Raw genomic sequence first — 57,671 nt, 5'->3', positions numbered from 1 at the left:
CCACAGGCAGAGAGCCTCGGTTAAACGGAATAAATCCGCCCTCATAGCCTTCTACAAAATTTTTGACTGTCTCTTTCAGTTCTGCTCCGCTCATCTTGCTGCTGTAAGCCGAAAGACTATTTGGCATGATCATGTCTCCCGCCATTTTTTCTGTATAGCCGGCTTTCAGCACGTTTCCCGTAAAGCTGTTTCCGGTTGCAATCAGCACATCTGTTCCATAAATGCCACGCAGAGTGTTTGCCATAACAGAATATGCTTCATTACCTCCACTGCTGTGGAAACGACTGGAATAAGCCTTCTGTGAATCCAATACTATTTTCTCAGAAGTGGATTTCTCCTCAAGGAGCTGGGCATTAAATGACTGATAAGCCTGCCCTGCATCATATTCTCCTGAAATCATCTTAGACACCACATCCTTGGACACAGAGAAAAAGTCATTTGACGCAATACGGATATACATATGGTTTTCCTCTATCACAGGTTTCACATCTTTCATATATTGTGTAAGATGGAGTTCCACATCCTGACTGTAGCTTAACAGATCCTGTCCATCACTAATGATCCGGTTCTGCGCATCCTCCGAAAGCATTGTGTCCAACACCTTCATTGCTTTCTTTCGACGTGTCTCATCCTGTGTCAGATCTCGTTTTAAAGCCACCTGGAAATATGGCGTAGTCATAATCCACTTTTCACCGTTCTCCTGAAAGAATGGAAGAAACGTTGTGTTGATGCCCTGATCCTGAAACATTTTTACACCGGCAGAGCTGCCAAAGTACATGGCAAGCTTGCCACTTTGATACATTTCAACTATGTCATCATAATTCATATCCAGATCATCCTGACTCAGACCGGTATCCTGGATAAACTGTTCCATACGTTCAAAAGCCTGCGGCCAGACGGTACTATCCAGACCTTCTCGATTTGTATTATCCGGGTCACTGTAGGTGGTGCGCCACTTGCGTCCGTCTACAGAAGACAGCTCTGAAGCAGACAATCCCTGCAGTGTTTCCATACAGGTGTAATCATAATAATAGTCTGCAGTAAACCCACGGATTCCCACTTTGTCAAATGCCTGGCAGGCAGAGACAAAGCTTTCATAGTCTGTTGGCAACGGGATATCATATTTTTCAAAAAGATCCTTGTTCACTACAAAGCCATGGGCATCTGCACACACCGGAAGCCAGTTTACGCTTCCATCCTCGTTCATAAAATTGCTAAGGTATGTATCATAGACAGCGCCTGACGCATTGGTTGTGGAAAGATCCATCAGGCTGTCTTTCAAGGAACTTGCATCATGAAGTGAAAAGCGACAGCAGGTTATAATATCCGGCAATCCACCATTTTCATTCAGAAATCTGTAGAAATCAAGATCGTTGTTGCCTACAACAAATTCAACATTGATATCCGGGAGCTGTTTCTGGATGTATGGTGCATATTTTTCATACAGGCTTGTGCTCCATAAGTACACCGTGATTGTGTCTGCATCTTCTTTCTCTGCACTTTTACTGCCACATGCTGACAGTAGTGATACGGCTGTCACCATTGCCAAAAGTACAGCCAAAACTCTGTTCCATTTTATTTTTTTCATTACAAGTTCTCCTTCATTTGCCCTGTCAATATATCCAGCAATTCCTAATTTTTCATCACCCCACCAATTTATGAATTACTTTTATCAGTAATTCCACATCAACAGGCTTAGCAACATGTTCATCCATTCCTGCTTCTTTTGCTCTTATTCTGTCCTCCGTGAAGGCATTTGCTGTCATTGCAATGATCGGTACCTCCTTTGCTTCCTCTCTGTCCAGAGACCTGATCATCTTTGTGGCTTCATAACCATTCATTACCGGCATCATAATGTCCATAAGAATGACATCAAATTCACCGGGTTCACTTTTTCTGAACAGCTCAACCGCTTCCTGCCCATTCCATGCTTTGGTCACGTCCGCGCCCTCATTCTGAAGCATAAATTCAGCGATTTCCATATTCAGCTCATTATCTTCCGCCAGAAGAATATGCAATCCCTTTATAGATTTTTCGGATACATCCTTCTGTTCTTCACGTTTATCCGCATCCGGATCTATTTTAAATGGAACCCGGATCACAAATGTCGTCCCTACGCCTTTTTCACTTTCAAAAGTAATGGTTCCACCCATTTTCTCGACCAGCTTCCTTGCAATGGCCATTCCCAGTCCGGTTCCGACAAACTTTGTGCGGCTTCCCGTATATTCCTGTGCAAATGGTTCAAAAATATGTTTCTGGAACTCCTCAGTCATTCCGATTCCTGTATCCCGGCAGATAAATTCCATTGTCGTCATTCCTGGCTGTTCGGATGGGATTTCCATGCAGCTAAGATAAATATATCCATTTTCTCTGTTATATTTCACTGCATTGGACAGGATATTCATCATCACACGTTTTACATACCCCGGACTTCCAATAAGATCACGGTGTATGATTTCTTTTTTCTCCCATACAATCCGGATATTCTGTTCTGCAGCAATCTGTTCAATTACAACAAGCACTTCCTCAGAGATTTTGCTCAGATTAAATGGACTCTCTTCCAGAACAACTTCACCCGACTCCAGCTTACTCATGTCCAGAACATCATTTACCAGTTCCAGCAACAGATTGGATGCCGCTTTAACCTTTGTTCTGTATTCCTTCTGCTTCTCCATATCATCTGCATAATGGTCTGCCATATTGATCAAACCGTAGATTCCATTAATCGGAGTCCTGATATCGTGGCTCATACGATGAAGGAATTCTGTTTTTGCCTCATTGGCGGCTTCTGCCTTTTTTGCTGCTGTCAGAAGTTCTGCTTTATATTTTTCATCTTTTTCAAATTCTTGTTTCCGGTACGCCAGATTGGTTCTGTATGTCCAGAACCAGAATATGCCGGACATCAGAAAATAAAGAAAAATAACACCTATAACACTTAATGGAAGATTACAAAACACTTCCGTATCCGGAAGATATGCGTAGATATAATAATCACGCTGTTTCAGCATGATTCCATAACATCCAATTCCTTCCTTCCTAAAATGATAGATATGCTGACTGTCTGTATGCTTTTTCATTGCCTGAACAACTTCGTTGTCGGCTGTATTCTGTCCCAACAGGCTCTCATTATTGCTGGCAACAACGATTCCGTCGTCTGCAACGATAATCGTTCCATCTTTCTGGATACTATAACCATTTAAAAGCCCCTGTATCGTCAGCGTATAGTTTCTGGCAAATTCAGGAGATGTGTAATAATAGATTGCAACGATACCCGGTGCATCTTTTCTGGCGCAGGCTGCAATGTCAATAAAGGATCCATCTTCCCTGGTAAACCGTTCCGAATAGCTTCTTTCTTCATATCCGGCAAAATCCATGATAATTTCTTTTTGCAGATACTCCGTAATCTCATTAGCCAGAGACTCATCCATGCTGTATTCACAGTCCGTCTTTCCTTCTGCATCCAGTACAATGATACCATCCACCCATAGAGTCTGCAGGTTTTCCTTCAGGAAATCCCGGCTTAGCTGACCGCCGTTTTCTATTTCCATATCGATATTCGTACTCATCTGTCTGGCACTTTCAATGGCACGGAGAAGACTTTTGGATTCCGAAGATTCATTATAATGGGTGTAGGTGGAACACTGCACTTTGACATAATTTACAATCTCTACCATTCTTTTCTCTGCTTCCGCTTTCTCCGCATGAAAGAAATAAAACAGAGAGACTGCTGCCACACAGATTCCAATCAGACCACCGATCAGCTGGATTCGTTTTTCTCTTTTCATTCTCTTAATATCCAAGATCATCCACCTCCAGATACTTCTGGGGATCATCCAGATATTTTTCAATAATTTTCAGGGATGTGCCATCCTGCCGCATTTCTTCCAGAGTCTGGCTCATCTGCTCACAGATTCCTCTGTCATCATCTTTTGCAAAAGCAACACCTATCCCGGTGATCATCAAAGGTTCTTCCAGGATTCGAAAGCTTACGTCATAATCCTTCATATACTGGACAACAGATTCCTCATGCGCAGCGACTGCATCTACATATCCTTTCCCAAGAAATGTATAGATCAGCTCCCTGTGTCCCAGGCTGATCAGATTGCCCAGCTTTGGGATTCTCTCATCCGTCCGGTTCAGAAAGATACCTTCCGGTTTGGTCGTGGACTGAACAGCCAGGTTCTTTCCCTCCAGGTCACTCAGTTTATAGATATCACTATTCTCATTTACAGCGACCACCTGCCGGCTTGCTATATATGGTCCCGCCCAGCGGTAATCGTCAAGGCGTCCTTCCATGGAAAAGCAGCCCATGATACAGTCAATCTCTCCGCTCTCCACCAGTTCTTTTTTCTTCTCCCAGTTGATCTGGACAACCTCCACCTGATATCCCATTCTTTTGAAAGCTTCCGCAGCCAGTTCTACATCGATTCCCGTCGGTACACCATCCTCATTCAGATAATTGTATGGTGGATAGCTGTCGCTGCCGAGGGTAATAACAGGCTTTTCGGTTTTTTCTTTCGTGTTATCTGTGTTTTTACACCCCGCCAGGGTGACTGCTAAAATCCCTGCAAGCAGAATGCCTGCAATCACTCTTTTTCCTTTCATTTTCTATCTATCCCTAACTATCCTTTTCGATTCTTTTATGTCCGGTTACTTTCCATTTGTCACTGTTCCGTGACCTGCGGTTCGGTACCCCCCCCCGCCGGATTTTATGCTTCTAATCGTCTTTTCCAGTACCTTCATCTCAACCGGTTTTGAAACATGTGCATTCATACCGGCTGCCAGAGAATGCTGAATGTCCTCTGAGAATGCATTGGCAGTCATGGCAATGATCGGTATCGTCTTTGCCAGTTCATGGGAACTTCTGCGGATTGCCCTCGTCGCCTCATAGCCATTCATAACAGGCATCTGCACATCCATCAGGATCATGTCATAATCACCTGGAGCAGACTGCTCAAATGCCTTCAAAATCTCTTCACCATTTTCACAGATGGTACATTCCGCACCTGCTATCTTTAACAGTTCCGTCAGGATCTCTGCGTTCAACTCATTATCCTCTGCACACAGGAATTTCATTCCCTGCAGGATATTACCATCCTGCTCATCTGTTTCTTCTTGTGTCACCAGAGCAACTGTTCTATCCTCTGCAATTTTCAGATCCATGAGAACCTCAAAACAGCTTCCCTGTCCCAATTCACTCTCCACATCAATGGTACCTCCCATTGCCTCAACCAGATTCTTAGTAATCGCCATTCCAAGTCCGGTTCCCTGTATTTTATTTGTAAGGGAACTTTCCGCACGGGTAAACGCATCAAAAATTGTATCCTTGAAATCTGCCGACATTCCCATACCATTATCGCTAACTAAGAAACGGTACTTTGCATAGACAGATGACTTTGTCTCACATTCTTCTACAAAGAACTGAATTTCCCCACCTTCCTGGGTATACTTCACTGCATTGGAAAGCAGGTTGCTGAAAATCTGTATCAGGTGAACCTGATCCCCATTCACCCACTCATGTTGAATATTTTCTTTTATGATTGTAAGGGTCTGCTGCTTTTCATATATTTGAGTATGAAATATAGTGTCAAGTTCCTGTACAAGATCCAGAATAGAAAAGTCAGAATACTTGAATACTGTTTTTCCCGCCTCAATCTTGCTCATATCCAGAACGTCATTGATAATTCCCAACAGATGCTGCGATGAAATATCTATTTTATCTGCATACTCTATAACTTTTGCTTTATTACCTGCTTCATGTCTGATCAAAGATGTGATACCAATGATTGCATTCATAGGTGTGCGAATATCATGTGACATATTAGACAGGAAATCCGTTTTCGCCTTATTTGCATTTTCAGCTGTCTGTAAAGCCTCTGTTGCAACGTTCTTTGCCTTTTTCAGTTTTTGATTGACTACTTCCATTTCCTTCATTGTTTGTAAATGAAGTTCATTATTTCTTTTTTCATATTCTGCTTTTTGATCTGCAAGACTAAGTCTGGAAATACTGTAGAATAATCCGGCAAAAAGTAAAAGTATAAAACCTGCCATGAGTATTGTTGTAAACAACACCGTTTTCTGGTAATCCATCAGCACATTGTCCACAACTCCCTTGGCCACAATGCACACCAAAATGGTGTTGTTGCTTTCTATCGGGCAATACCCCAGATAATAGGGGTTCTGTTTTCCCAAAAGTGCAACTCCGGATTCTCTGTTATCAAACTTCTTTTTGAACAAATCAGCCTCTTCTTCTGTAATAGCCTGTTCCCCTTTTAAATGTTTTAACAAAGAATAATTACGCAGGTATTTATCTCCACTCTGGTTCGTATACGTAATATTTCCGTCATGATCCAGCATGAACAAATATGCTTTTCCATGATAACCTTTCAATTTTAACATGGAATCCAGTTTCGAATGATCATACACAGTTCCAATTGCCGTATAAGTTTCTCCATTGATCGTGTATTCCTGACATGGAATCGCAACCAGATAACCGTCTTTTTTCTTCTGATCATAATCAAGACGCACCAGTTTTCCAATATTGTATCCGTTCTTTAAGTCCAGCAGAAGTTTACTTGGCATATCAATCCGCATTTTTGTTCCACCTGCTGATATTGCCTGACCATTTTCCTGAAGGAATATAAGAGTACTTTCCGATTCTTTTTCCCATGCTTCAAAGAAATTTTTGTTCGTATCCGTTTCAAGAGACAGTTCCCTCTCATGAAGTAAGAATTCCTCAACCAACTGCAGCTGGCTGTAGTATCCACTCACCTGAAGATCATAGGTCTGCTGTATCTGTTCAACAACAGCTCCCATACTGCTTTTTCCATTTTCGCTGATATACTTATTAGACTTACTTATAAGATACTTGATACAAACTAAGCTTAAAAGAATCATAAGTAGTATAAGCAACAGCCTTGTTATTTTTTTTCTTTTGTTTACCTTTTGTTCTATCTCCACTTTTACTGTTCAACCTCTATATAGTCTTCCGGTGCTGACGGCTGCTGTCCATTTGACATTGCTTCGGTCCATGCACTTGATAATGTTGTATCTTTAAGCTGCTCAATCTCACATTTCAGATTTATTTTTTTCAAAACAGACATTGTGGTGTCTGTAAGAAGAATCGAGTATTCCTTTTCTTTGTCTATTTTCTTATCATTAACTGTTAAGTCCTTTAACGAAAATCCACTTTCCTCTTGATTGACGATCATTTTCATACCGGATGCAATTGGTAATTCGTATTTATTGGTTACGTAAAAATTCTCATCAGCATCAGCAAGATAATTTTCCACGAGTTCATAAACCTGTTTACCATTGATTTTTGCAACATATAATGGTGTATCTGAACTCTTCGCTGTCATCATGCCAACCCGGCTGCTGGTGCATTCTCCTTTGTACATAGAAGAAGTGAAATAATAATATGGTGCCAGAGCCAGCTGTGCATCATTTTCTTCTCTGATCGTAGTTAAAATGGAAGATGCTGCATCACGGCCATTTCTATCGTTCAGTGAAATGGAATATTCATTTTCAAAATTCACCGTTGCTTTTTCTTCTGGATCTTTACGATTCATTACACTGCGAAAAGTATCATAAGCCTGTATTTCATCCATTTCCCCTGACAGTAATCCGTGAACAGCCTCAAGACTTGCATCAAATGATTTTTGGGCGGAATATCGGATATAAACAGCATTATTATTAATTTCCTCTTCCAGTCCAGGCACATCCTGCATCATGGTTGGAACATCTGTATTCAATGAAATAACACCGCTTCCATCCGCAATCAGCTTTTGCCCCTCTTCTGAAATCATACAATCCAGCACATCCAGCGCAGTATCCAGTTTCTCCCGGTCTTTTTCCAGGTTTTTGTTAAATGCAATGTTTAAGGACGGAGTCATGTACACATAGGATTCATCCGATGTCTGTGAAAAGTAAGGAATACGGATCAGCTCCGCATCCATCTGTTTCTGCAGCTGCTGCATAACCGTCGGATGTCCATGAAACATTGCTGATTTTCCTTCGACAAACATCTGGGTTCCTGTATTGATATCAATATTGATATCTTCTTTACCAAAATGCGAGTCCTTAAGAAACTGACTGGTTTCTGAAAAAATACGTTTCCATAATACATCATCAAACTTTACTTCATCCGCTGCAGTCTCTGCACCGTTTCGCCATTCAATACCATCCAGGCTTGTAAACTCACCGATTGCTGCAGCCTGGATGATTTCATTATTAGACCAGTCTTCACCAAGATCCATGGAATACGGTTTTATGCCATTATCATAAAACTGCTGACATGCCTGTACATATTCCTCATAATTTTCTGGAATCTTTACGCCATACTGATCAAACAGTGTTTTGTTGGCAATGATCGTCTGCGGAATACCACAGATTGGCAGCCACTGGATTTCATCCTCCGCATTCTTATAATATTGCACCGCATAAGAATAATACTTGGAAACAACATCATAAGAAGCAAAATCCATAAGATAAGGCTGTAAGTCCTGTGCATCTGTTCCAGAAAATCGACGTACTGTTATAATATCCGGTAATTCATCATGTTCTTTAAAATAACTGTATAAATCGGTATCATTGTTACCTATAATAAATTCAATATCCTGATCTGGAAACTGTTCATGGATATAGGGTGCAATATTTTTCATCAAACGATTTTCCCACAGATAAACGGTAAGATGATCATCATTTATAGATACTTCTTTCTTTGACTGTCCACATCCAGACAAGACAGCAGATGCTACAAGTACACCTGACACCACTGCTATCAGACAACGTTTTGCCTTTTTCATACTTTTATTTTCCTCATTCTTTCCTGATAAAATCATTATTGTTACGTCTATGAAATAACACCGTAAAAAAGCACCGTCAGACAGACAGTGCACCTCATTTTATGCAACTGGCTGCCATTTTAAAGGCCCTGTAGCTTTGCGTCCCAGACTTTCATCTGGTTTGCCAATTTCCTTATTATAGCTTTAATCTTATGTAAAAAACTGATTTTATTATACTTTAGTGTTCTACTATACACAAGAAAAAAATTAACATTTTAACGTTCAAAAACAAAAAAAGAACAGCCGATACATATACTCGAACTGTTCTCTTACTTCCGAAGTCCACGCAGCATTGACATTACTGTTTCCTGCTCATTTGTACTCAGATCATTCCATATCCCTAGAACTTCTTTCTGTTTTTCTGTCAGATTCTCTGAATTATCTTCTCGAAAAAACTGCGATAATGTCACGCCCAAAGCTACACATATTTTTTCAAGTGTGATCAGCGACGGCAGGTTTTCCTGCTCTGGTTCATATGGTACTTACAATTCCACGTTGTATGTGATAAACTATTATTGTCCATTTAGACTACCTTTACAATCCTTTTTACAGCAAGTATACTTATTATATCGAAAAAATAATATGAAAATATCTGCAGAAATTATTAAGATATTGCCAAAACATAGAAAACAAATCACGGAGATAACAGAAACCACACTTCCCATCAGACAGATCGTCCTGCAGACCGGCTTCAGCCAGCAGTCCTATTTCGGAAAATGTTTCCGTGAAAAAATGAACTGCTCCCCACGGGAATACCGCAAGAACAGAACCGAATGCCGCTTTGTATAAAATGGCATCCGGTTCTGTTCTTTTTATTTCGCTGCGGCACTTGCCCAAAACGCTCTATTTCTTCCCGCAACCCATTTATTTTCTTTCACACAGTAGCTTCCTCTTAAACGAATATCTTCTGAAGAACTTCCGACCTCTACTGCATATCGTCCTTTTTCCACTTTCCAGTGCATATCAATGTCCAGAAAAGCCATTTGATCCGTTTTCACCTCAAAGCATACCGTTTTCTTTTCGCCCTTTCGCAGGTGAATGCGCTTAAAACCTGCCAGTTCTTTTACTGGTCTTGTCAGGCTGGCATATTCATCTCGTAAATAAAGCTGGACAACCTCATCTCCTTCACAGCTTCCCGTGTTCTCAACAGCGCAGGAGATCTGAACCGTATCTGCTGCCTTTTCATTTCCCATCGAGATATGTAAATCCGAATATGTAAATGTTGTATACGACAGTCCGTATCCAAAATAATATCTCGGTCTGTGCGGCATATTCACATAATTGGCAAAACCGATACTGCCGCTCTGATCCCAGGAGGAACCATATGGATGATTGTAATAAACCGGAAGCTGTCCCACTCCATAAGCAACGGTAACCGGAAGTTTTCCTCCCGGATTATATATTCCGGTTAAAATATCAACTACTGCTTCTGCTCCTGTTTCTGATGGACTCCATGCTTCCAGAATAGCATCTAAATATTCCTCTGCAGCATCACTGGAAATCGGTCTTCCATCAAAGTGAACGCCAACCAATGGTTTTCCAAGCTGCGCAGCCTTGCGAATAAATGCATCCTGACATTTTGGAAGGTTAATATCAGTACTGTCAATTCCTTCTCCCATTGATGCCATGGAACACGTTCCGTGCTTACCGCCAAGCGTCAGTATCACAATGTCTGCCTGCTTTGCTGCCTGCAGCGCTTCTTCAAAATGACTTTCGTCGTTTCCTGCAATCGGATAGCCATATGCATATAAAATCTCACTTTCCGGAAAGCGGATTTGGAATTCTTCATACAGATTTCTGCATTGCGGTTTCTGTCTTTTCAGGATCTGATCAAACTGCTCTGTCTCATCAGACTGAATATTGGTTCCCGGAACCGTAATAATCTCATCTGCATCTGCCTGTACAACTCCGCTTACACCTGCAATAGAATTGGCAATCGCATAGGTAGACTCCATCATACACATATGTGTGTATCCACCAAACATTTTTCTGGCATACCCGGCATGCGGTCCGATCACCGCGATTTTTTTCCCTTTTGCCGCAATCGGCAATACGCCGTCATTTTTCAGCAATACCATGGATTCTCTGGCCGACCGCAGGGAAGTGTTCCTGTCTGCTTCCTGCATTACAAGAGCATGAAGCTCTTTTCCTTCCAGCGCATAGGGATTTTCAAATAAGCCCATTCTGAATTTTCCCTCCAGAACCCGCAAAACCGCTGTATCCAAAATATGGATATCCAGTTTTCCACTTGAAAACATCTCTTTTAATTTCTCATTATAGCCAGTACAGGACGGCATCTCGATATCCATTCCCGCATGAAGACACATCGCACCGGCTTCTTCAAATGTTTCTCCAATATGATGTACACTATGCGCATTTCCCACTGCACCGTAATCGCTGATGCACATGCCGTCAAATCCCATTTTTTCCCGAAGCAGTTTCGTAAGCATGTTATGAGAAGCAGATACATCTTCTCCATTCACAGCGCAATAACAAGGCATAATACCTTTCAGATCTGACTCTGTGATTGCTGCCTGGAAAGGTTTTGCAAACACTTCTTCTAAAAGTCGCGTCGGCGTTTCGCTGTGTGTTCCATGAATTCCACCCTGCGAATTATGAAAAGCCACAAAATGTTTTGCCACACTTTCTGCTTTTCTTGAAGCAACTGTATTCTTTTGTATTCCTTTCGTATACGCTGCCCCCATCGCACTTACAAGGGAAGCATCTTCTCCATAACTTTCTCCAAAACGGCCCATACGCGGATCTCTTGCCACATCCAGAACCGGTGCCAGTATATGGGTAATACCACAGGCCGTTTCCTGTCTGCTCACAATTTCTGCAATCTGTTCTTCCAGCTTGGGATCAAAGCTTGCTCCCCTGCCAATCCCAGACGGAAAACTGGTGGAGTCCTGAATGAAGGCCCCGCACAATCCTTCCATATGAAAGATTGCCGGTATTCGATGGGCACTGTTTTCCATCACAATCTTCTGCACTTTTCTCTGCCATGCAGCCACTTCATCAAGTGTCTCCATCCTGCGCATTTCCAGCGTGCTTACTTCTCCCATTCCGTATTTTGTCTCCTGCTGAATTTTTTCAAAGTTATAGGCATCCTGATCAAAAGGAAAAACACAGTTAATCTGTGCCATCTTTTCATCAAGGCTCATTTCTTTGAGCAGAAGAGAGGCTCTTTCTTTGGCACCCAGTGTATGATCCCTATATGATTTCATTTAAATACGCTCCCCTTTCTCAAATAACTTCAGAACATGTAACAATCTTGCAACACTCCTTTCCAGATCTTTTCTGGTAATCCGTCTCTCCTGATAGGCCTGCAAAATCTGCCGGATCACCGGCGGGCCACCCGGCATCACAATATCATTTCCCGCTGCCACAGCATCGCCGCCATCTGCGACAATATCCATATCGCCCCAGTCAGTAACGACAACACCATCAAAGTTCCATTCTTCCCGTAAAATATGCGTACACAAATCTCGATTTCCAGCTGCAAGAACCCCATTAATTTTATTAAACGATGTCATAATAAAGGATACTCCGGCATCTCGAACCAACATTTCAAAAGGTTTCAGATAAAGTTCCCGCAATGCACGTTCCGTAAGGATGGAATCTACCGCATCGTACCGCTTCTTCGCACTTCCTCTTCGATACGTTTCCTGTTCATTCACGGCAAAATGTTTGGGGCAGACGCGGACAGGATGATTTTCCTGAACGCCCTTTGTAATCTGGACCGCACAGATTCCGGTCAGATAAGGATCCTCCGAAAAATATTCAAAATTTCGCCCGCAAAGCGGATTCCGGTGCAGATTGACTGCTGGTGCCAGCCATACGTCAACCGCTTTCTTTTCGCACTCTGCGCCAACCGCATTTCCAAACGCTTCCCACAGTTCTTTATTGAATGCGCAGGAAATCAGCATAGCCGTTGGCCAGGCCCCCGTTCCCACACCTGCCGGTCCATCTTTATAAAAAATGGAATGAATACCTTTTTCTGGCATAGCCGGGGAGACATATCCTTTTGCTCCGACTGGATGATCGTTTTTGGTCAGTGGATTTCCCTGACCATCCAATATAGTTTCCGGCTGTTCCTGTTTGCTGAACGCTGCAAATGGAATTCCAGGTCCATACCCCACACACAATGCAGCCAGCTGTTCGATACTGAAATTTTTTACTTGTTCCATTTCATCCCGTAAAAGATCATATCTTTCCTGCTCTTTTAAACCATCGGTCTCTTCTTTTTTCTTTTCATGCATTCGGACCTTTTTTCGTCCTTCTCTTGCAGATAGTACCTGCAAATGCTCTACATTGCAGTTTTGCACGCAAAGACGATTCACACATTTTTTAATTACGTAATCTTCTCTTATCTGGATTTCTCCTGCAAAAATTGTCTCACGGGATGAATTTCCGATAAAAAACTGATATTTTCCCTTTTCCAGGATATATGATGCAGATGTCTCAACATATCCTGCCAGATCCTGCATGGATATTCGGATCGAAATATTCTGTTTCTCCCCCGGAGCAAGAAGTCTCGTTTTTGCAAAGCCTTTTAATTCTTTTTCCGGTTTTTCCGACTCTGTACCAGAGCAGGACAAATAAAGCTGTATCGTTTCTTTTCCTGCATAATTTCCGGAATTTGTTACCTCCGTAATAAATTCCACCTCTTCTTTTTCCTGTTTCATCTCTTTCGGAAGAATCGTAAACGATGTGTAAGACATTCCATATCCAAAGGGGTACAATACCTGTTTCCGAAAAGTATCAAAATAGCGATACCCCAGATAAATGTCTTCCTGATACACCGTTACCGGGCTTTTCGTATATCCTGTACTTCCATTTGCCTTTGCATCCAGTCCATAATTTTCGTAAGTTAAAATTTCATCTTCCTGTTCTTTATTCCAGGTGAAATTTTCTGCTGTCGGGTAGTCTTTGAAAGACTCTGCCATGGAAAAACTTAATTTGCCAGATGGATTCACAGCCCCCGTCAGAATATCAGCTAATGCTCCGCAGCCTTCTTCGCCCGGAATTCCCAGAAACACCACGGCCTTAATTGCGGAATAGGCGTTCACCCACTGCATATCGATCATTCCATTAATATTCAGTACAACGATCACATGTGGAAAAACACAGCACACCTGTTCCAGCAGTTCTTTTTCGGATTCGGTAAGTTCATAATCACCTTTGATGTGCCTGTCACATTCTTCCCCACCGGAATTCCTTCCCAGCACAAAAACAGCGGTATCGGTAAACTCCCTGGCTTTCTGCATCAGCTGCTCCGGAATGTGATACTCTGTCCACATCGGCTGATATTTTCCAAAGATCTCATACATAAAACCACAGTTCATATTTTCTACATTTGTGATATCAATACCGTCAATCACAAACTTTTCCGATTCGTTTTTTTGATGGCTGGTGTAAAATTGTTTTAACCCTGCTTCTGCACAGATTCCTCTTTTTTCACATTCACATAAGAGATTCTTGTTTGCAAGGGATTTGGATGCTCCCGAACCGTTTCCCGAAAAAATGGTTTCTATCTGTGCCCGTCCCAAAAAAGCCACCTTTTTTTCTTTTAATGGCAAGATCTGCTCTTCATTTTTCAAAAGAACAATTGATTCTTCCACAAGTTCCTGAAAAATACTTTTTTTCATCTCTTTTCCTTTCTTTCTGCTGATGTCTTCCTAAACAAGCCTCTTTTGTCTATTTACGCAATATAACATGGACTTCATGCATTTTTCCATCCTTGAAATCAGGCAGCACAAACCCATCTGCTTTGTCGGACATATCGCAAACTGCTCCATCTGTCTTAATTTCAAGCACTCCTTTTTCCAGATGATCTGGATTTTCGATGATTACATGATAATCAGCACCTCGAAAATGTCTGGTCACTTCTGCCTTTTCCCATTCTTTCGGCAGACACGGATCGATCCGCAGTCCATCGTAATCCCGTTTGATTCCGAGGATTCCTTCGTACACCCCCATCATGCACCACGCAGAAGTTCCCGTTGTCCAGGACTGGTAGGATTTTCCATAATATCCGGGATTGGTAGAATAACAGTTTGTAAAAACATATGGTTCTGCTCCGGATTGCATGGATGGATTTTTATCACTGTCCGGCATAATTTTTTTCAGTGTTTCGAATGCTTTGCTTCCTCTCCCCACCTTGCAGTCCATCAGAATTTTAAACCCTGTAGCATGACAGTATACACCACCATTTTCAAACAATCCTGGCAGCATGCCGGACATTCTCCCTACATTTGGCGAATACTTCTGATACGGCGGAAGATTTAACGGAAATCCAAAATCATGCTCCATGGAATCCACTGCTTTTAATATCTTTGGTAATTTCTCTGCATCTGCAACATCTCCTAAAACAGCCCATGTCTGCGCGTTCAGATAAATTTTGCTTCCTTCGCTGTTTTTGGAACCAATATTCTCCACATCACTTAACGCCCGCATGTACCACGCTCCATCCCATGCATATGCATTAATGCTGTTTCGTAAGATACGATATTCCTCTGCTATTTTTCCGGCATATACCTGATCGCCTTTTTTCTTCAGTAATGCTTCTAATTCCTTCAGTGCCAGGCAGAACTGATGGGAAAGCATTACGGATTCCGCATATTCATCCGTTGTAACATTGAGTGCATCATTCCAGTCCGCAAAATAAATCCGTACCAGTCCATGCTTTCCTTTATCCTGCAGCAATCGATTCACAGCCGCTTTCACATGATCCAGAACAGCCGCCTTCCCTCCATCCTGCCATTCAATCTCCAGATCCAGGATAGAAAAGTCTCCCGTTTCTTTTATCAGCTGGCAGACAGCCCATATGATCCAGAACGGCTGATCGGAATACCGGGTATCATCATAAGGATACCACGTAAGAACTCCATGACCATCCCGAAACTGATGGCGAAGACATTCCAGAATCTCTTTTTTTGCTGTTTCCTGCCGATAGTTTAACAGGCCAACTGCAATCTGAAGATTATCGCGGACTCCTTTTTTCCCGACAATGCAAAAATCTACCTGTTTTTTCACCCAGTTATTCATCATGTGATTGATTTTTTCATCCGGCGTTTCCACGGTCAGCGAACGATATTTTTCCAGATAATGCGTTTCTGCTTTTTCAAGTTCCTTTTCCACAGCTGCAGAATTGGAAAACTTTTCCGATACCGCCCTTGCCTCTTCAAGTGATTCACTGATTCCAAATACAAACTGTAATTCTTTTTCTTCTCCTGGCTGTAGCACAATTTTATGCTGCAGCACACCGCCAAGAATAAAAAGGGCCGCTTTGGAATTTGTACAGTCTTTTCCCTTTACGACAATGTCCGGTCTCTGGAAAAGCGCGCTTGCTGATGCATCCAGCCTTGTTATGGTACTGGTTGTCCCGCAAAATGCTTCCAGATTTCCATCATATGCGTATGCCGGCTCTGATGCTGCCAGAAATGCGTTGTATCTTTTGTGCGGTGCGAAAGGATGTGCGGATCTGCAATATACACCCTTTAACTTTTCATCATAATCTGTTTCCATACAACGATACATTTCATAATATCGCGGATAAGAAAAGCCCTCCAGATAAAAGCTGACTGCTGAAAATATGCTGAGATGGCGCTGTCTTTCCCCTGTATTTTTTATTTTCAAAGTCCACACTTCCTGGTATCCTTCTTCCGGTACAAACAGCCGCCAGGAACTTGCAATATTCTGATAAGAAGACTGGATTCTGGAAGATCCAATGCTGTGTACGCACTGATAATTTTCTACTTCCGTATTTAATGGACCTTCGCCGATATTCCAGCATTCTTTGCTTTTCTCGTCTCTTAGATAGATATATCTTGCATCGTCCTGATTCATCATACACATATCTGCTTTTTCACTGAGGTAATAGCTGCGCCCATGTCCTGTCTGGGAAATCTGCGCACAGTAATGATTTTCATTCCACAGATAATTATACCAGTATCTTGGTGTTCTGGTTTCTGTTATAATGCAGGAATTTCCATCTTCTGAAAATGTATAAGGTTTCTTTTTTTCATTGCATAATGTATCGCTCATTTTCAATTCTCCTTATTTTTAACCTACAGAGCCTGCCACTGGCAGTTTCTGTAAATTGAATGACAACTGCAAAGTCGGTACAGTCTTTCCTGTACCGACCTTGTAGTTTCTCCGTTTATTTTTTCTCTTTTCTCGCAAGTACTTCTTCCCGCATCTTTGGTAATTTTTCTTCCAGATCAAATCTGGTAAAAATCAGGAACATAGCCAGGTTTACAACCAGCGGAAGATAGTTGGAAAATCCATAAATCGAATATCGCATGGAAGCAGTTGCACTTTCCAGCGATGCCTGATATCCGCCAATGGCAAGAAATGCGGATAAGATAACAGATCCAAGGCCGCTTCCCACTTTACTTCCAAATCCTATAGCTCCGCCCGACATTGCAACTAATTTCTTTCCATATTTCCATTCGTTATAATCTACCGTCATTGCTGTTAATACGCCGTACAGACACATCAGTGGAATCTGGATAAAGCTCGCCACAAGGCTGGTTGCTGCATAAACCATAAAGTTTTCCGGAATAAAGCAGCGGATCAGGGATGGAATGGCAGCTCCCATTAACCCAAGCTGAATTGTTTTTGTAACACCCAGCTTCGAAATGATCGGCTTGGAAACCACAAATCCGATTACCGTTGCCAGCATACCTGCCGCTCCTATGACTGCAACAAGATTATCGTTGCCAAAAATCCATTTTGCATAGTATGTACCCGAGGCTGCTGCCACTGCAGCGGTAATATTGGTAATCAAATTGAACAGAAGAACGATCACCCAGTATTTATTCTGCAATAACATTTTTATAGCATCTTTAAATGGAACTGCTTCCTCTTCTTCTGTTTCTGTCGGTGCTGTTTCTGATGCGTTTTCCGATTCGCTTTCAAAATCCGAAGCAAATTTTGCTTTTCTTCCATTGTTGTAGCAGATCAGGAAAAGTAATAAAACGCCAAGTGCAAGCGCAACACCATATTTGATCCATGCACTCTGTGTACCACCCAGCATATTGGTTACCGGAATTGTGATAATAGCAATGATTGTTCCGGCACCGTAGTTTCCGACTGCACGGAACAGCCCCATATTGCTTCGCTCACTCTGGCTGTGAGTACGCACAATCATAACCGCTGAAAACGGTGTGGCAATCATAGTATAAATAACTGCTGTTAAAAGAAGATTGGTAACCAGTACATAAATCAATGCCGCTGTCTGTCCTGCCTGAATCGGGACCGTAAACATCATAATGATGATGACTGCTGCAGGAATCGCCATTTTCAGCATCCAGGAGTAATATTTCTTATTCCCACCTTTGGAGTGGTCAATCATATTTCCCACCAGAACATCCGTCAGTGCATCTATAATCTTAGCGATCATCATCGCAATTCCGACTCCGCCTACCGCCATGCCGACTTTATCTGTATAAAAGTAAGTAAGCTGGCCAACCAGATTGGCCATCACGCCTAACGCTAACTGACCTCCCATATCAGCCATATAATCTCTTTTTCTCATAACTCTTCTTGCCCCGTCTGCATCATAGAGGACTTTTTGTTTCTTTTTTCCCATATCTTTTTCTCCCATCGTTTTTTACAGCCGCTGTTTTATACTTGTATTCTATCAAGTATTTTGTTTCTTTTATTACATATAGCAATTTAATATTATATATTTGGGCATTCTTTTTTTATTTTTAAATTATATTGAACACTTGGAAGATTGCCTGACAGAAGAAAACATACTCCTTTTTCTGTCTCTTTTCCTTCTATTCTTCCAATTTCATTTCCCATTGGATCTAATGCTGTAAGAACGGCCTCCTTAGCTTTTACGTAGATTCTTCCTTCCAGCGTTTCGGCATATAATTTTCCCTGAAAGTGTACTGCAGTAAACGGAAAGCCCATCATCTGTGCACCTTCCTGATACGTTGTCTTGTCCATTCCCGTTGTTCCCATCGCAGTGATCACAAATTCCTCTGCCTGCTCCAGTTTTTCCTTTCCCACTGGAAGAAGTGCCAGCGTAATCCGCTCATTTTCTGACTGGATCTCAATTTTTTCAGACAGCCGCAGACTTTCTGCTGGGCTTCCACTGAAATATCCGCAATACGGTGTATGAATTACGAACCGGGCATGTGCCGGATCAAACACCAGCTCTTTTGTATCAGAAATCAGTTTTCCATCTACCAGACCACATTCCTCCGAAAGTATCTTCCATTCTTTCATTGCCCGGTCAAGAATTGCAGCAAATTCACGATAATCTCCTGTGCCTGCGATTTTCTGAATTTCATCAAAGACAAGTGCCTGTGCTCCCAGATACACGCCTTCTCGTATCTCTTCTGCATTCTTCGCTGCCTGTTTCAGCCTGTTGTGGTCTTTATATTTCCGCCATGCGTCACGATACGGTGACCATGCATAATACACACCGTGTTCTGCCTCCGAGAGATCTGCCCCATTCAAAAATCCTGCGTTCACTGCAACAGCCGCGTCTCCCTGATAGGTATCCCCTCCGTCCAGGAATACATTTCGCATACATGTGATGTAAGGTAAAAAAGTAGTTGGCATTGCGTGCATTTTCGGCAGTGTTTTCAAATCGTTCTGTGTATATACGACATCTACACGGTTTTTAGCCGCCGATACCAGCCCTTTGAGAAATACAGATGCCATAAATCCCCACTGACAGATAACCGCCGGATCATTATATACATCAAAAACACTCCAGATTTCATCGTCCGGCTGATCGTCCGCCTTTTCTGACGTATGATAATTGTATAAAATCAGTCCGTCCCAGTCGTTCAAGCATGCATAGGCAACCGTGTGCACATATGCTGTCGAATGGAAAGGATGTTCCCCATATTCGTTCCACTCACTGAGCATGAAAGGCTTTCCTTTTACAATGGCAACGGAAGCAAGATTTAAAAGTGTTGTTGCCATAGAACCAACTCCTGTCTGCATGGTCAGCGGGTTCGTTGACACATATTCGGCCGGCCCTGCAACCAGATAGGTATTTGCCTCCTGGATCGGAAGCAGCGGGTGATTAAAATAGCTGTTATTTTCCATAAAATCCCCGTCGGTATGGCCATATACATCCGCTGCACCGGCAACCAGATTGCTTGTCACGATCGGAACTTTTACTCCAAGGGAATGAAGATAATCTTTCATATCCTGATAAAAATTACGATTCATCGTAATGCCAAATTCCATAAAATCAGCATAGCGGGCCGGACTTTCATTTTCTTCCCATTTTCCCAAAGGGTCGCATTCCGGCTGATAGAAATTACCTGCGGCTCCCTGCACAGTTCCTTTCTCCGGATCTTCTTCCTCGCCAAGCGCACATTTTCCTTCAAACGTCCATGCTTCTTTCAGACGCTCTCTTGTTCCATATTTCATCAAGAGGAAGCTGTTAAAACGATTTTGTACCTCATCCCGATATGGCTGCATCTCTTCCCGCTGATCCGTTTCCATCGTTCCTTTAATCGCAGAATCTTCATTATTGATCTGAACCGTGATCACCGCCGGATCGTCAATCAGTGCAAGACCTGTATAAGGATTCACATGACAGAGAATCTTTCTGGCATATTCTTTTTGCAGCTCTATCATCCGTTTATTGTACATGGGAAAACGTTTGATGCAGCTTCCCGCATTTCCTGGGTAGTCCAGTCCATCTCCTTCTACAAAATCTCTTGCAACGATAAGATCAATGTGAAGGTAAATACCCCGCTCTTTCAATTTTGCGACAAAATAGTCAAATCGATCCAGACCTTCCGGATGAAATTCTCTCCCGTTTCCTTTTTCATAATCTAAAAGTGGAGCTTCTTTACAGCTGGACCAGCTACGTGGTTCTTCGCTGATTGGGGCATCTGCTGCATGGAGCCGAATCACATTCACGCCCAGGCTCGCAAAACGTTCCGCCAGTTTCTCTGCGGTTTCATGATCCGGGGTATTTGATCTTGCAGCCACATTAAACCCAAGAAATTTTGCCCTTACACCATCTTCAAAATAAAAATGGCCATTCCTTGTCGTTACAAATCCATGTTTTCCAGCTGGTGCATCCAAAAGATAAGAATAATCGAGAACACCTTTATTTGGATTCGTTTTATTAATTTTAATCGGTTGTCTCATGCGTATGATCCGCCTTTCCTTTTTTCTAATCGCACTTTATCAAAAATGAAAGGAAAGATATTACATAAAAACATACAAAATTATATGTTTTCGTATTGTTATTTTTCTTTTTCCATTTTATACTTTAAATTTGGAAGTGAAGGAATCGTGAATTGCTTTGCAGAAACTTTCAAACGAAAATTTGATCCACTGCATCCCACAGATACCAGGAGAATATCATATGAATTATGTTACTTTTTGTAAAAATTACTATGCCGTTACAGGAATTCCTACGAATCTAATTACTGAAGCAGGAGCTATTTACTCTGCTTTATCAGAACAGCTCCACATCTCAACAGAGAGTCCTTATCCGCTTTATCCATCCGATTATAATCCCGAATTTCGTTTTGCATCTCCCGACATTGTATATGGCTCTGTCCAAATTGAAGCTACTGGTGAATATATCATCTTAGGCCCGGTTTTTTCCGTTCCTGTGACAGATGAGCTCGTCCGCAGTTATATGCATGACTCTGCCACGCCTCTGAAGTACAAGGAAGTAATCGCTGAGGCTCTCGCCTCCATTCCCCGGTTATCACATATCCAATTTTGTCAGCATCTTGTTTTCCTGCATCAATGTGTGAACCACAAGGAAATCAGTGTGTTGAAATTATTGGGACAGCGTGCACCCCAGCAATTGCGGCAGAGCCAGCAGCATTTGAAATCCATTACAGAAAATATGGAAAATAAAAAGATGCATAACACTTACCAGTTTGAATGCGAACTTTTTCAGTTTGTTCAAAACGGAAATGTAAATGCTTTGCAGAATTTTTTGAAGAATAATACATTACAATTAGAAGAAGGCAGACTTGCAAAAACCCCGATTCGCCATGCCAAAAATCTTTTTATCGTGACAGCAATCAAAACCGCTGTTCTTGGCGCCATTCCGGGAGGAGTAGATATTGAAAAAACATATCAGCTTCTGGATCTTTATATTCAGGAATGCGAGGCACTGCAGTCACTGGAAAAAATCCAGGCACTGCAATACTCCATGATTCTGGATTTTTGTCAGCAGGCAGGTGAAACCAAAATCCCTGCTGGAATCTCAAGAGAAGTTTATACCTGTATGAATTTTATCCGTACACATACAAACGAATCCATCTCCGTGAATGATGTCGCGGATTCCATTCAGAAAAGTACTTCCTACACGATGAAAAAATTCAAAACTGAGCTCGGCTTTACCATAGGTACTTTCATTACAAGATGTAAATTAGAAGAAGCTAAAATGCTTTTAACCTACAGTACAAAAAGTCTGGCTGAAATCAGCAGTTATCTCTGCTTTTCCAGCCAGCCTCATTTTCAGAGTTTATTCAAAAAACAGTATCATATGACTCCTTTAGAATACCGGAAAAAATCCGGTGTAATGGATACTATACGGCTTTAGTTTATCCTTTCCAGAGGCCCATTACAAAAACCTCACCTGCCGTTTTATCTTTTGTATGAAAACAGCCGATGAGGTTTTTGCTAAGAATGAACATCAGTGCAGATGATAAACCAGTTTCACAAACGCCGGATCATCATGGTTTACAATTTCACTGTGTCCGAGATGTTTGTAAAACAGAACATAAAAAAAGCTTTCAATCCTTGTTTCAATCCCTCTGAGTTCATCATACAATCTGTCGTTTTACCCCTTATTTTCTGACATTTCTGTGGAAATATACTTTTTTCTTCCTCCTTCATTGCGAATCTTTCCGGGAAATGCTATAATAGCCAAAGTTGAAAGCGCGAAATCCGAAGCATTTGCAAGCTGCTTCGGAAAAAAAGACCATCCCCCGGACAAAAAGAGAGGGGATATGTCCATCCTACGGGACATAAGAAAGGAGTTATTCTATGCCTTATGATGACGTACAAAAATTTTCAGAGGCAGCCGTAAACAAAGCAAGGCTGCTGAAAGAACACCCGGGGAAATACTTTCTCCGTGCAGTCATGGCCGGTTTCTTTATCGTGGTTGCCATGATTTTCTCCAACGTGGTAGGCAATACGTTCCAGAGTACAGATCCTGCCTGGGGAAAACTGCTTGGCGGTATTGTGTTTGCCATTGCGGTTCTGCTGATCGTTTTTATCGGTGCAGAGCTTTTCACCGGAAACAATCTTGTTATGGCTTTTGGGGCCTATGACAAAAAAGTCTCCTGGGCACAGGTTGGAAAAGTATGGCTGGTAAGCTACATCGGAAACTTTGTCGGATGCCTGATTCTCTCCGTAATTTTCGTACTGGCAGGTGCTTCCGGTACCGCCGATTATTACGCAGGATTTATTGGAAATAAACTTTCCATTCCTGCCGGAGAAATGTTTTTCCGTGCCATTCTCTGCAACTTCTTCGTCTGCCTTGCCGTTGCCTGCGGCATGAAATGCAAAAATGAAGTTGCCAAATTTTTCATGATTATACTTTGCATCACCGGATTCGTTGTTGCCGGTTTTGAACACTGCGTTGCCAATATGGCCACCTTTGTTACCGCTGCACTTCTGGTCCCAGGCGGCATTTCTCTGACTGCCGCATTGAAAAGTATGGTCATTGTAACTATAGGAAACGCAATAGGAGGCGGTGTGCTCCTTGCCTGGCCGCTTCGAATGATGAGTGCAGATAAATGACAAAATCTTTATACATTGCGGAAAAACCGAGCGTTGCTCAGGAGTTCGCAAAAGCGTTAAAACAGAATATGCAGCGCAGGGATGGATACTTAGAGTCGGATCAGTCCGTCGTAACCTGGTGCGTCGGTCACCTGGTTACGATGAGCTATCCGGAAAAATATGATCCTGCGTTAAAAAGGTGGAGTCTCGAGACCCTGCCTTTTTTGCCTGAAAACTTCAAATATGAAATTATCCCGGAAGTAAAAAAGCAGTTCACCATTGTGAGTAACCTGCTCCACCGGGAGGATATTGAAACCATTTATGTCTGTACCGACTCCGGGCGTGAGGGAGAATACATCTATCGTCTCGTCGCGCAGATGGCCGGTATCAAAGACAAGAAACAGAAGCGTGTCTGGATCGACTCGCAGACAGAAGAAGAAATCCTGCGCGGTATCCGCGAAGCGAAGGACGAAAGTGAATACGACAATCTTTCGGCATCCGCTTATCTCCGCGCCAAAGAAGATTACCTGATGGGCATTAACTTTTCCCGTCTTCTCTCGCTCAAATACGGAAGCGCTGTCGCATCGTATCTCGGCACTAAATATCAGTCTATTTCCGTCGGCCGTGTTATGACATGTGTGCTCGGCATGGTCGTACGCCGGGAGCGCGAAATCCGTAGCTTTGTGAAAACACCATTCTACCGTGTCATCGCCGGTCTTTCCTTAAATGGACGCAATTTTGAGGGGGAATGGCGCGCCGTAAAAGGCAGCCGCTACTTCAACTCTCCGCTTCTCTATAAGGAGAACGGCTTCCAGAAAAAAGAGGACGCACAGAAACTGATTGAGGAATTAAGCATGCAGAATCCTCTGATCCCGCATGTCCTGAAAATGGAGCGAAAAAAGGAAAATAAAAATGCGCCACTGCTTTACAACCTTGCGGAGCTGCAAAACGACTGTGCCCGCTTTTTCAAAATCAGTCCGGATGAAACGCTGAAAGTTGTTCAGGAGCTTTACGAGAAAAAGCTGGTTACCTATCCGCGAACCGATGCCCGTGTGCTTTCTTCTGCCGTTGCCAGGGAAATCAGCAAAAACCTGCGCGGCCTGCAGCAGTACGGTATCTGCAGCGGCCTTGCAAATGAAATTTCGCAGGGTGAAAGCTGGAAAAAGATTGGTTCCACCCGCTATACAAACGATAAACAGATTACCGATCACTATGCGATCATTCCGACCGGACAGGGCCTTAACAATCTGCGGAACCTCTCGGAACTCTCCGCAAAAGTTTATGAGACAATTGTCCGCCGTTTTCTCGGTATCTTCTATCCGCCGGCGGTCTATCAGAAAGTTGCTCTTGTCACCGAAATCGGCGGCGAGCAGTTTTTCTCCAACTTCCGCGTTCTCGTGCAGGAGGGCTATTTAAAAGCCATGCAGTATTCTTTCTTCCGTAAGAAAGAGGAGGACGACGAGGGCAGAAAGGAGGACGAGACGACTTGCGATCCCTCTTTTCTTGCAGCGCTGTCCCAGCTGCAGAAAGGCAGCGAGCTGAATCTTCTCGGCCTTTCTATCAAGGAAGGAGAAACCTCTCCGCCAAAACGCTACACCTCCGGTTCGATGATCCTTGCAATGGAAAATGCCGGACAGCTCATTGAAGACGAGGAGCTGCGCGAACAGATTAAGGGAAGCGGCATCGGAACGAGTGCGACGCGTGCTGAGATTCTGAAAAAGCTTGTCTTTATCAAATATCTTGCTCTGAACAAAAAGACGCAGGTTATCACCCCGACACAGCTTGGCGAAATGATCTACGACGTCGTACACCAGTCGATCCGCCCGCTTCTGAATCCGGAGCTGACGGCAAGCTGGGAAAAGGGACTTACCTATGTAGCGGAAGGCTCCATTACCTCCGAGGAATATATGGGAAAACTGGAAAACTTTGTGACACGCCACACGGTAAATGTGAAGCAGCTGCGGAATCAGTTCCAGCTAAAGAGCAGCTTTGATGCGTCCGCGCCGTATTACAAAAAAGCCTCTTCCACGCGCTCCCGTACCGGGAAACGTACCGCTGCAGAAGACTCCTCAGCAAAGTCCTATTCCACCGCCGGAAAAAAAGGCGCACAGAACTCCTGAAATGTGGTAAGATAAACAGGAACTAAAACAAGAAAGGATGAATCACGCATGAAAGATGCAACCATTTCTGAACTTTATGATTTAACCCAGACCATTGCCGCAAAAATCTTTGAAGGCAAAACGTATCCATGGGAAGTGCTTCCGCTCATTAAAGATTTTATTCTTGAACTCGGCGAAACACTCGATCCGGCAGAATACGAAAAACGCGGCGAAAATGTCTGGATCGCAAAAGATGCCGTGATCGCACCGACCGCTTCCATTAACGGCCCATGCATCATTGGAAAAGGCGCTGAGATCCGTCAGTGTGCCTTTATCCGCGGAAACGCCATCGTCGGCGAAGGCGCTGTCGTTGGAAACTCCACCGAACTGAAAAATGTCATTCTCTTTAATAAAGTACAGGTTCCGCATTACAACTATGTCGGCGACTCTGTTCTTGGATACAAAGCCCATATGGGTGCCGGTTCCATTACTTCCAATGTAAAATCCGATAAGAAGCTCGTTGTTGTCAAAGGCGCAGATGAACAGATCGAAACCGGACTGAAAAAATTCGGTGCGATGCTCGGCGATGAAGTTGAGGTCGGCTGTAACAGCGTATTGAACCCGGGAACGGTTGTCGGAAGAAATTCCAACATTTATCCACTCTCCTGTGTTCGCGGTGTGATCCCGTCAGGTCATATTTTTAAGAATGCGAAAGAAATTGTCAAAAAAATCTGATAATTAAAAAAATTCTCTTTTATCGAGAGAAAACCAAACCGATTGATTTAAAAGACCGCCGGAAATTTTATCGTTTTCCGGTGGTCTTTGCAATTTTTTATCAAAATATGCTGGACGAATGACCAATTTTGTGAGACAATAACCATAGGTCTGTGAACAGGCTGGAAACAGTCCGTTCGAAAGACAAAAGCTCAAATAAGTACATATTTGAAAGGAGTTTAACAATGACTTATTCACACGAAGTAGAAATGATGTGTCCGGTTGCCCAGGGCGTGCATCACGGTGCAGCTCCGATTCCGGAGGAAGCAAAATGGGTAAAAGCAAAAGAAATCAAAGACATTTCCGGATTCACTCACGGTATTGGCTGGTGCGCACCGCAGCAGGGTACCTGCAAACTGACTCTGAACGTAAAAGAGGGCGTTATCCAGGAAGCTCTCGTTGAGACCATCGGATGTTCAGGAATGACTCATTCTGCAGCTATGGCATCTGAGATTCTGCCAGGACTTACCATCCTTGAGGCACTGAATACTGACCTTGTGTGTGATGCTATCAATACTGCTATGAGAGAGCTCTTCCTGCAGATCGTTTACGGAAGAAGCCAGAGTGCATTCTCCGAGGACGGACTGGTTGTAGGCGCAGGCCTGGAAGACCTTGGTAAAGGACTTCGTTCCCAGGTTGGTACCATGTACGGAACTCTTGCAAAAGGACCTCGTTACCTGGAGATGACCGACGGTTATGTAACAGGTATCGCTCTGGATGCAGATGATGAGATTATCGGTTACAAATTCATCAACTTCGGAAAGATGATGGACTTCATCAAAGCCGGCGATGATGCAAACACAGCTTTCGAAAAAGCAAGCGGACAGTACGGACGTGTTGCTGATGCTGTTAAGATCGTTGACCCGAGAAAAGAGTAATCAGATAATTTAGGAGGATAGGAAAATGGCTTTATTTGAATCATATGAAAGAAGAGAGAAACAGATTCTGGCTAAGCTTGCTGAGTACGGAATCAACTCCATCGAAGAAGCTGCAGAAGTTACAAAAGCTGCTGGCCTTGATGTATACAAAATGATCGAAGGCATTCAGCCAATCTGCTTCGAGAATGCAAAATGGGCTTACACTGTAGGCGCAGCAATCGCAATCAAAAAAGGATGCCGCAAAGCTTCTGAAGCTGCTGCAGCAATCGGTGAGGGACTTCAGTCCTTCTGTATCCCGGGTTCTGTAGCAGATCAGCGTAAAGTTGGTCTTGGCCATGGTAACCTTGGTAAAATGCTTCTGGAAGAGGACACCGAGTGCTTCGCATTCCTGGCTGGACATGAGTCCTTCGCAGCTGCTGAGGGTGCTATCGGTATCGCTGAAAAAGCAAACAAAGTACGTCAGAAACCTCTGCGTGTTATCCTGAACGGTCTTGGAAAAGACGCTGCTCAGATCATCGCTCGTATCAACGGCTTTACTTATGTAGAGACTGAGTATGACTACTACACCGGAGAACTGAAAGAAGTATTCAGAAAAGCATACTCCGATGGACCGCGTGCGAAAGTTAACTGCTACGGCGCTAACGACGTTCGCGAAGGCGTTGCTATCATGTGGAAAGAGAACGTTGACGTTTCCATCACCGGAAACTCCACCAACCCGACTCGTTTCCAGCATCCAGTTGCAGGTACCTACAAAAAAGAGCGTATCGAAGCTGGTAAAAAATACTTCTCCGTTGCTTCCGGCGGTGGTACAGGACGTACTCTTCACCCGGACAACATGGCAGCAGGTCCTGCTTCCTACGGTATGACCGATACTATGGGACGTATGCATTCTGACGCTCAGTTTGCAGGTTCTTCTTCTGTACCGGCTCACGTAGAAATGATGGGTCTGATCGGCGCAGGAAACAACCCAATGGTTGGTATGACTGTTGCTGTAGCTGTTGCTGTTGAAGAGGCAGCAAAAGCTGGCAAATTCTAAGATTAGCCAAACTTTGCGTAAATAAAATTATTTGAGCAAAAAAGAAGCGCCGCGGGAATTTTCCCGTATGGCGCTTCTTTTTTGCTGCTTTCGATATCCTGCAAAGTTGGGCGTGCAGATTGCAGGAACGATGTTTCAAACACATGCTATATTCTTTTGATCCATGCACAAAAAACGCCTCTGAACCCAAAACGTTTCAGAGGCGTTTTTTATATCATTCTAAGCATTATTTTGCAGCGATAAACTTCTTTGCAACCAGTGTCTCTGCACAAAGTACTGCTCCGCCTGCTGCGCCGCGGACCGTGTTGTGGGACAGACCTACGAATTTCCAGTCGTAGATGGAATCCTCTCTTAAACGGCCTACGTTGATTCCCATACCGTTCTCGTAGTTGACATCCAGTGTTACCTGCGGACGGTTATCTTCTGTCATGTAACGGATGAACTGTTTCGGTGCGCTTGGCAGATTCAGCTCCTGCGGAAGGCCTTTGAAGTTCTCCAGTTTTTCGATCAGCTGCTCTTTCGTCGGTTTCTTGCGGAATTTTACGAAAACAGCTGCGGTGTGTCCGTTTAATACCGGAACACGGATACACTGACAGGTGATCTTCGGCTCAGTTGCTTTTACGATCACGCCGTTTTCAATTTTACCCCAGATACGAAGCGGCTCCTGCTCGCTCTTCTCTTCTTCTCCGCCGATGAACGGGATGATGTTGCCTTCCATCTCCGGCCAGTCTTTGAAGGTTTTTCCTGCTCCGGAAATTGCCTGGTATGTGGTTGCAACCACTTCATATGGCTCGAACTCTTTCCATGCCGTTAATACCGGTGCATAGCTCTGGATTGAACAGTTCGGTTTTACAGCGATAAAGCCTCTCTTGGTTCCCAGACGTTTTTTCTGAAACTCGATAACATCGAAGTGCTCCGGGTTGATTTCCGGAACTACCATCGGAACATCCGGTGTCCAGCGGTGTGCGCTGTTGTTGGAAACAACCGGTGTCTCGGTCTTTGCATATGCTTCTTCAATCGCTTTGATCTCATCTTTCGACATATCAACAGCGGAAAATACAAAATCTACGGTAGATGCCACATGCTCTACATCATTTACATTCATCACAACGAGCTTTTTCACTGCTTCCGGCATTGGAGTATCCATTTTCCAGCGTCCGCCGACTGCTTCCTCATATGTTTTTCCGGCACTTCTCGGACTTGCTGCCAGGGTCACAACTTCAAACCACGGATGGTTCTCCAGCAGAGAAATAAATCTCTGTCCTACCATACCGGTTGCTCCTAAAATTCCTACTCTCAATTTCTGCTCCATTGGTTTCATCTCCTTGTTCTTCTGTGGCGTACATTTGTGCGTCTCATGTCATACTATACCAATTTTTTCAAAATTGCAACTGTTTTTTCAATTTTCCTGTAAATATTTTTTATTCTGCTCGATGACAGCCTGCATCGCATCTGCTCCCGGCGCGCCGATCGTATTGCGTCGCTCCACGCAGTTTTTCATGCTGATCGCATCGTAAATGTCATCTTCGAATACCGGGCTGATCGCTTTGTACTCTTCGAGTTTCATATCATCAAGGGAGATTCCTTTGTCAATGCAGTACAGAACGAGACGGCCGACAATGCCATGTGCATCGCGGAACGGAACGCCTTTTCCAACAAGGTAATCAGCTGCGTCCGTTGCATTCGTGAAACCGTTCTTTGCACTGTTCTCCATGCGGTCTTTTTTGAAGCGCATGGTAGAAAGCATGCCATTGAACAGAGCCAGGCATCCTTTTACGGTGTCGATGGCATCGAAGGTCAGCTCTTTATCCTCCTGCATATCTTTGTTGTACGCCAGCGGGATTCCCTTCATAGTGGTGAGCATTGACATCAGAGCTGCGTAAACGCGGCCTGTTTTTCCTCGAACAAGCTCTGCGATATCCGGATTCTTTTTCTGCGGCATGATACTGCTTCCGGTGCTGTATGCGTCGTCGATGTCCACAAACTGATACTCATTGGTATTCCAGATGATGATCTCCTCGGAGAAGCGGGAAAGATGCATCATAATCGTAGAAAGAGCACTGAGGAGCTCAATGACATAGTCACGGTCGGATACGGAATCCATGCTGTTTAAGGTCGGGCCGTCAAAGCCGAGCAGCTCTGCTGTGTAAGCGCGGTCCAACGGATACGTCGTTCCAGCCAGCGCACCGGAACCGAGCGGACAGTAATTCATTCTCTTGTAGATGTCTGCAAGGCGGCCTCTGTCGCGGCGGAACATTTCAAAATATGCGCCCATGTGATGTGCCAGTGTGATCGGCTGTGCTTTCTGCAGATGGGTGAATCCCGGCATATAGGTGTGAATGTTCTCTTCCATGATTTTTTCGAGTGTTACCAGCACCTCTTTGACGAGTGCATCAATCTCGGTGATCTCATCGCGGACATAAAGTTTCATATCGAGGGCTACCTGGTCATTGCGGCTTCTTCCGGTGTGCAGCTTCTTTCCGGCGTCTCCGATGCGGTCGATCAGGTTTGCCTCCACGAAGCTGTGGATATCCTCATATTCGCTGGTGATTTCCAGTTTTCCGCTCTCTACGTCGGCAAGAATCCCCTCCAGTCCTGCAAGAATCTGGTCTCTCTCGTCTTCTGTCAGAATGCCCTGTTTTGCCAGCATCTTTACATGTGCCATGCTGCCTTTGATGTCCTGTTTATAGAATTTCTGATCAAAGCTGATGGATGCATTAAAATTATACACTAACTTGTCGGTCTCTTTTGTGAACCGTCCGCCCCATAACTGTGCCATTTTCATTCCTCTTTTCCTGTAAGTTTTTTAAATTATCATGCATTATTATACAAGCATCCAACCTTCCTTTGCAAGTCAAATCACCTACTTTCCCGAATTTCGGCGTTTTGTGTAGTTTTTTTCCAGCCGGCCCAAGATGCCGTACAATCCTGCCGCAACGAGGCAGAGGATCAGGATGGACAGGATTACCCAGTCAAGTCTGAACAGATTTGCCCACCTTTTTGCGGCAGAGACGCTCGTCAGCCGCCCGATTTGCCGCTATCCAGAGCTCTTCAGAGACGATAGCAGGAATTTTCCCCGCATAGACGTACTGCCCGCCCGGCGGTGTAGGGAGCGTTTTTCCGGTATTAAAATCGTAATGCTTCCTGTTCATGACTACGGTGCCTTTATTCATAGGATTCCGCACCATGCGGATAATGTCTGTTCCAGAGAATGGTTTTCCGGCGCGGCTGCGGACGCCCTCCGCTGCCAGAACCGCCGCAATTTTCCGTCCGCCGAGACCGTCTGCACAGAGTTCGTACATACGGCGCTTCACTGCGGCCTCCTCCGGGATGATCTCAATCGCTCCGTCTGCCGTCCGCCGGTAACCATAACTTTTTGAGGTCAGCACCGGCTTTCCATTATTCTGCTGCCGTTTCTGGTGCGCCAGATTCATCTTCTTGCTCAGCTCCCGGCTGTACTCCTCCGCCAGAATCGCCTTAATGCCGGTCAGAAGCGCGTCTTCCGGCGAATAGAATGTGTTCTCCAGATAAAAATACAGCCGCTTTCCGGCGCAGTTTAAGCGGTCTGCGAACAGATACCAGTCCCGCGTGTTCCGCATCAGGCGGTCCTGCGACTTGATTACGACGACATCAAACCGGTTCTGCTCGAGATCCTCGTACAGGCGGTTATATTCCCATCTGCCCTTCCGGCTCGTACCGGAGCGGCTCTCCACGTAGGCATCCACAAGCCTCCATCCTCTTGCCCGGATTGCCTCTTCCGCCTCCGCCGCCTGTCTTACCAGCGCATCCTTCTGATTTTCCTCCTCGGTGCTGCACCTTGCATAATAAACCGCACGCAGCTTCTCCTCTTCCATCTCCTGTCTCACTTTCCAGATGCTTCTCTTTACTATATAGAAAAAAGGACCGGAAAGTTCCGACCCTCTTTTTGTAATTTCTTTTACGGATTGCACCGTCCGCACGGCTCATAGCCTTCGGCGATCAGGTCCTCGCGCGGTCCCTGATATGTCGCCTTGTTTTCATCCTTAATCGAGCTGACGCTGGAGCATGACGGCAGGTGGAATTTCATGCTGGATGTGTTCATGACATATTCCTGCTGATCCGTCATCGTTCCGCTGCTTTCGCTTAACGTGCTGTCTCCCGTTGCATAATTAATTGAGATGCCCGGCTGATTGTTGTATGCGAAGATATGGAAGGAAATGCCCTCGCCGTCATCTTCCATGGAAAGTGCCTCCATCTCCACACCGTCCGCTACAAGGTTGTCCCCGGTAAAAATTGGTGTAACGCGGTACAGCACATGGTTTCCGGTCTCTTTGACGTAGTCGGCAACCATGTTTTCAAACGGCAGCATGCCCTCGACATTCAGATAACGTGTTCCAGTGATCAGATTCTTCTCGTTTGCATTCTCACCGGTCAGCTGGTATCCGATCAGATGGCAGCGGTTGTACAGATATTTACCTTCCACCTGATCATATTTTACCGTATGCCAGCCCGTCGGCTTTACCTGGCCGATCGCGCCGCGCTTCTCCGTCGGCATCAGATCCTGGCCAATATTCGCCTCTGCCACGCCGCACCGTCCCAGGCTGTCCAGATCGCTGTAATGCTCGTACGACTCGGTCGTCTTTTCCTCATCGGTAAAATCCGGCTCATTTCCGTTTAAAACGACATACGGTTCACCGGAAAACTCCGGAACATCAAGAACTGAAACGGCCGTCGGTGCCTGATCGGTAATCTGGGATTCCGTCATCGTATAAGCGGCCGTAACCTCCGAACCGGAATCTGCTCTCTCCGTCGAGAGAAGATCCTGCGCCTCACAGCCGGTCAGTGTCAGAGCAAGAAGCGCCGCCAGCAGCAGAAGCTGTTTTCTTAGTTTTTTCATTTCTCATATACCTCTTTCGTTATTTTCTCATGGGAATAGCCTGCAAACTCCTCCTCGGACACTTTATTCCATTTGGAAAGATCCAGGTCGAATTTCCGGTCAGACGGATAATGCCGGTTCCACCAGAAAACGATGATTTTCTCTATCTTCGCTTCCACAGCCTGCAGTCCCGTATTCTCCACAAAGCAGTATTCTCCTTCGCCTGCCTGCTCCAGAAAATCTGCCGCCGCCTGAAGTGTTACCTTCCCACTCTCCTTCTGCTCCGCGAACAGCTTTTCCGAAGCCGGATTCATCCAGAGCGTTTTCCCCTCACACAGTTCGCAGATTTTTTCCGTTACCACGCGGTCCCGCGAAACGCGTCGTCCGCCAAACTGCATTCCTCTTCGTTCTTCCAGACATACGATTCCAATCATCTGTCATCCTCCCTTCTCTTGCGTGTGCATATCTGAACACCTGACTGCCGTAGATAATCAGATAGCCAAGCCCCTCTCTTGCCCCGATAAACTCTCCGATTACAACACCGACGAGGCACAGGCCGATGTTGACCTTCCACACGGCGAGCAGCCCCGGAAACGACCACGGCAGCACGACGCGGAACAGCATATCCTTCTTCGTTCCGCCGAGTGTTGCAATCAGGCGGAGCATATCCGGCTCCACACTCTGAAAACTGCTGTAAATGCTGATCACCGAGCCGAATATCGCAACGGAAATGCCGGCCGTGATGATCGTTTTCACGTTTGCCCCCATCCACACAATGAGAAGCGGGGCGAGCGCCGATTTCGGCAGGCTGTTCAGGACTACCAGGTACGGCTCCATCACCGCAGAAAAGCGCGGAAAGAGCCACAAAAGCACAGCGAACGCCATGCCAAGTGCCGAGACAAGCAGAAAGCTGATTCCCGTCTCATACACCGTGATCCCGATATGGCGCAGAAGGTTCTGCTCCGTCAGCAGGGTCACGAACGTTTTTCCCACCCGCACAGGGCTGGAAAAGATAAACGGATCAATCCATCTCAGATCCGCCGCCACCTCCCATAATACCAGAAAACTGACGAGAAGCAAAGCCCGAAACACCCGCACCTGCTCCCGTTCTCTTTTTTTCTGCCGGAGATACGCCCTCTGAAAGCTGCTCTCCGGCGTTTTTGCCTGCTCACGCATTTTCATTCAGCTCCTTCCAGATGGCATTGAAATACGTTTTAAATTCCGGCGCACTGCGCGCTTTCATCGGCGTGCGCTCCTCCATCGCAAACCGGATCGGAATCTTTTTTTTCACATATGCCGGCCGTGCCGCCAGAACAATCACACGGTCCGCCATACTGATGGCCTCCGAAATATCGTGTGTCACGAGAATTGCTGTCTTTCCCTCTTTTTTGATGATCTTTCCGATATCATCACAGACGTTCAGCCTCGTCTGGTAGTCGAGAGCGGAGAACGGCTCGTCAAGCAGCAGAAGATCCGGCTCCATCGCCAGTGTACGGATCAGTGCCGCCCTCTGCCGCATACCGCCGGAAAGTTCGGACGGACGGGCATTGGAAAAGGATTTCAGGCCGTATGTCTCCATCATCTCCCCGACTTTTTCTTTCCGCTCGGGTGTCAGCGTGCGCGAAATCTCAAGGCCCAGCAGAACGTTGCTGTAGATGGTCCGCCATTCAAACAGGTGGTCTCTCTGCAGCATGTAGCCGATATGGAGATCCGCCTCCGTGATCGGCCGTCCGCGGCTCAGCAGAGTTCCCGCCTCCGGCTTTAAAAGACCGGAAATCAAGTTCAGGATCGTGCTCTTTCCGCAGCCGCTCGGTCCGACAAGAGCAACAAATTCCCCCGTTTTTACCGAAAAGGTCAGATCGCACAGCGCCGGTGTTTCTCCTTTCATGGTGTGATAGGACAGTGATATATGCTCTAATGACAGGATTTGATCATCCATTTTTTTGCATCCTCCTCTATCTATAAGATATCATATGCAGCTTGCATCCCAGCCGCGCTGAGGCTATAATAGAAAGGATTGAAAGATACCAGGAGGTTTGAAGATACATTATGGCCAATAAAAGAAATTACCAGAAGGAGCTGGATGCGAAGATTGCAGGACTTCACGGTGAAGTTCCGACCTTGCTGCTGCACAGCTGCTGTGCGCCGTGCAGCAGTTACGTGCTGGAATATCTGTCGCAGTATTTTTCCATTACGCTCTTTTACTATAATCCCAACATCTATCCGCCGACGGAGTACGAGCACCGCGTGGAGGAACAGCAGCGTCTGATCCATTCTCTTCCCGCCGTGCATCCGATTTCCTTCTGCCCCGGCCCGTACGATTCTGACCGGTTCTATAAACTGACACGCGGGATGGAAAATGTGCCAGAGGGCGGCGAGCGCTGTTTTGTCTGCTATGAAATGCGGCTCCGCGAAGCGGCCGAAATGGCAAAGCAGCTCAAACTCGACTATTTTACAACAACCCTCTCCATCAGCCCGCTGAAAAACGCGGAAAAGCTGAATGAAATCGGAGAACGGCTTGCCGCCGAATACGGGATCCCATATCTCAATTCAGATTTCAAGAAACGGGGCGGCTACCAGCGTTCCATCGAACTTTCCCATGAATACGGCCTCTACCGCCAGGACTACTGCGGCTGCGTCTTTTCCCGCCGGGAACGCGACGCACGGGTGGCAGCACAGGAAAATGGCAACAGCTGATGTGCTCTTTGAAGTGTCCGGCCAAAAGCTCCGTCAGGATATGCTGTACGAACTGATTTTCCTGAAACTTGTAACAGCAAACGCCCTTTGCAGCAGATCTTTTTCCTGCAAAGGGCGTTCGTATTTATGTCATATTTCTCATGATACCAGAAAACCCGCAGAACCTTACGTCCTGCGGGTTTCTAAAGAATAAGCCGAAAATCAGATTCGAACTGACGACCCCTTCATTACGAGTGAAGTGCTCTACCGGCTGAGCTATTTCGGCCTGTGAAATTCATTTCCTGAATGACACAATCATTATTATACCGTATTTTTTTGAAATTGCAAGCATTTTTTTGAAATTTATGAATCTTTTTCTAAAATTTGTTCCGCCCCACTGATTTCCCGCCGTTTCCATCCCTGTTGTTTTCACCTCCCTGTCGCAAATTTTATGCATAAACTTTGTCCTTACTTTCAAAAATTAAGGAAAACCATCCCTTTTCCTTATAAAAATTAATGTATTTTGAAAGAAAAGCATTGACAACCGCCAAAAAAGTAAGTATAGTTTTTAACTAAAGGAAGAAAGGGGCTGTTGTCATGACCATGCAATACGATAATCTGGAAGACAAGCTCAGTCAGCTTGTAGAGTATACGAAAGATTCCGGAAAGATTGATTTATCTTTATACACTGAGTACGATGTAAAACGGGGACTGCGTGATTCCACTGGTAAAGGTGTTCTCACCGGCCTGACCGAAATTTCCGATGTTATCGGCTTCGATATTGATGAGCGCACCGGCGAAAAAGTTCCGACCGATGGCCGTCTCTATTTTCAGGGCTATAACGTCGCAGATCTGATCAAAGGTATGGAAGGACGACGCTTCGGTTTTGAAGAGATTACCTATCTTCTTCTGTTCGGTTCTCTTCCGACAGAACCGCAGTTAAATGATTTCAACGAAATTTTAAGTATCTACCGCGAGCTGCCGGACACTTTTGTCCGCGACGTTGTCATGAAGGCAACCAGCAAAAACATGATGAATACTCTGCAGCGCTGTGTGCTGACCCTGTATTCCTACGACGAAAAGCCGGATGACATTTCCATTCCGAACGTCCTCCGCCAGGCTTTGAGTCTGATCGCCAAAATGCCGCTGATCGCCGTTTACGGCTACCATGCATACCGCCACTACCACGAAAACCAGAACCTGATCATCCGAAATCCGAAACCGGAGCTGTCGATGGCTGAAAACATTCTGCAGATGCTTCACCCGGATGGAGATTACACTGCTCTGGAGGCAAAGGTTCTCGATGTTGCGTTAATTCTTCATGCAGACCACGGCGGCGGAAATAACTCAACATTTACGACACACGTTGTCTCCTCCTCCGGAACCGATACCTACTCTGCTGTTGCGGCTTCTTTAAGTTCCTTAAAAGGACCGCGCCACGGCGGTGCCAACTTGAAGGTTATGGAGATGTTTGAAAATATTGAAGAGAATGTTACAAACTGGGAAGACGAAAACGAACTGCGCACCTACCTGACCAAAATGCTTGATCGTGAAGCATTCGATGGAACGGGTCTTGTCTATGGTATGGGCCATGCTGTTTATACCCTGTCCGATCCACGTTGTGTGATTCTGAAAGAATATGCAAAGAAGCTTTCCGCTGAGAAGCACCGCGAGAAAGAATTTGCTCTCTATGAGTCTGTAGAACGCATTGCCGGCGAGTGTATCGCCCAAAAGCGCCGTCTGCTCAAACCAGTCTGTGCAAATGTTGATTTCTACAGCGGTTTCGTCTACGCAATGCTTGGCCTTCCAAAAGAGCTCTACACCCCGATCTTTGCTATCTCCCGTATCTCCGGCTGGTCCGCACACCGGATCGAAGAGCTTGTCAACGAAGGAAAGATCATCCGTCCGGCTTATAAATATGTCGGTCATCATCGTCCGTACGTTGCCATTGAAAGAAGAACCCCAAGAAAGACTTCCCACAGTTTTTCAAATAACTAAAAAATTATGCGAAAAGGACACCTGCCCCGTACCGTTCTGGTATCGGGCAGGTGTCCTTTTATTGCCAAGTGATCTCTCGAAAAACCCGCGGAGCGTGCTTCTCATGGTTATAAACAAAACTCTGCGTTATACCCGGATCTTTGTTCCCTTGGTGTCTCGTTTTGCCAGCTTAATCTTCGCTGTCAGAGAAATCTCTTTGTCGTGATACGTGATCGTGTAATCCATCCGGCTTGCCAGCAGATACGCATGCTCTACCGCGTCGTCCTCTGCCATACGGATACCACGCACACCAACGGCTGCTTTTTTCTTCTCCGGCACTTCACTCGTAAGGAAGCGCAGGAAGACACCGTTTTTCGTCTGCAGAACCACATACTCCTGCTCCTGGCAGACCTCGGCAAGAATCAGACGGTCCTCCTCGGATGAAAGCTTCGTCGCCGCGATCGTTCGTTTTACGACATCAAACTCGGATCCATCGACAAGTTTTACCATACCGGCCGCGCTGACGAACAGCAGCTTATTGTTCTTGATATTTTCCAGTGCATCGACGTAAATCATCTGCTCCTTCTGGCTGCTGTAATTTCCAAGGTTGTCGATCGGCGTTCCCTTGTCACGGAATCTTCCATACGGGATGTCCATTACTTTGATGCTGTGCATCATGCCAAGATCCGTAAAGACGCAGATCTTATCGGTGTTTTTGCACTGGAACACATATTTGTTCTCGTTGTGCACAGCCTCTTTGTTCCGCTCGTAAGCAGACGTATCGATCGTCTTCGCATAACCGAAGCGGTCCATCAGGAAGACAACATCCATCTCCTCGACCTTCGGCTCCTCAAGAACAATCGCCTCAGCATTCTCAATCGCCGTTTTCCGCTTGTGGCCGTACTCTTTTTTTATCTGCGTCAGATCTTCCATAATAACTTCCGACATCGAGTCGTAATGATTTAAGATATCCTCGTACTTCGTAATCTTCGCCACAGTCGCCTCATGATCTTTTAAGAGTGCTTCCACTTCCAGTCCGATCAGTTTCTGCAGACGCATCTCCAGAATCGCCGTTGCCTGGCGTTCCGTAAAGCAGAGCTGTGCTGCCATACGCTCACTTGACTTTGATTTGAAGCGGATACCATCGGTCACTCCCATAATCAGACACTCTTTGACCTGCTTCTGTGTCTTGCTTCCGCGCAGGATCTCAATGATCAGATCGATCACATCGCATGCCTTGATCAGACCTTCCTGCACCTCGCGGCGCTCCATCTCTTTGCGGAGAAGGTTCTGGTATTTGCGGGTTGCCACTTCAAACTGGAAATCAACGTGATGCTCGATCACCTGCTTAAGGCTTAACGTCTCCGGTCTTCCATCTGCCACGGCGAGCATGTTGACACCGAACGTATCTTCCAGACGTGTTTTCTTGTACAGCAGATTCGTGATCCGCTCCACATCCGCGCCTTTTTTCAGTTCGAGCACGATGCGTGTTCCTTCTTTCGAGGACTGGTTGGAAATGTCGACGATTTCCGGCGCTTTCTTGCTCTCCACAAGCCCCGCCACATCGTTCAGGAACTTTCCGATGTTCGCACCGATCATCGGGTACGGAATTTCGGTGATCACAAGATACTGCTTTCCGTTTCTGCCTTTCTCCACTTCCACTTTTCCGCGGATTTTAATCTTTCCGACACCTTTTTCGTAGATCGACAGCAGGTCATCCTGATTGACGACAATACCGCCGGTCGGGAAATCCGGTCCTTTGATGTATTTCATCAGACCTTTGACGGTGATGTCGTTGTTTTTCATGTAGGCCTTGACCGCATCCACAATCTCACACAGGTTGTGCGGCGGAATGCTTGTTGCCATACCGACAGCGATACCGTCTGCGCCATTCAACAGAAGGTTCGGCACGCGCACTGGCAGAACAGACGGCTCTTTTTCCGTCTCGTCGAAGTTCGGTACGAAATCGACAACGTCTTTGTCGAGATCCTTTAAATAGACCTCCTGTGTAATTTTCTGCAGTCTCGCCTCGGTATATCGCATTGCAGCGGCACCGTCACCCTCAATCGACCCGAAGTTTCCGTGACCGTCCACAAGCGGCTGCCCTTTTTTGAAATCCTGTGCCATTACGACAAGAGCATCGTAAATGGAACTGTCGCCGTGCGGATGGTATTTACCCATCGTATCGCCGACGATACGCGCGCACTTTCGGAACGGCTTGTCGTACTGGATGCCGAGCTCATACATGTCATACAGAGTACGGCGCTGTACCGGCTTTAAACCGTCCCGCACGTCCGGAAGCGCTCGGGAAATGATGACGCTCATCGCATAATCAATATAAGATTTCTGCATGACCTCAGAATATTCGGTCCGTATAATCTGATCTTCTGATTTTTCTTTCATCTTCCTTTGTCCTTCCTGTTAAATATCCAGCTCTGCATCGGTTGCATGCTCATAAATAAATGCTTTCCGCGGCGGAACCTCGGTTCCCATCAGTACTTCCGTCACATCGGAGGCCATACGGGCATCCTCGATCTCCACACGCTTCAAAAGTCTCGTCTCCGGATTCAGTGTCGTCTCCCAGAGCTGCTCCGGGTCCATCTCGCCAAGACCTTTGTAGCGCTGCAGCGTAAATTTTTCTTTGTGTGTCTTTCTGTATTTTTCCAGTGCTTTGTCGTCGTACAGATACTCTTCTTTTCCGCGGGACGGCATTGCCTTGTAAAGAGGCGGCATCGCGATATAGACATGTCCCTCGTAGATCAGCTCCGGCATGAAACGGTAGAACAGTGTCAGCAGCAGCGTTGAAATATGCGCACCGTCGACATCGGCATCTGCCATGATGATAATTTTATCGTAACGGAGCTTTGTGATATCGAAGTCGTTGCCGTAACCCTCGGAAAAGCCGCAGCCGAATGCATTGATCATGGATTTGATCTCGGCATTTGCCAGAACTTTATCAATAGAAGCCTTCTCTACGTTCAGAATCTTACCGCGGATCGGCAGAATCGCCTGGAAATTACGGTCACGCGCCGTCTTTGCGGAACCGCCCGCAGAATCTCCCTCGACGATAAAGATCTCGCACAGCGACGGATCCTTTTTCTCGCAGTTTGCCAGTTTGCCGTTCGTATCAAACGAATATTTCTGCTTGGTCAGCATATTTGTCTTGGCTTTTTCTTCGCTTCTGCGGATTTTGGCAGATCGCTCAGCGCAGGCAAGAACATTTTTCAGCACTTCGAGATTGCGGTCGAAATACAGCGGAATCTCCTCGCCTGTTACTTTTCCGGCGGCCTTTGCCGCATCCGGGTTGTCCAGCTTCGTTTTTGTCTGGCCCTCGAACCGCGGATCCGGGTGCTTGATCGAAATAACAGCGGTCATACCGTTTCGGATATCCGATCCCGTAAAGTTATTGTCTTTTTCTTTTAAGACACCGATCTCTCTGGCATAGCTGTTCATAATCGTCGTAAAGGTCGATTTGAAACCGGAAATATGGGTACCGCCCTCAGCGTTGTAGATATTATTACAGAAGCCGAGCACGTTTTCCTGGAATTCGTTGATATACTGGAACGCACATTCTACGGTAATGCCCTCAGATTCCCCTTTGAAATAAATCGGATCGTGGATTGCCTCTTTGTTCTTATTCAGATCGCGCACAAAACCAACAATGCCGTCCGGCTCGTGATACGTCAGGTGCTCCTCTTTTCCATCGCGCAGATCGGAAAAATAAATGGTAAGCGCCGGGTTCAGATATGCAGTCTCATGGAGACGGCTTTTGACCTCTGTTGCGGAAAAACGTGTTTTCTCAAAGATTTCCGGATCCGGCAGGAAGTTGATGCGGGTTCCTCTGTTCTTCGTTTTTCCGATCTTCGGCAGCAGCCCATCCTCATCGAGTTCCTGTACGGCAACACCTCGTTCGTAGCGGTCGTGGTAAACCCAGCCGCCGAGGCTGACCTGTACGTCAAGATAGGTGGAAAGCGCATTGACAACCGAAGAACCGACACCGTGCAGACCGCCGCTTGTCTTGTACGCATTGTTGTCGAATTTACCGCCGGCGTGCAGGGTTGTAAAAACGAGACGCTCCGCCGGAACGCCTTTTTCATGCATGCCGACCGGGATTCCGCGGCCGTTGTCGGTCACGGTCGCCGAGCCGTCTGCTTCAAGTGTTACGTGAATGGTGTCGCAGTAGCCCGCAAGATGCTCGTCCACCGCATTGTCTACAATTTCATAAATCAGATGATTCAGGCCTTTCCGCGAGGTACTTCCGATATACATACCAGGGCGCTTACGCACTGCTTCGAGACCTTCCAGCACGGAAATACTGCTGGCATCATACGTTTCTTTTTTTGGCATAACTGTTCTATCCTCACTTATGTGTTACTGTCTTTTTCTCTTAAAAATACTTCTGTCTGTCCCCTTTTGGGGCACAGTATTTTATTATATCATTTTTCTTCCCGGAATAGCAAGATTTTCTTTAGAAGAAAGAATCTCCTCCGTTCATCAGCTCCTTAAAAGAAGTCACGTAGCGGTCTGCTTCCTGCTCCATCTTTGCGCGGTTTCCTTCCCCGCTTCTGTCATACACGCCCACAGCCGCAAATCCGCCCATTTTGGCGCCGCGGATTCCCGCTAGGATATCTTCATATACCACACACGTTTCCGGCGGAAGAGACAGCTTTTCAGCCGCTTTCTCGTAGATATCCGGAAAGCCCTTGCCGCGCTTTACTTCCGAGACGGTGACAAATGCTTTAAAATACTCATAAATCCCATTTCTCTTTAAGGCCGGCTCATACAGCTCCGGGCTCGATGAGGTAGCAACCGCCATGCGGATTCCTTTTTCTTTTAAATAGCGGAGATATTCTGCTGCCCCGTCTTTTAACTCCACTTCATACGTATAGGCGTCGACCGCCATCTGATGCCACTCCTGAATCAGCTCTTCCGGCGTTTCCGGAAAGCCGAACCGTCTGATCGTGTAGCGGGCAGCCTCCAGAAAGCCGAGCGGTGTAATCGCCTCCTGATAATCCGGCGGAACCTCAAGTCCTCTCTTCTTTAAAAATGCAATATCGATGTCATCCCAGACCCGCATCGAGTCGAGCAGTGTTCCGTCCAGATCAAAAATGGCTCCTTTGTACTGTTTCATTTGTCTTCTCCTTCTCTATTCTAATCTTTTTTCTTTCTTTTTAGAACGTATTTCTGTTTTTTAGAACATTTGTTTGTTTTATCATACCATAACTGGCAAAAAATGCAAGTAAAATGCGAATTTCGCTACTTTTTGAAATTTTTTAAATTTTTTTCAAAAAAACACTTGCATTTTCTCCAGACATCGTGTATTATAAGCGAGTACGGTTCGTTGGTCAAGAGGCTAAGACGTCGCCCTCTCACGGCGAAAACAGGGGTTCGATTCCCCTACGAACTGTTGAAGGTTCGCAGGATGCCTTCTCTCTTAAAAATCCTGTTTTAAGCGACATGGTTCGTTGGTCAAGAGGCTAAGACGTCGCCCTCTCACGGCGAAAACAGGGGTTCGATTCCCCTACGAACTGTTGAAGGTTTTGCAGAATCCCTTCTCTTTAAAAATTCTGTTCTATATCATACGGTTCGTTGGTCAAGAGGCTAAGACGTCGCCCTCTCACGGCGAAAACAGGGGTTCGATTCCCCTACGAACTGTTGAAGGTTTCACAGAGTTCCTTCTCTTTTAAAAATTCTGTTCTATATCATATGGTTCGTTGGTCAAGAGGCTAAGACGTCGCCCTCTCACGGCGAAAACAGGGGTTCGATTCCCCTACGAACTGTTGAAGGTTTTGCAGAATCCCTTCTCTTTAAAAATTCTGTTCTATATCATACGGTTCGTTGGTCAAGAGGCTAAGACGTCGCCCTCTCACGGCGAAAACAGGGGTTCGATTCCCCTACGAACTGTTGAAGGTTTCACAGAGTTCCTTCTCTTTTAAAAATTCTGTTCTATATCATATGGTTCGTTGGTCAAGAGGCTAAGACGTCGCCCTCTCACGGCGAAAACAGGGGTTCGATTCCCCTACGAACTGCTTTTAAACGGAGCCTGCATGGCTCCGTTTTTTGCTGTGCTGATTTTTTTCTTCCTATCATAAACGCCAGTAAAAAAGCCCGGCAGTTTTCTGCCGGACTTTTCCTTTTTTCTGACAACTCTTTTATTCTGCGTAGATCTTAACCAGTTCTTTCAACATTGCCATCGTCTTTTCCATCCCCTCAACGGTAATGTGCTCATACGGTCCATGGCATGCATATCCGCCGGTTCCGATGTTCGGGCACGGCAGACCCATGAAGCTTAAGCGTGCGCCGTCTGTGCCGCCGCGGATCGGAAGAACAATCGGCTCCATGCCGGCTCTTCTGGCTGCCTCTTCGGCATTCTCAATCAGATGGTAGCAAGGACGGATCTTCTCAGCCATGTTGCGGTACTGCTCTTTGATCTCCAGTTTTACCGTTCCCTCGCCGTATTTTTCATTCATTGCTTTTTCAATCCGGCGCAGATTCTCTTCTTTTGCTGCAAATTTCTCTGCATCGTGATCACGGATGATGTACTCGGACTCGGCATGTGCCACATCGCCGGACATACTGGTCAGATGATAGAAGCCTTCATATCCTTCGGTATTTCTCGGGGACTCTGCTTCCGGCAGAAGAGACTGGATCTCGCTTGCAACAGCGATTGCATTGATCATCGTGTCTTTTGCTCCGCCTGGGTGGATGTTAAATCCGGTCACCGTGAATTTCGCTCCGGCTGCATTGAAGTTTTCGAATTCGATTTCTCCCTCTGTGCCGCCGTCCACGGTATAGGCAAACTCCGCGTCAAAGCCTGGAACATCAAAAAAGTCAGGGCCTTCACCGATCTCCTCATCCGGTGTAAATCCGATGGAAATCGGACCGTGCGGGATTTCTCCGGCAAGAAGGGCTTCTGCCAGTGTCATAATCTCTGCCACGCCCGCCTTGTCGTCTGCACCGAGCACCGTTGTTCCATCGCTTGTGATCAGCGTTCTGCCGGCCAGGGATGGAAGATGCGGGAATACCGAAACCTCCAGTGTTCTTCCGCTGTCAGCCAGCTTCAGATCCTTTCCGTCATAATTTTCATGTACGATCGGATTTACCGCATGATCTGCAAAATCAGATACCGTATCCATGTGTGCGATAAATCCCAGTTTTGTCTTTCCTTCGTATCCTTTTGTTGCCGGAATTTTTCCATAGACGTAGCATTTATCCTCTACACGGACATCCGATACACCGAGCGCTTTCATTTCTTCTGCAAGCTGGTCTGCCAGGACTCTCTGGCACGCGGAAGACGGATGTGTTCCGCTTCTTTCATCGCTCGGTGTCGGCACTTTAACATAATTCAGTAATCTTTCATATGCTTTCATTTTCTTCTTCTCCTTCTTATTTCATCAGCTTCTGGATGGTTTTGCAGAGCTCATCCACGGCGCCTTCTTTTCCCTGCCGGATATCCTCCACAACGCAGGATTTGATGTGGCTGGAAAGCAGTACCTTGTTGAAGCTGTTTAATGCAGACTGGATCGCGGATACCTGGGTCAGGATATCGACGCAGTAGCGGTCGCTCTCCACCATTTCCCGTATTCCGCGCACCTGGCCTTCAATTCTCGAAAGACGGTGGATCAGATCTTTGTATTCTTTTTCGTCCCGCACTTTTTTCCGGTCGCATTCACTGCAGTGTGTACAACATTCACCCATGAGGTTTCCTCCTTGTGTTCCGTCACTCTATATACCCCGTCTGGGTATGAATTTATGATACTCTTTTGCCCAGGCTTTGTCAATCTTCGATTTTTGCCGCAAGCGCGCCGTACAGCTTCTGGTTTACCAGACTTGCCGCGCTGCACTCCGCCTCCGGCGCGTTCGCCGACGGCTCTCCGCAGAGATCGACCGCGAGCACCTTTCTCCCCGCAAGACAGTCCTTTGCAAGGGACAGCAGCTCATCCACACGCACATTTCCCTGATCCCAGTTCGTATCAAGCTCCTCCTTTGACAGAATGTCCTTATCGACCGACAGATATACCGGAAATGTTCCCGCATGGGATGCAAAAACCTCTTTGATCTTCGCCGCTCCGCTTCCGTCGTCGAGCTCTTCCTGTGTCACAAACCAGACATGCTCCATCGCTTCCGTTTCCCGCACCAACGCCTCCGGCGGGCCGATTACACAGATTCCTTTGATGTTTTGATACGCCCCGGCAGCATCCCGGATCCAGGAACCGCAGGAGAGCACCGGAAGAAGCGCCGGCGGCTGCATATCGGTATGGTGGTCGAATACGGCTAAAAACAAATCTTCTTTTTCCAGTCCCAGCAGCAATTTGCTCATATAGTGATAATTGCCAGAATCCAGAAGGCGGATCCGCGGCAGCTCTTTCGTTTCTTTTTTTCGGCCAAGTTCCGCTTCCAGAAACTGCTCCGTCTCCGGATCGAGATAACCGTCAGTTCCCCGGAGCTCTCTCAGATCCCAGATCTTTCCCGCCTGCTCCCAGGCATATCCTTCGGACTCATAAATTCCGGAAAGGCTAAAACAAAATGGTTTCATCTTCTCTTTTACTCCTGTTATTTATTTAATGGATTCAGCTTTCTTCCCGCCGTCACAAGAAGAACGGCTGATATCAGAAGCTGCAGAACGGCACTCGCCTCCGGCAGATAATGGATCAGCGGATTCTGTCCGTAATTTCCAAGCAGATAGCAGAGCTGTTCCATCTCTCTTCCATTCCCAAGCTGGCGGCTGATGATCCCCGCAAACGAGGTAAACGGATTGAAAAGAAGAAGGTAAATTACACCTCCTACATCGATCTGCTGATAAGCTGCCGTCATCTCCTGCTGCAGCAGTCCTGCGTAGTAGGCAAGCCCCGTGCAGGCGCATATTCCTACGACCAGAAAAACGACAATGACATAGGAAAGAACGGTCGCCAGTGTGGTCCGCTTAAAAACAACCGAACAGAAAATGCCGATACTGCCGACAAAAATTCCGGTCAGAAGAAGTCCTCCCGCCATCAGAAGCAGTCCGCCAAGGCCGATACCGCCGAACACCACAACAAGGGACAGCACCGGCAGTGCCGAAACCGTCAGTATCAGAACAACGCCAAGCGATGCCTCCAGCTTTCCCGTAATGATTCTCCACGGGTTCAGGTTCGTCGTCAGCAGCACATCCAGCGTTTTTTTCTCACGCTCCAGCGAAATGCTTCCTCCCGCAACCGCCGGAACCGAAAGGACAACGAGAATAAACAGAAGATACGTCATCAGAATATAGCAGTTCATCGGAACGCTGTAGCTGACCGGTGCCAGATAGCCAAGCTGGCTGCTCTCCCCGAAATAGCAGACAAACGCAACCACGGCAAGCAGCAGATTGCAGACAAAAATAATCCAGGAAATCCGCGATGACCGCGAGTTCCGCTTCATTTCTTTTTCAAATACAGGATTTAACCGCACGTTTCGTTCCCTCCTTATCCGATCGTGTTTCCGAACGTTTCTGTGTTTCGGCTCTTCTGTTCCGTTTCCCCGGTCAGATGAAAGAACAGGGACTCCAGGCTGTTGTGTTCCCGTGCAAATGAAACCACAAGGATTCCGGCATCCACCAGTTTCTGCAGCAGATACGCCTCCTCCTCCCGGCTTCCCGAAAACCAGGCCGCAATCTTGTTTTCATCCACAGAAAGGCGGCTGACCTGCGGATCCTGCCGCAATAGTTCCAGCGCCTTTGGCACCTGGTTCAGCACAGTGATGCGCAGCGGATTGGAGCTGTCGATCGCAAGCATAATGTTTTCCAGCTTTCCCTGCTGTACCATGACACCTCCGTTGATGACACCGATGCTGGTGCACAGATCTGCTAATTCCGAAAGAATATGGGAGCTGATCAGAATCGTATAATCCTCCCGCGCCAATCGCTGCAGGAGAAGCTGAAAATCCTTTCTTGAACGCGGATCCAGACCGGAATTCGGTTCGTCCAGCACCAGAAGCTTCGGTTTATGGATCATCGCGCGCGCCAGACAGAGCCGCTGCTGTATGCCCCTTGAGAGCGAATCCACCATCTGCTCCTCTTTTCCCGATAGTTCGACCATCTCCAGCACTTCCCGCGCACGGACAGTTCCTGCCCGCCCGTAAATTCCATACGATGCGGCAAAAAATTCCAGATACTCTATCACGCTTAAGTTTTCATAGACGCCAAAGAAATCAGGCACAAAGCCGATCAGGCTTTTCTGCTTCAGAATATTTTTTGTCGTCCGCACGCCGTCCAGCCACAGATCGCCGCCGTCGCTCTTTAAAAGCCCTGAAATAATGCGCAGCGTCGTTGTTTTTCCCGCACCATTCGGTCCGACAAAGCCGTAAATATCGCCTTTTTTTACTTCCATATCAAGACCGTTCAGGGCATATGTTTTTCCGTATTTTTTGGTCAGTTTCTCAATTTTCAGTATCGGCATTTGGCTCCTCCGTTAACAGATTCTCCAGATATTGCTCCGGTGGGATCTCTTTCGCCTTTACGATCAGATTCGGTGCCTCATAGTATCCATAATTTTCATGATACTCTTCTCCCTTTTCCTCTTCGGAAAGACGGTACCGCACACGGATCTGGTTGTCCGCATTCACATACTGCGCCTCCAGTGCCGGATCACTCGCAAAATCGATCTCCCAGTCGGAAATTTTATCATACGTTCCCGTCTGAAAATTGTACAGATCAATGATTCCATTGAAATTCCGGATCTTGGTCCCATCCTCCGTGCGGGCTTTCTCGAAAGCAAGCGAAAGAATGGTTCCCCGTTTTCCTCCCCCGCCGGTTTCTGCCGCCTGGATCTTATCTTCTAACGCCGTCATCGCATACGGCCAGAATGCAGGATCATAGATTCCCTCGGAATCCGGCTGCATCACGCCTTTAGCATACATTCCATACAGACACCAGATGTTGTTGTTTTCAAAGACACCGTTCAGATAATACGTTACTTCTGTTTCCTCTTCCGAGATTCCGCCGGAATTCGGTCCCATTTCAAAGCTTACCGTGTTTCCGCCGTCCCATCCGCTGTACTCCTGCGCATACGGACAGTACACAACGCCGGCCTCTTTCATGTCCACAAACACTTCCTGATAGTAATACGAGATTCCATACGCTTCGTATCCGCTGTCAAGCTGGAACGTATCGTCATTGCCTGCCAGCTTTCCAAAGAAAAGGCAGTTGTCACTCCGGTTCGGCATGTGATTATAGATGACGCCGTCCAGATAATTTTTCTCTATCTCCGGCAGATCTTCTGCCGCACTCCAATTTCCGAAATCCCGCACGCTGTCCGCTTCTATTCCATCCAGCGTGATCGTCTCCCCGTTTTTGATGTCTCCAATGAGGGCACAGTAACCTGGAACGGCGATCACACAGCTCTCCAGATCATAGCCTGTCTTATTTTCCACGGTTCCGCTGATCTTCTGATCCCAGAAATGAAACGTGCCTTTCAGTCCTTCGCCTTCGTCCAGCGTTTCCATCCGCTGCATGCCGAACTCATTCAGGGCAAATGCAGCCTGATTGGAAATTTCTGCCCTGTTTTTCTGTTCTCCGAAACTGATCTCCGTCTTTTCATATTCCGCATCCTCCGTTTCCGGCTGTGCCGTGCTGTTGGACATATAGTCCATACGGTTGTACGTCACCAGATCGTAGGACGGATCCAGATACAGCTCATAGGAAGCATTGTACGGCGCCTGTGCACAGAAATTAATGTAATCTTTCTGGTATGTATCGTACTGCCAGATTTCTCTTACATACGTCAGCACCGGGGCCTTGAGCCTCGTGCTCTGGCCAAACAGACTGATCAGCATAACAAAGACGGCCGAGCAGGCACAGATCGCCCCCCAGAGATACTGACGTTTTCCTGTTTTTTTCAAAAAGAAATACAATCCCGGCCCTGCCAGAACCAGATAGACCAGAATCAGGCCGCCGTACAGCACCGTATTCGGACGGTTCCGGATCCTAGTGTTTTCCAGAAGATCGGAAATCGTATAGTATTTCTGATAATTCGTATTTCGTTTTGCCAGAAGGCGGCTGGTGGTCTCTTCGTCCAGAATATTTTTCAGAAAATCTACCGGCGCTTCTTTAAACGCACTGCGCTGGCTTTCCGCAAATGTCTCGTTTCCCGAAAAGGTAATCAGAAGGCCTCCCTCTGCCTGCCAGAGATCAATTTCTTTCTGGAGTGTCTCATCCAGTTCTTCTTTTGACTGCTCCAGAAGGATCAGCACATCCGGCGAATACGACTCCGCAAGCCCGACAAGCTCCTCTGCCCGGACAGATGCAGCTTCCACCTCATAAATCCCGTCGTTCAGCGTAACTCCATTCAGCTGCTGCCCGTAATTAGTTTCTTCTTCCACAACGCAGACTTCCACCTTGGACTGGAAGAAGCCTTCACTCGAAATCGTTTCTTCCCGACTGTACACCGTGTCCCTCTGGCTGTTCTCCAGGCACAGGACACAAAAAGACGTATTTTCCACCAGAAGCCCTGCCGAAAAAGTCTTTGTAACGGTTCCGTTCGCCGGAATATAGATTGGAAAACGGTACGTAAAAAGGCTGTTTCTTCCGTCGCCCGACCGCTTGACCCCCAAAAACAGTTTTGAGAGAATGCCTTCTCCACTGTTTCTGCGGTAAATCGATTCCGCGGCGTTTTTTATCTGAAAAACAAAGTATCCTTCAAATTCAACAGCGCTCTCATTTGTGATTGTCACACGAATCGGTACGTGATTCCCATCCTGATAGTTTCCTTCGAATCCATAAGAAAAATCAATCTGGTATTCCCCTGCGTAGCTGTTGGCAAGAAACTGCTTTTCTTTCCCGCCGCTTCTTCCGCCATCCGACGGCGTGTTCTGATAAAGTTCTGTCCGCGTTGTCATCGCAGACACCCTCTGAACTCCCGCCAGAAGCAGAATCAGCAGCAAAATACCGGACAGACAGCAGATTTTGCTTCTTCTTTTCCTGTTCATCGCTTTTCGTCCTCTTTCTTCCCCTTTGGCATTCCGACCGGCAGTTCCACCTCAAAGACGGTTCCCTGCAGATCACTTTTTACCCGCACCTGTCCATGATGCAGTTCCGCAATCTGCTGTACAATCGCAAGTCCAAGTCCCGTCCCGCCGGTATCGCGGCTCCTCGACTGCTCTGTCCGGTAAAATTTCTGGAAAATATGATCCAGTTCCTGTTTTGGAATGATCCGTCCGTAGTTAATGACACGCGTGACCACATATTCGCCCTCTTTTTCCATTGAGACGCGGATCTGTTTTCCTTCTTTTCCGTATTTGACAGCATTGTTCAGCAGATTTCCAAAGAGCCGTGCCAGCAGCTCACCGTCCGCCTCGAGAAAAATCGCATGTTCCGCATGCAGAAATTCCACCTGAAGCTCATTTTTCACAAAAGACGGCGTCATCTCGTCGAGCATCTGCTCCATCAGCTGCACCAGATCAAGTTTTCCGAGATGCAGCTGCATCTCTTTGTGCTCCAGCTTGACGAATCCAAACAGCTCGTTCGTGAGCTGCTCCAGACGGAGTGCTTTCTGATAGGCAATATCGATATAATGATTTCTCGTCTCCTCATCCAGATCCGTCCGCGTGCGCACCCAGCCGAGATAGCCGATAATCGAAGTCAGCGGCGTACGGAGGTCATGTGCCACGGATGAGACAAGATCGTTTTTCGTATGCTCCGCGATCCGTTCCCGTTCCATAATTTCCTTGATATTCTGCTGCATCGTATTTAAGTTCTCCGCCATCACAGAAAACTCGTCATTTCCCTTTACCTCGATCGGATGATCAAAATCCCCTGCTGATATCTCCTTTACCTTTTCCAGAATCTTCCCAATGTATCGGATGGTTTCGCGCATCAGGAAATAAAAGGTCAGGCAGAACGAAAGCAGCGCAGCCGCCGTCAGAATCATCGTCCGCACCGATGGGCGGAGGCCTCCCGGTCCGATCCAGGCGCTCCGGTAACCGATGTTCATCAGTCCATTGCCGAAAAAGGTCAGAATCCCGTCGGTAAGCGTCACTACAAGCACCGTGACAAGTGCACTTACAATCAGATCAAAGACCATCCTCTGGCTGAAGTTTTTTATAAAATCAGGCTTCAATTTTGTATCCCACTCCCCAGACTGTTGTAATAATCTTATCTTCTCTTGTGTCGTCTTTCATTTTTCCGCGCAGACGGCGGATATGTACCATAACCGTGTTGTTCGCCTCATAGAATTTTTCATGCCAGACGCGCTCGAAAATTTCGTCTGTACCGAACACGCGGCCCGGGTTGGAGGCCAGCAGATACAGAATATCAAATTCAATCGGTGTCAACTTGATGCTTTCTCCGTAGCAGACAACCTGATGGGTTACCTTGTTGATTTCCAGATGCTTTAAGGAAATCACTTCCTGGCGCTCGTGCGGCTTCGACGGATTCAGTTCGCGGTAGCGGCGGAGCTGGGATTTTACACGCGCCATCAGCTCCAGCGGATTGAACGGTTTTGCCACGTAATCGTCTGCTCCCGTTGACAGACCGACGATCTTGTCGATATCCTGCGTTTTGGCACTTACCATGATGATCGGAATGTTGTTCGTCTCCCGGATGCGGCGGCACATCGCAATACCGTCCATATCCGGCATCATCACATCGAGCAGCACCAGGTCGATTTTTTTCTCCTCCAGAATGCGGAGTCCCTCTTTTGCACTGTACGCTTTTAATACCTGAAATCCATCGCTGATCAGATAAATTTCCAGCAGATCCGCGATTTCTTTTTCATCATCCACAACTAAAATATTTGTTTCTTCCACGTCGTTTCCATCCTCTCTGTTTTTAACTACCGTAATGGTACCATGAATATTCAAAAAAATCTTTACTTAATTCTTACGTCTGTATTATCTATTATAAAAAGAAAAGCCTCCTTCCACAAGAGGCCGCTTTTCTTTTCTTCTTATATTTTTTATCTTCGTACTGCGCGGCGGTATACCACAAGAGAAACCGCTGCGGAAATGACCTCTGTGATCCAGAAGGCATGCCATACGAAAACGCCGCCTCCCAGATGGGACAGCAGGTAAGCTGCCGGGAGAATGACAATGACATTTCGGCAGAGGGAAATGATCAGGGAAGATCCGCCTTTTCCGAGTCCCTCCAGCGCACCGGAGGATGTGATGGAAACTGCCGAAATCAAAAAGCCCACGCTGATGCGTGTCAGCGCCTGTCCGCCAAGACGGATGGTCTCCGGATTGCTGCTGAACAGTCCGATCAGCTGTTCCGGAATGGCAAGGCAGATGCCGGTTCCAATAAGCATGATCACCGCACACATAATCAGGGTAATCTCATAAATCTTCCGCACACGCTTATGCTCGCCTGCGCCGTAGTTGAAGCCGATAATCGGGCGCATGCCCTGTACAATGCCGTTTGCTGTCAGATAGATGAACGTCTGCAGCTTGTAGTAAATGCCGAGCACGACAACGTAGCTCTGGGAATACACGGCCAGGATTCCATTCAGTGCGGAAATCAGAAGAGACGGCAGCGCCAGGTTCAGGATCGCCGGGACGCCGATCGCGTACAGTCTTCCGACCAGATTTTTTCCTTCTTTTAAATATTCCGGACGGATTTTGACCGAAATCGGGCGGATCTTGTAAATGATCCAGTAAATCACGACCGGTGTCACCTGACCGATGCCGGTTGCAAGTGCCGCACCCTCAATTCCAAGACGCGGGAACGGTCCGATTCCGAAAATAATGAGCGGATCCAGAATGATGTTGACAATACAGCCGACCATCATACCGGTCATCGTCACTTTCATCCGGCCGACTGCCTGAAAAACCTTTTCAAAGTAAAGGTTTGCCATGATTGCTATGGTAAACAGAAAGATAATCCGTGAATACCGGACACCAAGATCGATGACAGTTTCGGAAGAAGAAAACATCCGCAGGAAACGCTCGATGACCAGAAGGCTTCCGATCGTTAAAATAACCGCATGCAGCATGGTAAGGGCAAGGCCCTGTGTTGCAGCACAGCCGGCTGCCTTTTTGTCACCCGCTCCCAGATAATACGAAATCACCGCATTCAGTCCGATTCCAAAACCGATGGCAACGGCATTTACAAAATTCTGTACCGGATAAACCAGGGAGAGCGCCGTCATGGCATCTTCGCTGATCTGTGCGACAAAGAAGCTGTCCACAATGTTATATAAGGAATTGACCAGCATCGAGATTACCATTGGAAGCGCCATCGAAACCAGCAGTGGAAATACTGGCTTTTCTTTCATAAAGTTTTCGTTCATTATTACCTCCATTTGTGATCTTTTCTGTTGGTGGGCTTACGTGCAGGCACGGACTTTGCTCCATTGCCACAAAAAAAGCCACGCAATTATCTGCTTTCGATAATTGCGTGGCGAAAAGAACTTTATTACAAGTTGAAAAATCCACACCAAGTTTGAGAGCAATATACCACACTTTGCCCGGGCTTGTCAAGATTTCTCCTGTAACTTTTTTTATTCTACATTTTTCAGTGCCTCGTCCATCGGAATCTTTTGGATGTGGCGGAACTGCAGCACAGCGATAACAGCATACGCCGCAAGGCCCATCAGATACATTTTTCCGTAAATTGCCGGATCAATATAGTATGTCAGCCAGCCGCTGTACTCGGAAAGCATAATGACATAAATCTGGCGGATCAGCGCGGAGGCAATGATCAGGCTGACACCGATTGAGACGATCACAACCCAGGTTGTCGCCGTCAAATACAGACTCAAAATTTCCCTGTTCTCGTAGCCGAGAATCTTTACCATCGAAATCGAAGTCGTATTCTTCTCGATGATCAGCTTCGTCAGCAGATAAATCAGCAGCATGAACAGTACAATCGAGAAAACATTGATCAGCTGGAACATTTCTCCCATCGACACATTGAGCTGCCGTGAAATCTTTGTCATATCATCTTCCGTAATTTTCGTCGCGATATACGATTCCTCCAGGTCCGTGATCGGCTCGTTAGAGAAATAGCCGTTAAAGTAGTCCTCTGGATGATCGAATTCCTCGCAGAAGACATCCATCTGCAGAAATACCGCAAGGGCTCCCGGGTAGGCATAAATGCTTTTTACTTCAAAGCTGTACGTTTTGTCCTCATATGGCTCTTTCAGTTCCAGTGTATCGCCGACTTTCATTCCATATTTTTCGGCATAACCGTCGGAAATCGTCACGCCGTCCTCAAACAGTTCAGCGGAAACATATTTGCTGTCTTTCTGAATTCCATATACCGAAATGCTCTCGCCCTCCCGGTTTTTCGGAATATTTTTCAGCGATGTAAGAGCAAACGTTTCCACGCCTTCCGTATTTGTCTTCAGCGATGGCGTCAGAAGTTTCTGCACAATTCCCATCAGCGTGTACTCATCATCCTCATCGATCGGATCCGGAACATTTAAAATATACTGGTAATCTGCCAGCATATTTTCCACCGCCTCCGTCTGGTAATGTGACAGCAGCGGTTTCATCATCATACCGAACAGCAACAGAATATTGGCAAATACGATACCGAGAAACAGGGTAAAGTAACTCGATTTGTTCTGCAGCAGGATCCGCAGACGAAACCGCGAGAAGAACCGGAAGTTCGGAAGACGCACCGCATGGCTTTTTCCTTTCTTTGCAAAATCGTGGCGCAGAAAACGCAGCGGTGACAGACGCAGACGGCCGGAAATCAGCACCGCGTTGATCACAAACATCAGAATTGCCGGAATTACGGTCGTGAGCAGAAATGCATTGGCATTCCACCGCGTCTGATATGTCGGCAGACTGTAGCTTCCATAATACATACCGGCGCAGATATCTTTAAACACGGTGTATCCCAGAATATTTCCAATCACCGCCGACAAAATCGTAATCAGTACCGGCAGGGACAGATAATGCAGCAGAAGTTCCCGTCTCGTATAGCCGGATGCGCGCAGCGTTCCGATCACCGACGCTTCTTTTACAATCGTATTGTTTGTCGTAACTGCAAAAATGAACGCCATGATGGCAATCAGGATGTACAGCAGTACCTCCACCATCACCTTGTCACCGCCCATATCGTCGCCGGTAAATTTGATTGCCTGATTGCCGTAGCGCGGCAGATAACCCGTCAGCGAGGAATGAGCCGCCAGAACCTCGACGAAATCATCGGACCATTCTTTTTCCTCGTTTTCATCTTTCGGTTCCGTATCATATTTCCAGGAATAGCAGTATTTGATATGGTCATCGGTAATGGCATCATACCCTTCTTCGGTCATGATTCCCACACCGAATTTAACCGCATCGAACATCATGTCACTCGAATTGCTGAACAGCGCACTGTAATCCGAAAGTGCCACAAGACCGGTAACCGTCAGTTCTTTTTTATCAACCGAGATCACATCACCGACCTGCAGGTCATTATTGTCCGCATACATACGGTCAATTGCAATTTCATCCTTCTGCTGCGGCATTTCGCCTTTCATCAGGCAGACCAGATTGACCTCTGTTCTGTTTTTAAAAAGACGGATCGTGCTCTCTGGTTCCGAATCCAGATCCGTGTCGGCATCTTCGTCTTTATAGAAATTCTCGTAAATCGTTACCTTCTCTTTTTCCAGCCGTGTTCTCTGGTTGTCGGTGAGCTTCTGTTCTGTTGTAAAATTTCCGTTTTCCACGTTGTATTTTTCAAAGCTTTCATCGTAAGCATACAGCATGCTCTCATCCGCAACGAGAAAACCGGACACAAAGCCAATCGTCGCCGTCATAAACAGAAAAATAACGAGATATTTTCCAATATCGTTCTTCAGTTCCCGCAGCAGGCGTTTTCGTAATGGATTTTTCATACTTCCACCCCGCTTTACCAGTCCAGATCGCCGGCGGCGATTTTGGTCTCATTGACGTAGTTTTTACGGATCTGGCCGTCGCGCAGACGAATCACGCGGTCCGCCATGTTTTTGATCGCATCATTGTGTGTTACCATGATGACGGTGTTGCCGTACTTCTGATTGACGTCCTCGATCAGCTTCAAAATTTCTTTTGAAGTATGGTAATCGAGTGCACCTGTCGGCTCATCACAGAGCAGAATGCTTGGATTTTTGATGATAGCTCTTCCGATTGAAGTACGCTGCTGCTGACCGCCAGAGAGCTGGTTCGGCAGCTTGTCGCGGTGGTCATAGAGCCCCAGTGTCTTTAACAGATCGTTGATGTCGAGCGGATGATCGCTTAAGTATGCGCCAACTTCCATATTTTCTTTCACCGTCAGGTTTGGAATCAGATTGTACATCTGGAAAACGTATCCTAAATGTTTTCGTCTATACCGTGTCAGCGTTTTTTCATTCATATCCTCAATTTTTTCGCCTTCAATCACGATCGAACCGCTGTCCGCCTCGTCGATTCCGCCGATAATATTCAACAGTGTCGATTTACCGGAACCGGATGGACCGAGGAGAACACAGATTTCACCTTTTTCCACAGAAAACTGAATTTCCTTTAAGACCTCCACACGGCTTTCACCGGTTCCAAAACTCTTCTTCAGGTTATTAATCTCAAGAAACATAACTTTCCTCCCTGCATCTTTTTTCCTGAGTGTGTAAGAGTCTGTTTTGTGTTAGACTCTTCTAACCCCATAATACTGCTTTTTCTGTGAAATGAAAAGCGCTGTTAATGAGTATTTTTTCTCATTAGCAGCGCTCTTTCTTTTATTTTTTAACAGTAAAAAACCATCGGATCTCTCCGATGGTTTTTCCGATATACCTTCAAAACCGCATACACTACACATCTATCATTCCATTTTTTGTGAACACAACCATTCAGGTCAAGCCCTCGACCGATTAGTAACAGTCAGCTCCA

At 46.1% G+C, this 57,671-nt stretch carries 41 protein-coding genes, 7 tRNA genes and 1 riboswitch (1 of these 49 running past the window's edge); of the genes, 16 read left to right on the top strand and 32 right to left on the bottom strand.

Going from position 1 to position 57,671, the window contains the following annotated elements; translation table 11 throughout:
* The 5 genes from DWX32_RS15410 to DWX32_RS15390 all read right to left on the bottom strand — a co-directional run.
* Window positions 1-1,588 carry the 5' portion of an ABC transporter substrate-binding protein gene (locus DWX32_RS15410; RefSeq protein ID WP_118594526.1) on the bottom strand. 263 nt of this gene lie to the left of the window's left edge, so only the first 1,588 of its 1,851 coding nucleotides appear in the window; the start codon lies at window positions 1,586-1,588; its stop codon lies off the left edge, out of view.
* Window positions 1,589-1,643: 55 nt separating this feature from the next.
* Window positions 1,644-3,806 carry an ATP-binding protein gene (locus DWX32_RS15405; RefSeq protein WP_118641133.1) on the bottom strand — a complete coding sequence of 721 codons (2,163 nt, stop codon included), beginning with the start codon at window positions 3,804-3,806 and terminating at the stop codon, window positions 1,644-1,646.
* On the bottom strand, window positions 3,790-4,605 hold the full coding sequence (locus DWX32_RS15400) for a substrate-binding periplasmic protein (RefSeq protein ID WP_118641135.1): 816 nt from the start codon (window positions 4,603-4,605) through the stop codon (window positions 3,790-3,792). Before DWX32_RS15400 ends, DWX32_RS15405 begins: the two co-directional genes overlap by 17 nt.
* Before the next feature lie 45 nt (window positions 4,606-4,650).
* Complete coding sequence (locus DWX32_RS15395; protein WP_118641137.1) at window positions 4,651-6,816, bottom strand: ATP-binding protein; 2,166 nt, start codon at window positions 6,814-6,816, stop codon at window positions 4,651-4,653.
* Window positions 6,817-6,962: 146 nt separating this feature from the next.
* Window positions 6,963-8,807 (bottom strand): ABC transporter substrate-binding protein, encoded by a 1,845-nt coding sequence (locus tag DWX32_RS15390; protein ID WP_118594529.1) that lies wholly within the window; start codon window positions 8,805-8,807, stop codon window positions 6,963-6,965.
* Between the two features lie 99 nt (window positions 8,808-8,906).
* A riboswitch (cyclic di-GMP riboswitch) is annotated at window positions 8,907-8,982 on the bottom strand.
* Window positions 8,983-9,428: 446 nt separating this feature from the next.
* Between DWX32_RS15390 and DWX32_RS20920 the strand changes: the two genes are divergently transcribed.
* Window positions 9,429-9,635 carry a helix-turn-helix domain-containing protein gene (locus tag DWX32_RS20920; protein ID WP_118594530.1) on the top strand — a complete coding sequence of 69 codons (207 nt, stop codon included), beginning with the start codon at window positions 9,429-9,431 and terminating at the stop codon, window positions 9,633-9,635.
* 23 nt (window positions 9,636-9,658) lie between these two features.
* Here the strand turns inward: DWX32_RS20920 and DWX32_RS15375 are convergent, their stop codons facing one another.
* From DWX32_RS15375 to DWX32_RS15355, 5 genes are all read right to left on the bottom strand, one after another.
* On the bottom strand, window positions 9,659-12,073 hold the full coding sequence (locus DWX32_RS15375) for a glycoside hydrolase family 3 N-terminal domain-containing protein (RefSeq protein WP_117510211.1): 2,415 nt from the start codon (window positions 12,071-12,073) through the stop codon (window positions 9,659-9,661).
* A complete protein-coding gene (locus DWX32_RS15370) occupies window positions 12,074-14,497 on the bottom strand; it encodes a glycoside hydrolase family 3 protein (RefSeq protein WP_118641139.1) in 2,424 nt (807 codons plus the stop codon).
* A gap of 49 nt (window positions 14,498-14,546) precedes the next feature.
* Window positions 14,547-16,895, bottom strand: a complete 2,349-nt coding sequence (locus DWX32_RS15365) for a GH36-type glycosyl hydrolase domain-containing protein (protein WP_118594532.1) — start codon at window positions 16,893-16,895, stop codon at window positions 14,547-14,549.
* A gap of 115 nt (window positions 16,896-17,010) precedes the next feature.
* Window positions 17,011-18,444, bottom strand: coding sequence for an MFS transporter (locus tag DWX32_RS15360; protein ID WP_022463024.1), 1,434 nt, complete (start codon window positions 18,442-18,444; stop codon window positions 17,011-17,013).
* A 92-nt stretch (window positions 18,445-18,536) separates the two neighbouring features.
* Window positions 18,537-20,987 carry a beta-galactosidase gene (locus DWX32_RS15355; RefSeq protein ID WP_117510213.1) on the bottom strand — a complete coding sequence of 817 codons (2,451 nt, stop codon included), beginning with the start codon at window positions 20,985-20,987 and terminating at the stop codon, window positions 18,537-18,539.
* A gap of 220 nt (window positions 20,988-21,207) precedes the next feature.
* Between DWX32_RS15355 and DWX32_RS15350 the strand changes: the two genes are divergently transcribed.
* From DWX32_RS15350 to DWX32_RS20915, 7 genes are all read left to right on the top strand, one after another.
* Window positions 21,208-22,407 (top strand): helix-turn-helix domain-containing protein, encoded by a 1,200-nt coding sequence (locus DWX32_RS15350; RefSeq protein ID WP_118660495.1) that lies wholly within the window; start codon window positions 21,208-21,210, stop codon window positions 22,405-22,407.
* A 446-nt stretch (window positions 22,408-22,853) separates the two neighbouring features.
* Window positions 22,854-23,612: a formate/nitrite transporter family protein gene (locus DWX32_RS15340; RefSeq protein ID WP_055228581.1), complete on the top strand. Its 759-nt coding sequence runs from the start codon at window positions 22,854-22,856 to the stop codon at window positions 23,610-23,612.
* Window positions 23,609-25,711 (top strand): DNA topoisomerase, encoded by a 2,103-nt coding sequence (locus tag DWX32_RS15335; RefSeq protein WP_118660493.1) that lies wholly within the window; start codon window positions 23,609-23,611, stop codon window positions 25,709-25,711. The genes DWX32_RS15340 and DWX32_RS15335 overlap by 4 nt, the downstream gene beginning before the upstream one ends.
* Before the next feature lie 48 nt (window positions 25,712-25,759).
* A complete protein-coding gene (locus DWX32_RS15330) occupies window positions 25,760-26,425 on the top strand; it encodes an acyltransferase (RefSeq protein ID WP_055228579.1) in 666 nt (221 codons plus the stop codon).
* A gap of 224 nt (window positions 26,426-26,649) precedes the next feature.
* On the top strand, window positions 26,650-27,342 hold the full coding sequence (locus tag DWX32_RS15325) for an iron-sulfur cluster assembly scaffold protein (RefSeq protein WP_022463018.1): 693 nt from the start codon (window positions 26,650-26,652) through the stop codon (window positions 27,340-27,342).
* A 25-nt stretch (window positions 27,343-27,367) separates the two neighbouring features.
* Complete coding sequence (locus DWX32_RS15320; protein WP_022463017.1) at window positions 27,368-28,378, top strand: GGGtGRT protein; 1,011 nt, start codon at window positions 27,368-27,370, stop codon at window positions 28,376-28,378.
* 67 nt (window positions 28,379-28,445) lie between these two features.
* Window positions 28,446-28,538, top strand: coding sequence for a DUF6783 domain-containing protein (locus DWX32_RS20915; RefSeq protein ID WP_369123061.1), 93 nt, complete (start codon window positions 28,446-28,448; stop codon window positions 28,536-28,538).
* Window positions 28,539-28,604: 66 nt separating this feature from the next.
* Here DWX32_RS20915 and asd read toward each other — a convergent pair whose 3' ends face one another.
* From asd to DWX32_RS15285, 7 genes are all read right to left on the bottom strand, one after another.
* Entirely contained in the window at window positions 28,605-29,690 is a 1,086-nt protein-coding gene (asd, locus tag DWX32_RS15315; protein WP_022463016.1) for an aspartate-semialdehyde dehydrogenase, read from the bottom strand.
* 87 nt (window positions 29,691-29,777) lie between these two features.
* Window positions 29,778-31,157, bottom strand: coding sequence for an argininosuccinate lyase (argH, locus tag DWX32_RS15310; RefSeq protein ID WP_118660497.1), 1,380 nt, complete (start codon window positions 31,155-31,157; stop codon window positions 29,778-29,780).
* A gap of 193 nt (window positions 31,158-31,350) precedes the next feature.
* Window positions 31,351-32,244 (bottom strand): recombinase family protein, encoded by an 894-nt coding sequence (locus DWX32_RS15305; RefSeq protein ID WP_147398226.1) that lies wholly within the window; start codon window positions 32,242-32,244, stop codon window positions 31,351-31,353.
* Between the two features lie 71 nt (window positions 32,245-32,315).
* A complete protein-coding gene (locus tag DWX32_RS15300; RefSeq protein ID WP_117510217.1) occupies window positions 32,316-33,254 on the bottom strand; it encodes a DNA/RNA non-specific endonuclease in 939 nt (312 codons plus the stop codon).
* Window positions 33,251-33,547: a hypothetical protein gene (locus DWX32_RS15295; protein WP_022463012.1), complete on the bottom strand. Its 297-nt coding sequence runs from the start codon at window positions 33,545-33,547 to the stop codon at window positions 33,251-33,253. The genes DWX32_RS15300 and DWX32_RS15295 overlap by 4 nt, the downstream gene beginning before the upstream one ends.
* 16 nt (window positions 33,548-33,563) lie before the next feature.
* Window positions 33,564-34,409, bottom strand: coding sequence for an ABC transporter permease (locus DWX32_RS15290; protein WP_022463011.1), 846 nt, complete (start codon window positions 34,407-34,409; stop codon window positions 33,564-33,566).
* A complete protein-coding gene (locus DWX32_RS15285) occupies window positions 34,402-35,172 on the bottom strand; it encodes an ABC transporter ATP-binding protein (protein WP_117510218.1) in 771 nt (256 codons plus the stop codon). The genes DWX32_RS15290 and DWX32_RS15285 overlap by 8 nt, the downstream gene beginning before the upstream one ends.
* Window positions 35,173-35,282: 110 nt before the next feature.
* Here DWX32_RS15285 and DWX32_RS15280 point away from each other — a divergent pair, with 110 nt between their 5' ends.
* On the top strand, window positions 35,283-35,930 hold the full coding sequence (locus DWX32_RS15280) for an epoxyqueuosine reductase QueH (protein ID WP_117761585.1): 648 nt from the start codon (window positions 35,283-35,285) through the stop codon (window positions 35,928-35,930).
* 192 nt (window positions 35,931-36,122) lie between these two features.
* On the opposite strand, the gene DWX32_RS15270 is transcribed toward DWX32_RS15280, so the two are convergent.
* A tRNA-Thr gene (locus tag DWX32_RS15270) sits at window positions 36,123-36,195 on the bottom strand.
* Between the two features lie 311 nt (window positions 36,196-36,506).
* On the opposite strand from DWX32_RS15270, the gene DWX32_RS15265 reads away from it, so the two are divergent.
* Window positions 36,507-37,907 carry a citrate/2-methylcitrate synthase gene (locus tag DWX32_RS15265; RefSeq protein WP_118660491.1) on the top strand — a complete coding sequence of 467 codons (1,401 nt, stop codon included), beginning with the start codon at window positions 36,507-36,509 and terminating at the stop codon, window positions 37,905-37,907.
* Window positions 37,908-38,033: 126 nt separating this feature from the next.
* On the opposite strand, the gene DWX32_RS15260 is transcribed toward DWX32_RS15265, so the two are convergent.
* The 3 genes from DWX32_RS15260 to DWX32_RS15250 all read right to left on the bottom strand — a co-directional run bounded on the left by DWX32_RS15260 (window position 38,034) and on the right by DWX32_RS15250 (window position 43,017).
* Window positions 38,034-40,289 carry a DNA gyrase/topoisomerase IV subunit A gene (locus DWX32_RS15260; protein WP_117761589.1) on the bottom strand — a complete coding sequence of 752 codons (2,256 nt, stop codon included), beginning with the start codon at window positions 40,287-40,289 and terminating at the stop codon, window positions 38,034-38,036.
* Window positions 40,290-40,307: 18 nt separating this feature from the next.
* Window positions 40,308-42,233 (bottom strand): DNA gyrase/topoisomerase IV subunit B, encoded by a 1,926-nt coding sequence (locus DWX32_RS15255; protein WP_118660489.1) that lies wholly within the window; start codon window positions 42,231-42,233, stop codon window positions 40,308-40,310.
* Window positions 42,234-42,354: 121 nt separating this feature from the next.
* Window positions 42,355-43,017 (bottom strand): HAD family hydrolase, encoded by a 663-nt coding sequence (locus DWX32_RS15250; protein ID WP_117812836.1) that lies wholly within the window; start codon window positions 43,015-43,017, stop codon window positions 42,355-42,357.
* A gap of 204 nt (window positions 43,018-43,221) precedes the next feature.
* Between DWX32_RS15250 and DWX32_RS15245 the strand changes: the two genes are divergently transcribed.
* From DWX32_RS15245 to DWX32_RS15220, 6 genes are all read left to right on the top strand, one after another.
* Window positions 43,222-43,293, top strand: a tRNA-Glu gene (locus tag DWX32_RS15245).
* 52 nt (window positions 43,294-43,345) lie between these two features.
* Window positions 43,346-43,417 (top strand) — tRNA-Glu (locus tag DWX32_RS15240).
* A gap of 52 nt (window positions 43,418-43,469) precedes the next feature.
* Window positions 43,470-43,541: transfer RNA gene (locus DWX32_RS15235), tRNA-Glu, on the top strand.
* A 53-nt stretch (window positions 43,542-43,594) separates the two neighbouring features.
* Window positions 43,595-43,666: transfer RNA gene (locus DWX32_RS15230), tRNA-Glu, on the top strand.
* 52 nt (window positions 43,667-43,718) lie between these two features.
* A tRNA-Glu gene (locus tag DWX32_RS15225) sits at window positions 43,719-43,790 on the top strand.
* A 53-nt stretch (window positions 43,791-43,843) separates the two neighbouring features.
* A tRNA-Glu gene (locus tag DWX32_RS15220) sits at window positions 43,844-43,915 on the top strand.
* Between the two features lie 123 nt (window positions 43,916-44,038).
* On the opposite strand, the gene pepT is transcribed toward DWX32_RS15220, so the two are convergent.
* The 11 genes from pepT to DWX32_RS15165 form a co-directional block, all read right to left on the bottom strand.
* Entirely contained in the window at window positions 44,039-45,256 is a 1,218-nt protein-coding gene (pepT, locus tag DWX32_RS15215; RefSeq protein WP_118660487.1) for a peptidase T, read from the bottom strand.
* 16 nt (window positions 45,257-45,272) lie between these two features.
* Window positions 45,273-45,584, bottom strand: coding sequence for a metal-sensing transcriptional repressor (locus DWX32_RS15210; protein WP_022463104.1), 312 nt, complete (start codon window positions 45,582-45,584; stop codon window positions 45,273-45,275).
* A 79-nt stretch (window positions 45,585-45,663) separates the two neighbouring features.
* Complete coding sequence (locus DWX32_RS15205; RefSeq protein WP_117510226.1) at window positions 45,664-46,422, bottom strand: arginase family protein; 759 nt, start codon at window positions 46,420-46,422, stop codon at window positions 45,664-45,666.
* Between the two features lie 17 nt (window positions 46,423-46,439).
* Entirely contained in the window at window positions 46,440-47,315 is an 876-nt protein-coding gene (locus DWX32_RS15200) for an ABC transporter permease (RefSeq protein WP_055217680.1), read from the bottom strand.
* 14 nt (window positions 47,316-47,329) lie between these two features.
* Window positions 47,330-48,295 carry an ABC transporter ATP-binding protein gene (locus DWX32_RS15195; RefSeq protein ID WP_117510237.1) on the bottom strand — a complete coding sequence of 322 codons (966 nt, stop codon included), beginning with the start codon at window positions 48,293-48,295 and terminating at the stop codon, window positions 47,330-47,332.
* Complete coding sequence (locus tag DWX32_RS15190) at window positions 48,282-50,828, bottom strand: hypothetical protein (RefSeq protein ID WP_117510227.1); 2,547 nt, start codon at window positions 50,826-50,828, stop codon at window positions 48,282-48,284. The genes DWX32_RS15195 and DWX32_RS15190 overlap by 14 nt, the downstream gene beginning before the upstream one ends.
* Window positions 50,825-51,958 (bottom strand): sensor histidine kinase, encoded by a 1,134-nt coding sequence (locus DWX32_RS15185; protein ID WP_055228565.1) that lies wholly within the window; start codon window positions 51,956-51,958, stop codon window positions 50,825-50,827. The genes DWX32_RS15190 and DWX32_RS15185 overlap by 4 nt, the downstream gene beginning before the upstream one ends.
* A complete protein-coding gene (locus DWX32_RS15180; protein WP_022462401.1) occupies window positions 51,948-52,646 on the bottom strand; it encodes a response regulator transcription factor in 699 nt (232 codons plus the stop codon). The genes DWX32_RS15185 and DWX32_RS15180 overlap by 11 nt, the downstream gene beginning before the upstream one ends.
* A gap of 149 nt (window positions 52,647-52,795) precedes the next feature.
* Window positions 52,796-54,124, bottom strand: a complete 1,329-nt coding sequence (locus DWX32_RS15175) for an MATE family efflux transporter (protein ID WP_117510228.1) — start codon at window positions 54,122-54,124, stop codon at window positions 52,796-52,798.
* Between the two features lie 210 nt (window positions 54,125-54,334).
* Window positions 54,335-56,665 (bottom strand): ABC transporter permease, encoded by a 2,331-nt coding sequence (locus DWX32_RS15170; protein WP_118594571.1) that lies wholly within the window; start codon window positions 56,663-56,665, stop codon window positions 54,335-54,337.
* Between the two features lie 14 nt (window positions 56,666-56,679).
* The gene (locus tag DWX32_RS15165; protein ID WP_117802463.1) at window positions 56,680-57,378 is read right to left on the bottom strand and encodes an ABC transporter ATP-binding protein; all 699 of its coding nucleotides are present in this window, start codon (window positions 57,376-57,378) and stop codon (window positions 56,680-56,682) included.
* Window positions 57,379-57,671 lie beyond the last annotated feature (293 nt).

Source organism: Blautia sp. AF19-13LB (assembly GCF_003479105.1).
Taxonomy (GTDB): Bacteria; Bacillota; Clostridia; order Lachnospirales; family Lachnospiraceae; genus Fusicatenibacter; species Fusicatenibacter saccharivorans.
This window is presented reverse-complemented; position numbering and strand designations above follow the sequence as displayed.

Coding starts and splice junctions, on each gene's coding strand:
- DWX32_RS15260 (WP_117761589.1), bottom strand. CDS start 40,289: ATGAAAGAAAAATCAGAAGATCAGATTATACGGACCGAATATTCTGAG.
- asd (WP_022463016.1), bottom strand. CDS start 29,690: ATGGAGCAGAAATTGAGAGTAGGAATTTTAGGAGCAACCGGTATGGTA.
- DWX32_RS15300 (WP_117510217.1), bottom strand. CDS start 33,254: ATGAAAAAACTAAGAAAACAGCTTCTGCTGCTGGCGGCGCTTCTTGCT.
- DWX32_RS15335 (WP_118660493.1), top strand. CDS start 23,609: ATGACAAAATCTTTATACATTGCGGAAAAACCGAGCGTTGCTCAGGAG.
- DWX32_RS15400 (WP_118641135.1), bottom strand. CDS start 4,605: ATGAAAGGAAAAAGAGTGATTGCAGGCATTCTGCTTGCAGGGATTTTA.
- DWX32_RS20915 (WP_369123061.1), top strand. CDS start 28,446: ATGGCGCTTCTTTTTTGCTGCTTTCGATATCCTGCAAAGTTGGGCGTG.
- DWX32_RS15340 (WP_055228581.1), top strand. CDS start 22,854: ATGCCTTATGATGACGTACAAAAATTTTCAGAGGCAGCCGTAAACAAA.
- DWX32_RS15320 (WP_022463017.1), top strand. CDS start 27,368: ATGGCTTTATTTGAATCATATGAAAGAAGAGAGAAACAGATTCTGGCT.
- DWX32_RS15360 (WP_022463024.1), bottom strand. CDS start 18,444: ATGGGAAAAAAGAAACAAAAAGTCCTCTATGATGCAGACGGGGCAAGA.
- DWX32_RS15365 (WP_118594532.1), bottom strand. CDS start 16,895: ATGAGCGATACATTATGCAATGAAAAAAAGAAACCTTATACATTTTCA.
- DWX32_RS15355 (WP_117510213.1), bottom strand. CDS start 20,987: ATGAGACAACCGATTAAAATTAATAAAACGAATCCAAATAAAGGTGTT.
- DWX32_RS15205 (WP_117510226.1), bottom strand. CDS start 46,422: ATGAAACCATTTTGTTTTAGCCTTTCCGGAATTTATGAGTCCGAAGGA.
- DWX32_RS15265 (WP_118660491.1), top strand. CDS start 36,507: ATGACCATGCAATACGATAATCTGGAAGACAAGCTCAGTCAGCTTGTA.
- DWX32_RS15295 (WP_022463012.1), bottom strand. CDS start 33,547: ATGAATCCGGCTTCGGAAAAGCTGTTCGCGGAGCAGAAGGAGAGTGGG.
- DWX32_RS20920 (WP_118594530.1), top strand. CDS start 9,429: ATGAAAATATCTGCAGAAATTATTAAGATATTGCCAAAACATAGAAAA.
- DWX32_RS15170 (WP_118594571.1), bottom strand. CDS start 56,665: ATGAAAAATCCATTACGAAAACGCCTGCTGCGGGAACTGAAGAACGAT.
- DWX32_RS15350 (WP_118660495.1), top strand. CDS start 21,208: ATGAATTATGTTACTTTTTGTAAAAATTACTATGCCGTTACAGGAATT.
- DWX32_RS15280 (WP_117761585.1), top strand. CDS start 35,283: ATGGCCAATAAAAGAAATTACCAGAAGGAGCTGGATGCGAAGATTGCA.
- DWX32_RS15370 (WP_118641139.1), bottom strand. CDS start 14,497: ATGAAAAAAAGTATTTTTCAGGAACTTGTGGAAGAATCAATTGTTCTT.
- DWX32_RS15165 (WP_117802463.1), bottom strand. CDS start 57,378: ATGTTTCTTGAGATTAATAACCTGAAGAAGAGTTTTGGAACCGGTGAA.
- DWX32_RS15375 (WP_117510211.1), bottom strand. CDS start 12,073: ATGAAATCATATAGGGATCATACACTGGGTGCCAAAGAAAGAGCCTCT.
- DWX32_RS15330 (WP_055228579.1), top strand. CDS start 25,760: ATGAAAGATGCAACCATTTCTGAACTTTATGATTTAACCCAGACCATT.
- DWX32_RS15175 (WP_117510228.1), bottom strand. CDS start 54,124: ATGAACGAAAACTTTATGAAAGAAAAGCCAGTATTTCCACTGCTGGTT.
- DWX32_RS15290 (WP_022463011.1), bottom strand. CDS start 34,409: ATGCGTGAGCAGGCAAAAACGCCGGAGAGCAGCTTTCAGAGGGCGTAT.
- pepT (WP_118660487.1), bottom strand. CDS start 45,256: ATGAAAGCATATGAAAGATTACTGAATTATGTTAAAGTGCCGACACCG.
- DWX32_RS15285 (WP_117510218.1), bottom strand. CDS start 35,172: ATGGATGATCAAATCCTGTCATTAGAGCATATATCACTGTCCTATCAC.
- DWX32_RS15395 (WP_118641137.1), bottom strand. CDS start 6,816: ATGGGAGCTGTTGTTGAACAGATACAGCAGACCTATGATCTTCAGGTG.
- DWX32_RS15210 (WP_022463104.1), bottom strand. CDS start 45,584: ATGGGTGAATGTTGTACACACTGCAGTGAATGCGACCGGAAAAAAGTG.
- DWX32_RS15255 (WP_118660489.1), bottom strand. CDS start 42,233: ATGCCAAAAAAAGAAACGTATGATGCCAGCAGTATTTCCGTGCTGGAA.
- DWX32_RS15250 (WP_117812836.1), bottom strand. CDS start 43,017: ATGAAACAGTACAAAGGAGCCATTTTTGATCTGGACGGAACACTGCTC.
- DWX32_RS15190 (WP_117510227.1), bottom strand. CDS start 50,828: ATGAACAGGAAAAGAAGAAGCAAAATCTGCTGTCTGTCCGGTATTTTG.
- DWX32_RS15390 (WP_118594529.1), bottom strand. CDS start 8,807: ATGAAAAAGGCAAAACGTTGTCTGATAGCAGTGGTGTCAGGTGTACTT.
- argH (WP_118660497.1), bottom strand. CDS start 31,157: ATGGCACAGTTATGGGGCGGACGGTTCACAAAAGAGACCGACAAGTTA.
- DWX32_RS15325 (WP_022463018.1), top strand. CDS start 26,650: ATGACTTATTCACACGAAGTAGAAATGATGTGTCCGGTTGCCCAGGGC.
- DWX32_RS15405 (WP_118641133.1), bottom strand. CDS start 3,806: ATGATCTTGGATATTAAGAGAATGAAAAGAGAAAAACGAATCCAGCTG.